General features: G+C 60.1%; 57 protein-coding genes and 1 other RNA gene (2 of these 58 only partly in view). 25 read left to right on the top strand and 33 right to left on the bottom strand.

Annotated features, from left to right (window positions below; genetic code table 11):
• Nucleotides 1-697, top strand: the 3' portion of a protein-coding gene (locus RBB49_RS18230) for a propionyl-CoA synthetase (RefSeq protein WP_306144294.1). Its footprint begins 1,211 nt before the window's first position; only the last 697 of its 1,908 coding nucleotides appear in the window; its start codon lies beyond the left edge, outside the window; its stop codon occupies nt 695-697.
• A gap of 125 nt (nt 698-822) precedes the next feature.
• Complete coding sequence (locus RBB49_RS18225; protein WP_306144293.1) at nt 823-1,614, top strand: SDR family NAD(P)-dependent oxidoreductase; 792 nt, start codon at nt 823-825, stop codon at nt 1,612-1,614.
• A 107-nt stretch (nt 1,615-1,721) separates the two neighbouring features.
• On the opposite strand, the gene RBB49_RS18220 is transcribed toward RBB49_RS18225, so the two are convergent.
• Nucleotides 1,722-2,567: an enoyl-CoA hydratase/isomerase family protein gene (locus tag RBB49_RS18220; protein ID WP_306144292.1), complete on the bottom strand. Its 846-nt coding sequence runs from the start codon at nt 2,565-2,567 to the stop codon at nt 1,722-1,724.
• Between the two features lie 316 nt (nt 2,568-2,883).
• On the opposite strand from RBB49_RS18220, the gene RBB49_RS18215 reads away from it, so the two are divergent.
• Complete coding sequence (locus tag RBB49_RS18215) at nt 2,884-3,879, top strand: LysR family transcriptional regulator (RefSeq protein WP_306144291.1); 996 nt, start codon at nt 2,884-2,886, stop codon at nt 3,877-3,879.
• Here RBB49_RS18215 and RBB49_RS18210 read toward each other — a convergent pair.
• A complete protein-coding gene (locus RBB49_RS18210; protein WP_306144343.1) occupies nt 3,822-5,525 on the bottom strand; it encodes an ABC transporter transmembrane domain-containing protein in 1,704 nt (567 codons plus the stop codon). The two genes, RBB49_RS18215 and RBB49_RS18210, sit on opposite strands and share 58 nt — an antisense overlap.
• Nucleotides 5,526-5,942: 417 nt before the next feature.
• On the opposite strand from RBB49_RS18210, the gene rpmE reads away from it, so the two are divergent.
• Nucleotides 5,943-6,167 carry a 50S ribosomal protein L31 gene (rpmE, locus tag RBB49_RS18205; RefSeq protein WP_008196026.1) on the top strand — a complete coding sequence of 75 codons (225 nt, stop codon included), beginning with the start codon at nt 5,943-5,945 and terminating at the stop codon, nt 6,165-6,167.
• 117 nt (nt 6,168-6,284) lie between these two features.
• Here rpmE and RBB49_RS18200 read toward each other — a convergent pair whose 3' ends face one another.
• Nucleotides 6,285-7,343 carry a S9 family peptidase gene (locus RBB49_RS18200; RefSeq protein ID WP_306144289.1) on the bottom strand — a complete coding sequence of 353 codons (1,059 nt, stop codon included), beginning with the start codon at nt 7,341-7,343 and terminating at the stop codon, nt 6,285-6,287.
• Nucleotides 7,340-8,254, bottom strand: coding sequence for a sterol desaturase family protein (locus tag RBB49_RS18195; RefSeq protein ID WP_306144288.1), 915 nt, complete (start codon nt 8,252-8,254; stop codon nt 7,340-7,342). The genes RBB49_RS18200 and RBB49_RS18195 overlap by 4 nt, the downstream gene beginning before the upstream one ends.
• A gap of 136 nt (nt 8,255-8,390) precedes the next feature.
• Between RBB49_RS18195 and RBB49_RS18190 the strand changes: the two genes are divergently transcribed.
• Entirely contained in the window at nt 8,391-8,981 is a 591-nt protein-coding gene (locus tag RBB49_RS18190; protein ID WP_306144287.1) for a TetR/AcrR family transcriptional regulator, read from the top strand.
• A 112-nt stretch (nt 8,982-9,093) separates the two neighbouring features.
• On the opposite strand, the gene RBB49_RS18185 is transcribed toward RBB49_RS18190, so the two are convergent.
• Together RBB49_RS18185 and RBB49_RS18180 are read right to left on the bottom strand one after the other, a co-directional pair.
• Nucleotides 9,094-9,639, bottom strand: coding sequence for a DUF1465 family protein (locus RBB49_RS18185; RefSeq protein ID WP_306144342.1), 546 nt, complete (start codon nt 9,637-9,639; stop codon nt 9,094-9,096).
• A gap of 415 nt (nt 9,640-10,054) precedes the next feature.
• Nucleotides 10,055-10,249 (bottom strand): DUF1192 domain-containing protein, encoded by a 195-nt coding sequence (locus RBB49_RS18180; protein WP_306144286.1) that lies wholly within the window; start codon nt 10,247-10,249, stop codon nt 10,055-10,057.
• A 148-nt stretch (nt 10,250-10,397) separates the two neighbouring features.
• Here RBB49_RS18180 and RBB49_RS18175 point away from each other — a divergent pair, with 148 nt between their 5' ends.
• Entirely contained in the window at nt 10,398-11,402 is a 1,005-nt protein-coding gene (locus tag RBB49_RS18175) for an NAD(P)H-quinone oxidoreductase (RefSeq protein WP_306144285.1), read from the top strand.
• 154 nt (nt 11,403-11,556) lie between these two features.
• On the top strand, nt 11,557-12,327 hold the full coding sequence (locus RBB49_RS18170) for a DUF1013 domain-containing protein (protein WP_306144284.1): 771 nt from the start codon (nt 11,557-11,559) through the stop codon (nt 12,325-12,327).
• Nucleotides 12,328-12,456: 129 nt separating this feature from the next.
• Here RBB49_RS18170 and RBB49_RS18165 read toward each other — a convergent pair whose 3' ends face one another.
• Together RBB49_RS18165 and RBB49_RS18160 are read right to left on the bottom strand one after the other, a co-directional pair.
• Nucleotides 12,457-12,933, bottom strand: a complete 477-nt coding sequence (locus tag RBB49_RS18165) for a DUF2141 domain-containing protein (RefSeq protein ID WP_306144283.1) — start codon at nt 12,931-12,933, stop codon at nt 12,457-12,459.
• On the bottom strand, nt 12,933-13,841 hold the full coding sequence (locus tag RBB49_RS18160) for a sterol desaturase family protein (RefSeq protein WP_306144282.1): 909 nt from the start codon (nt 13,839-13,841) through the stop codon (nt 12,933-12,935). Before RBB49_RS18160 ends, RBB49_RS18165 begins: the two co-directional genes overlap by 1 nt.
• A gap of 87 nt (nt 13,842-13,928) precedes the next feature.
• Here RBB49_RS18160 and RBB49_RS18155 point away from each other — a divergent pair, with 87 nt between their 5' ends.
• Entirely contained in the window at nt 13,929-14,519 is a 591-nt protein-coding gene (locus RBB49_RS18155; protein ID WP_306144281.1) for a TetR/AcrR family transcriptional regulator, read from the top strand.
• Nucleotides 14,512-15,672, top strand: coding sequence for an aromatic ring-hydroxylating dioxygenase subunit alpha (locus tag RBB49_RS18150; RefSeq protein WP_306144280.1), 1,161 nt, complete (start codon nt 14,512-14,514; stop codon nt 15,670-15,672). The genes RBB49_RS18155 and RBB49_RS18150 overlap by 8 nt, the downstream gene beginning before the upstream one ends.
• 48 nt (nt 15,673-15,720) lie before the next feature.
• On the opposite strand, the gene RBB49_RS18145 is transcribed toward RBB49_RS18150, so the two are convergent.
• The 3 genes from RBB49_RS18145 to RBB49_RS18135 all read right to left on the bottom strand — a co-directional run bounded on the left by RBB49_RS18145 (nt 15,721) and on the right by RBB49_RS18135 (nt 17,967).
• Nucleotides 15,721-16,407 carry a M50 family metallopeptidase gene (locus RBB49_RS18145; RefSeq protein WP_306144279.1) on the bottom strand — a complete coding sequence of 229 codons (687 nt, stop codon included), beginning with the start codon at nt 16,405-16,407 and terminating at the stop codon, nt 15,721-15,723.
• 89 nt (nt 16,408-16,496) lie between these two features.
• Nucleotides 16,497-17,102, bottom strand: coding sequence for a hypothetical protein (locus tag RBB49_RS18140; protein ID WP_306144278.1), 606 nt, complete (start codon nt 17,100-17,102; stop codon nt 16,497-16,499).
• Between the two features lie 34 nt (nt 17,103-17,136).
• Entirely contained in the window at nt 17,137-17,967 is an 831-nt protein-coding gene (locus tag RBB49_RS18135) for a 3-methyl-2-oxobutanoate hydroxymethyltransferase (RefSeq protein ID WP_306144277.1), read from the bottom strand.
• A gap of 136 nt (nt 17,968-18,103) precedes the next feature.
• On the opposite strand from RBB49_RS18135, the gene RBB49_RS18130 reads away from it, so the two are divergent.
• Nucleotides 18,104-19,138, top strand: a complete 1,035-nt coding sequence (locus tag RBB49_RS18130; RefSeq protein ID WP_306144276.1) for a GlxA family transcriptional regulator — start codon at nt 18,104-18,106, stop codon at nt 19,136-19,138.
• A gap of 31 nt (nt 19,139-19,169) precedes the next feature.
• Here the strand turns inward: RBB49_RS18130 and RBB49_RS18125 are convergent, their stop codons facing one another.
• Nucleotides 19,170-19,703 carry a CGNR zinc finger domain-containing protein gene (locus tag RBB49_RS18125; RefSeq protein WP_306144275.1) on the bottom strand — a complete coding sequence of 178 codons (534 nt, stop codon included), beginning with the start codon at nt 19,701-19,703 and terminating at the stop codon, nt 19,170-19,172.
• Nucleotides 19,704-19,784: 81 nt separating this feature from the next.
• On the opposite strand from RBB49_RS18125, the gene RBB49_RS18120 reads away from it, so the two are divergent.
• Both RBB49_RS18120 and RBB49_RS18115 read left to right on the top strand, forming a co-directional pair.
• A complete protein-coding gene (locus RBB49_RS18120) occupies nt 19,785-20,468 on the top strand; it encodes an AzlC family ABC transporter permease (RefSeq protein ID WP_306144274.1) in 684 nt (227 codons plus the stop codon).
• Nucleotides 20,458-20,760 (top strand): AzlD domain-containing protein, encoded by a 303-nt coding sequence (locus tag RBB49_RS18115; protein WP_306144273.1) that lies wholly within the window; start codon nt 20,458-20,460, stop codon nt 20,758-20,760. The genes RBB49_RS18120 and RBB49_RS18115 overlap by 11 nt, the downstream gene beginning before the upstream one ends.
• Nucleotides 20,761-20,826: 66 nt before the next feature.
• Here RBB49_RS18115 and RBB49_RS18110 read toward each other — a convergent pair whose 3' ends face one another.
• The 8 genes from RBB49_RS18110 to RBB49_RS18075 all read right to left on the bottom strand — a co-directional run bounded on the left by RBB49_RS18110 (nt 20,827) and on the right by RBB49_RS18075 (nt 29,339).
• Nucleotides 20,827-21,771 (bottom strand): 3-hydroxyacyl-CoA dehydrogenase NAD-binding domain-containing protein, encoded by a 945-nt coding sequence (locus tag RBB49_RS18110; protein ID WP_306144272.1) that lies wholly within the window; start codon nt 21,769-21,771, stop codon nt 20,827-20,829.
• The gene (locus RBB49_RS18105; RefSeq protein ID WP_306144271.1) at nt 21,771-22,505 is read right to left on the bottom strand and encodes an SDR family NAD(P)-dependent oxidoreductase; all 735 of its coding nucleotides are present in this window, start codon (nt 22,503-22,505) and stop codon (nt 21,771-21,773) included. Before RBB49_RS18105 ends, RBB49_RS18110 begins: the two co-directional genes overlap by 1 nt.
• Complete coding sequence (locus RBB49_RS18100) at nt 22,505-23,923, bottom strand: aminobutyraldehyde dehydrogenase (protein ID WP_306144270.1); 1,419 nt, start codon at nt 23,921-23,923, stop codon at nt 22,505-22,507. The genes RBB49_RS18105 and RBB49_RS18100 overlap by 1 nt, the downstream gene beginning before the upstream one ends.
• 12 nt (nt 23,924-23,935) lie before the next feature.
• A complete protein-coding gene (locus RBB49_RS18095) occupies nt 23,936-24,871 on the bottom strand; it encodes a 3-keto-5-aminohexanoate cleavage protein (protein ID WP_306144341.1) in 936 nt (311 codons plus the stop codon).
• A complete protein-coding gene (locus tag RBB49_RS18090) occupies nt 24,868-25,662 on the bottom strand; it encodes an SDR family NAD(P)-dependent oxidoreductase (protein ID WP_306144268.1) in 795 nt (264 codons plus the stop codon). The genes RBB49_RS18095 and RBB49_RS18090 overlap by 4 nt, the downstream gene beginning before the upstream one ends.
• Complete coding sequence (gene betC, locus RBB49_RS18085; protein ID WP_306144267.1) at nt 25,659-27,194, bottom strand: choline-sulfatase; 1,536 nt, start codon at nt 27,192-27,194, stop codon at nt 25,659-25,661. Before betC ends, RBB49_RS18090 begins: the two co-directional genes overlap by 4 nt.
• Nucleotides 27,191-28,312, bottom strand: coding sequence for a ring-hydroxylating oxygenase subunit alpha (locus RBB49_RS18080; protein ID WP_306144266.1), 1,122 nt, complete (start codon nt 28,310-28,312; stop codon nt 27,191-27,193). The genes betC and RBB49_RS18080 overlap by 4 nt, the downstream gene beginning before the upstream one ends.
• Before the next feature lie 136 nt (nt 28,313-28,448).
• Complete coding sequence (locus RBB49_RS18075) at nt 28,449-29,339, bottom strand: LysR family transcriptional regulator (protein WP_306144265.1); 891 nt, start codon at nt 29,337-29,339, stop codon at nt 28,449-28,451.
• Between the two features lie 96 nt (nt 29,340-29,435).
• On the opposite strand from RBB49_RS18075, the gene RBB49_RS18070 reads away from it, so the two are divergent.
• From RBB49_RS18070 to RBB49_RS18060, 3 genes are read left to right on the top strand one after another with little or no spacing between them, the layout of a single operon-like run.
• Nucleotides 29,436-30,302, top strand: coding sequence for a phytanoyl-CoA dioxygenase family protein (locus RBB49_RS18070; RefSeq protein WP_306144264.1), 867 nt, complete (start codon nt 29,436-29,438; stop codon nt 30,300-30,302).
• Nucleotides 30,299-30,913 carry an HD domain-containing protein gene (locus RBB49_RS18065; protein ID WP_306144263.1) on the top strand — a complete coding sequence of 205 codons (615 nt, stop codon included), beginning with the start codon at nt 30,299-30,301 and terminating at the stop codon, nt 30,911-30,913. Before RBB49_RS18070 ends, RBB49_RS18065 begins: the two co-directional genes overlap by 4 nt.
• 25 nt (nt 30,914-30,938) lie before the next feature.
• Complete coding sequence (locus RBB49_RS18060) at nt 30,939-31,787, top strand: 3-methyl-2-oxobutanoate hydroxymethyltransferase (protein ID WP_306144262.1); 849 nt, start codon at nt 30,939-30,941, stop codon at nt 31,785-31,787.
• A gap of 37 nt (nt 31,788-31,824) precedes the next feature.
• On the opposite strand, the gene RBB49_RS18055 is transcribed toward RBB49_RS18060, so the two are convergent.
• The 3 genes from RBB49_RS18055 to RBB49_RS18045 all read right to left on the bottom strand — a co-directional run bounded on the left by RBB49_RS18055 (nt 31,825) and on the right by RBB49_RS18045 (nt 35,719).
• Nucleotides 31,825-32,859, bottom strand: coding sequence for a peptidoglycan -binding protein (locus RBB49_RS18055; protein ID WP_306144261.1), 1,035 nt, complete (start codon nt 32,857-32,859; stop codon nt 31,825-31,827).
• A gap of 6 nt (nt 32,860-32,865) precedes the next feature.
• A complete protein-coding gene (locus tag RBB49_RS18050) occupies nt 32,866-33,855 on the bottom strand; it encodes a flagellar motor protein MotA (RefSeq protein ID WP_306144260.1) in 990 nt (329 codons plus the stop codon).
• A gap of 202 nt (nt 33,856-34,057) precedes the next feature.
• On the bottom strand, nt 34,058-35,719 hold the full coding sequence (locus tag RBB49_RS18045) for an alpha/beta-hydrolase family protein (RefSeq protein WP_306144259.1): 1,662 nt from the start codon (nt 35,717-35,719) through the stop codon (nt 34,058-34,060).
• 428 nt (nt 35,720-36,147) lie between these two features.
• On the opposite strand from RBB49_RS18045, the gene RBB49_RS18040 reads away from it, so the two are divergent.
• Both RBB49_RS18040 and RBB49_RS18035 read left to right on the top strand, forming a co-directional pair.
• Nucleotides 36,148-37,416 (top strand): SWIM zinc finger family protein, encoded by a 1,269-nt coding sequence (locus tag RBB49_RS18040; RefSeq protein ID WP_306144257.1) that lies wholly within the window; start codon nt 36,148-36,150, stop codon nt 37,414-37,416.
• Nucleotides 37,413-40,088: a DUF6493 family protein gene (locus tag RBB49_RS18035; RefSeq protein ID WP_306144256.1), complete on the top strand. Its 2,676-nt coding sequence runs from the start codon at nt 37,413-37,415 to the stop codon at nt 40,086-40,088. Before RBB49_RS18040 ends, RBB49_RS18035 begins: the two co-directional genes overlap by 4 nt.
• Nucleotides 40,089-40,117: 29 nt before the next feature.
• Here RBB49_RS18035 and RBB49_RS18030 read toward each other — a convergent pair whose 3' ends face one another.
• Entirely contained in the window at nt 40,118-40,669 is a 552-nt protein-coding gene (locus tag RBB49_RS18030; protein ID WP_306144255.1) for a TetR family transcriptional regulator, read from the bottom strand.
• A gap of 108 nt (nt 40,670-40,777) precedes the next feature.
• Between RBB49_RS18030 and RBB49_RS18025 the strand changes: the two genes are divergently transcribed.
• Nucleotides 40,778-41,554: an SDR family oxidoreductase gene (locus RBB49_RS18025; RefSeq protein ID WP_306144254.1), complete on the top strand. Its 777-nt coding sequence runs from the start codon at nt 40,778-40,780 to the stop codon at nt 41,552-41,554.
• A gap of 261 nt (nt 41,555-41,815) precedes the next feature.
• Nucleotides 41,816-42,493: a hypothetical protein gene (locus RBB49_RS18020; protein ID WP_306144253.1), complete on the top strand. Its 678-nt coding sequence runs from the start codon at nt 41,816-41,818 to the stop codon at nt 42,491-42,493.
• Between the two features lie 29 nt (nt 42,494-42,522).
• On the opposite strand, the gene RBB49_RS18015 is transcribed toward RBB49_RS18020, so the two are convergent.
• The 9 genes from RBB49_RS18015 to tkt form a co-directional block, all read right to left on the bottom strand.
• The gene (locus RBB49_RS18015) at nt 42,523-43,323 is read right to left on the bottom strand and encodes an inositol monophosphatase family protein (protein ID WP_306144252.1); all 801 of its coding nucleotides are present in this window, start codon (nt 43,321-43,323) and stop codon (nt 42,523-42,525) included.
• 85 nt (nt 43,324-43,408) lie between these two features.
• A complete protein-coding gene (efp, locus tag RBB49_RS18010; RefSeq protein WP_306144251.1) occupies nt 43,409-43,972 on the bottom strand; it encodes an elongation factor P in 564 nt (187 codons plus the stop codon).
• 158 nt (nt 43,973-44,130) lie between these two features.
• Entirely contained in the window at nt 44,131-45,240 is a 1,110-nt protein-coding gene (locus RBB49_RS18005) for a tetratricopeptide repeat protein (protein ID WP_306144250.1), read from the bottom strand.
• Between the two features lie 38 nt (nt 45,241-45,278).
• Nucleotides 45,279-45,920, bottom strand: a complete 642-nt coding sequence (locus RBB49_RS18000; RefSeq protein ID WP_306144249.1) for a thiamine phosphate synthase — start codon at nt 45,918-45,920, stop codon at nt 45,279-45,281.
• Between the two features lie 419 nt (nt 45,921-46,339).
• Entirely contained in the window at nt 46,340-47,407 is a 1,068-nt protein-coding gene (gene fba, locus RBB49_RS17995) for a class II fructose-bisphosphate aldolase (protein ID WP_306144248.1), read from the bottom strand.
• A 228-nt stretch (nt 47,408-47,635) separates the two neighbouring features.
• Nucleotides 47,636-48,004, bottom strand: a complete 369-nt coding sequence (locus RBB49_RS17990; protein ID WP_306144247.1) for a VOC family protein — start codon at nt 48,002-48,004, stop codon at nt 47,636-47,638.
• A gap of 20 nt (nt 48,005-48,024) precedes the next feature.
• On the bottom strand, nt 48,025-49,224 hold the full coding sequence (gene pgk, locus RBB49_RS17985) for a phosphoglycerate kinase (protein ID WP_306144246.1): 1,200 nt from the start codon (nt 49,222-49,224) through the stop codon (nt 48,025-48,027).
• 389 nt (nt 49,225-49,613) lie between these two features.
• The gene (gap, locus tag RBB49_RS17980) at nt 49,614-50,624 is read right to left on the bottom strand and encodes a type I glyceraldehyde-3-phosphate dehydrogenase (protein WP_306144245.1); all 1,011 of its coding nucleotides are present in this window, start codon (nt 50,622-50,624) and stop codon (nt 49,614-49,616) included.
• A gap of 142 nt (nt 50,625-50,766) precedes the next feature.
• Nucleotides 50,767-52,755 (bottom strand): transketolase, encoded by a 1,989-nt coding sequence (gene tkt, locus RBB49_RS17975; protein WP_306144244.1) that lies wholly within the window; start codon nt 52,753-52,755, stop codon nt 50,767-50,769.
• A 417-nt stretch (nt 52,756-53,172) separates the two neighbouring features.
• Between tkt and RBB49_RS17970 the strand changes: the two genes are divergently transcribed.
• The 6 genes from RBB49_RS17970 to RBB49_RS17945 all read left to right on the top strand — a co-directional run.
• The gene (locus RBB49_RS17970; protein WP_306144243.1) at nt 53,173-53,469 is read left to right on the top strand and encodes a DUF4164 domain-containing protein; all 297 of its coding nucleotides are present in this window, start codon (nt 53,173-53,175) and stop codon (nt 53,467-53,469) included.
• A gap of 21 nt (nt 53,470-53,490) precedes the next feature.
• The gene (locus tag RBB49_RS17965; protein ID WP_306144242.1) at nt 53,491-53,871 is read left to right on the top strand and encodes a cell division protein ZapA; all 381 of its coding nucleotides are present in this window, start codon (nt 53,491-53,493) and stop codon (nt 53,869-53,871) included.
• 91 nt (nt 53,872-53,962) lie between these two features.
• Nucleotides 53,963-54,116, top strand: a non-coding RNA gene (gene ssrS / locus RBB49_RS17960) — 6S RNA.
• 51 nt (nt 54,117-54,167) lie between these two features.
• Complete coding sequence (locus RBB49_RS17955) at nt 54,168-54,746, top strand: 5-formyltetrahydrofolate cyclo-ligase (protein WP_306144241.1); 579 nt, start codon at nt 54,168-54,170, stop codon at nt 54,744-54,746.
• 14 nt (nt 54,747-54,760) lie between these two features.
• Complete coding sequence (locus RBB49_RS17950) at nt 54,761-55,591, top strand: TIGR00282 family metallophosphoesterase (RefSeq protein ID WP_306144240.1); 831 nt, start codon at nt 54,761-54,763, stop codon at nt 55,589-55,591.
• Between the two features lie 99 nt (nt 55,592-55,690).
• Nucleotides 55,691-55,965, top strand: the start of a protein-coding gene (locus RBB49_RS17945) for a YebC/PmpR family DNA-binding transcriptional regulator (protein WP_306144239.1). Its footprint extends 472 nt past the window's final position; 275 of the gene's 747 nt are visible here — the first part of the coding sequence; it begins with the start codon at nt 55,691-55,693; its stop codon lies beyond the right edge, outside the window.

Below are 55,965 nucleotides of genomic sequence, written 5' to 3'. Positions count from 1 at the left end.
CGGCAATCCGCTTGGTCTCGGCCAGCTGCCGGTCAAGCCCGGTTCACCGACGGTGCCGATGCCGGGCTACGATGTCCAGGTGCTTGACGATGCGGGGCACCCGCTGGGCGCGAACACGCTGGGCAACATCGTCGTGAAACTGCCGCTCCCACCGAGCGTGCTGCCGACGCTTTGGAACGCCGACCAGCGCTTCTTCGATGCCTATCTTGCCGAGTTCCCCGGCTACTACAAGACGTCCGATGCGGGCATCATCGACGAGGACGGTTATCTTTCAATCATGGCGCGGACCGACGACATCATCAACGTGGCCGGACACCGCCTTTCCACAGGCGGCATGGAAGAGGTTCTGGCGACGCATCCGGATGTTGCCGAGTGCGCCGTCATCGGGATTGCGGACAAGCTGAAAGGGCAGTTGCCCTGCGGTTTCGTGGTGCTGAAGTCAGGCGTCGACCGCGACCATGCCGATATCGAGAGCGAACTTGTGAAACTGGTGCGCGAGAAGATCGGTCCGGTGGCTGCCTTCAAGATCGCCATTACGGTGGAGCGGCTGCCGAAAACGCGGTCGGGCAAGATCCTGCGCGGAACCATGCGTCAGATTGCTGATGGGGAAAGCTACAAGATGCCGGCAACCATCGATGATCCGGCGATCCTGGATGAAATCACTGACGCATTGAAATCACACGGAATTTCCGCCTGAGGATCGAAACTTCCCTTACTGGAGGGACGGATCGGCCATCGACAGCGCCGGTTTTGAGACTTATGGTCGGGCGCGCGTGCGCCCGTTCCGGTGCCGCTTTTGGTCAGTAAACCGTGAGGTTTTTCGTGTCTTTGGAAAATAAGGTTGCGATCGTTACCGGTGGAGCCAGAGGAATCGGTTTCGCCATCGCCAAACGCTTTGTGAGCGATGGTGCCAAAGTGGTCGTCGCAGACATTGACGACGCGGCGGGCGAGGAAACGGTCGAAGATCTCGGCAGCCTCGGGGATGTGACATACATCCATTGCAATGTCGGCGAGCGTCTGGACGTGCGCAACATGGTAGCCGAGACGCTCAACGGGTATGGCGACATCGACATTCTGGTCAACAATGCCGGCATCGTCGGAGGAGCCGACTTCCTGGAGCTGGAGGAAGAAGATTTCGACCGGATCTTATCGGTCAATCTGAAAGGTGCGTTCCTGTGTTCGCAGGCCGTTGCCCGGCACATGGTCGAGAAGGTCGAAAATGGCGGTGAACCCGGCTGCATCATCAACATGTCGTCGATCAACTCGGTGCTCGCGATTCCGAACCAGATTCCCTACTGCGTTTCCAAGGGCGGGGTGTCGCAACTCACCAAGGTAACCGCGCTGGCGCTGGCTCCCCACGGGATCCGGGTCAATGCGATCGGACCGGGGTCGATCATGACGGACATGCTGGCGGCGGTAAACAGCGATCCGGCCGCGAAGAAACGCGTGATGTCGCGGACGCCGCTCCAGCGCATCGGCGAACCTTCCGAGATTGCCGGAGTTGCCGCGTTCCTCGCGTCAAAGGACTCAAGTTACGTCACAGGTCAGACGATCATGGCCGATGGCGGCCGGATGCCGCTCAACTATACCGTTGCGGTCCCAGACGACGACTGAAGCGGTGTGCCTGCTCTCGCAGGCATTGAGGAACTCAATGCGATGGCCGCCGGTTCTGCCGGCGGCCATTTCCTGTTCTGGCCTGCGCCCGGAGGCCTGTCAGTGGGTCAGTTGATCTCCTGAACCTTCATGACCAGATCGGGCCAGTTTCTCTGGTTCTCGATGTCATGCTCCAGACCCTGCTCGTCGGCGATGGTGAACCGCTTGACGGCAGGTGTCTTGCTGGTTGCCTGATAGAGCCAGTAGGCTTCCGCCTTGAGTGCGTCCTGGATCGGCCGGTCGATGGATTCATAGACCATCTGCTTGCACGCGTTGATGGATTCAGCAGGGAAGCTGGCTATGCGTTTTGCCAGATTGTCGACGTAGTCGCCGATCTCGTCCGGGTCCAGCGCCTTGTTGATCGTGCCCATTGCCTCGGCTTCATCGGCGTCGAAGTCGCGGGCGCTGAGGATGATCTCAAGGGCCCGGCCGAGGCCCGTCTGGCGGGCCATGCGCGACGCGCCGCCGCCGCAGGGGAGGATACCCATGCCGACTTCCATCTGCATGAACTTGAACTTGCCGCGAGCCGCGAAGCGCATGTCGAGGGCCAGTGCCAGTTCATGGCCGCCGCCGCGTGCGAAGCCTTCCAGCTTGGCGATGGTCGCCTGGGGCACCTTGCTGATGCGCTCACAGACCGCCTGCAGATCGAGGAGTTCAGCTTCATCGCGGGAAACGGCCTCGGTCGACATGTCTTTCAAAAGTTCCGTGTCGTAGTGACAGACCCAGATCTCGGGATTGGCCGACTGGAAAACGACCACCTTTGTTTCCCGGTCTCTCTCAAGCCGCATGGCCAGGCTGTTCAGGTCGGCCAGCATTTCCTGACCCTGTACGTTCACGGTGCCGAAATCGAAGGTCACCGTTGCGATTGCATCTTCCACCTTCACGTCGAAGGTTGTGAAATTATCGTATTTCATCGAGACGATCCTTGTCCAAAAGCGATGCTTGGGTTCGTTCCCGGCAGTCTGATCCAGGACGGCTCAGCGCCGGGAGGAGGGCCCGGCGCGTCACACCACAACAGCTAATTCAATCGGCTTTTCGATTTAATCCGGTAATTACTGGTTTCAGAAATTCGATTTCGTTATGAATAAGGAGCCAAGCGACCCTTGCCCCTGCGAAGAGCCGCAGCAAACAGGTTCATTCCCGGGCGCAGAAGCCGGGTCGCAGCTGCAGGTAGCCCGTTCCCGGGTTGACGTTCTGAAGAACCGCCCGATCCAATCGAAGAGGACTGAATTGTTGGACACGGATTGCATAAGACTGTTCGTGCTTGCGGCCGACATGCTGAACATCAGCGCTGCGGGGCGCGAGCTAGGATTGGCGCAGGCGGTGGCAAGCGCCCGTCTGTCCAAACTGGAAAGACAGGTCGGTTCCGATTTGCTGCACCGCTCGACGCGCAAGGTGTCCCTGTCGCTGGAGGGGGCGGAATTTCTGCCCTTTGCCAGGGAAATACTGGCTCAGGAGGACGCTTTCCACGCCGCGCAGGGGCACCATGGCAAGGAGATCAAGGGGACCTTGCGCTTCGCGGCGCCGAGTTCGTTCGCGCAGCTCTTCATTGCGCCTGTTCTTGGCGAGTTTCTCGACAGGTATCCGGAAATTGATCTTCAATTGCGGTTGTCCGACACGCAGATGGACCTGATCGAGGGCGCCTTCGATCTGGCGCTGCGCAACTACGCGATCGAGGACAGCAGCCTGAGGGCTCGTAAACTGGCCGATGACAGGCGTATCCTTTGCGCATCGCCGCAATATCTTGCGCATCGCGCGCCTCCGGCCGTACCTGAAGACCTTCGCACCCACCGCCTGCTGGTGTTCCGGGACGGCCCGCCGCGAAAGCTTGAAGCGAATGAGACCGGGGCCGCTGCGACGTTCCCCCCGCCGGGTTCTGAAAACCGGCTGGTTTTCGATGACGGCACCTGCATGCGGGTCGCGACCGTGAACGGGGCTGGCATCTCGATGAACTCGTACTGGAGCGTCTACGAAGATCTCAGGAAGGGGAGCCTGGTGCGGGTATTGCCTGACTATGAAGTCCGGGACGGATCTGCCATCTGGCTGGTTTACCCGCGCTCAAACGTGCTCACGGCCAAGGTCCGGGTCTTCATCGATTTCCTGGTTGAGAAAATCGGCAGGCCCCCGGTCTGGGAAACCGGAAACCTGATCTGCCCCGCTGCAGATCGTCAGGCCGGTTGTTTCTGTGTTTCCGCACCAAACTGGAGGCGGGCAAGTTTGGCATAAAGACCGCCGGCGGCACTCAGTTCCGCGTGGGTTCCCGATTCGACAATGCGTCCGTCTTCCATGACGACGATCCTGTCGGCCTTCAACACGGTGGCCAGACGGTGGGCGATGACAAGTGTGGTGCGGCCTTCCATCAGCCGTTCGAGGGCCTTTTGAACCAGATTTTCGCTCTCGGCATCGAGTGCGCTGGTTGCCTCGTCGAGCAGCAATACGGGGGCGTTTCTCAGAACCGCGCGGGCAATTGCGATCCGCTGGCGCTGACCGCCGGAGAGCGTAATACCGCGTTCGCCCACGAGGGTGTCGTAGCCGTCAGTCATGTTTTCAATGAACGGAGCGGCCAGGGCGGCATTGGCTGCGGCAACAATTTCGTCACGTGAAGCGTCGGGCCGGCCATACGCAATGTTCTCGGCAACCGACGCGCCGAAGATCGCCGTGTCCTGTGGGACCAGCGCGATATGGCTGCGCAGATCCACCGGGTCGAGTTCCTGCAGCGAGACGCCATTCAGGCGAATGACACCGGACGTCGGGTCGTAGTACCGCATGAGCAGGCTGAAGAGGGTCGATTTGCCGGCACCGGAGGGGCCGACGACCGCAACGGTTTCCCCCGGAGAGACCTGGAGTGTCAGATCGCGAACCACAGGCATGGTCTCGCTGCTGCGATAGGCAAAGGAAACGTTCTGAAAGGCAATGTCGCCCCGCCTGGTTTCCGGCAGTTTTGCCGGAACGGCAGGGGCCTTGATCTCGGGCTCGATTTCAAGAAGCTCAGACAGGCGTTCTGCTGCGCCGGCGGCCTGGGACAGTTCTCCCCAGACCTCGGAAAGGGCGGCCAGTGAGCCTGCGGCCAGGATCGAATAGAGCAGGAACTGGCTGAGTTCGCCGCCGGTGATCCGGCCGGCAAACACGTCGCTGGCGCCGATCCACAAAACGGCAACAATGCTGGAGCCGATGACAAAGATGGCAAACCCGGTGAGGGCGGCCCGTGCCACGATGGCCTGGCGCGCGGCGGTGAAAGCCGCTTCGACGGCGGATGTGTAGCGGTTTGCGCTGCGCTGTTCGTGCGTGAAGGCCTGTATGGTTCGAACGGACCCCAGCATCTCACTGGCATAGGCCGATGCATCCGCAAGCGTGTCCTGGGCGAAACGTGAGCGTTTGCGCACCTTTCTGCCAAACCCGAGGACCGGAACCAGAATGATGGGGATGGCGGCCAGAACAAAAATTGAAAGGCGCGGGCTGGTTACGACCATCATGACCGAGGCACCGGCAAACATGATCAGGTTGCGCATGGCAAGCGACGCGCTTGCGCCGAAGGCGGCCTTGATCTGGGTGGTGTCGGCGGTCAGCCGCGACAGGATTTCACCGGATTTCGCACTGTCGTAAAAAGACGGGCTGAGGCGGGTCATGTGGTCGAAAACGTCCGACCTGACCTCGGCAACAACGCGCTCGCCCAACCACATGACCAGGAAATACCGGACGGAGCTGGCCATCGCCAGCGCGCAGACAACGCCGATCAGGACTGCAAAGTAGGAATTGACGAGAGCAGGATCGTCTGCTCCGAAGCCATAGTCGATCATCCGGCGCACGGCCGCCGGAAGTACGAGCGTGATCACGGCAGCCGAGAAGAGGGCCGCAACGGCGGCCGCGACCATGCCCCTGTGCTTGGTGAGATAGGGCAAGAGGCGCGTGAGAGGTCTCAGCGAGCGCCGGGCTCTTTTCCCGTTTTCCTCCAGCTCTGATGCAATAGCGTCCGCCAACCGGCTTCTCCTCCTTGCCTGCGCGCTGCGGCGCGGCCCACTCCGTCTTTATCATGTTCTTTCGCGTGCACAATGCCTGTCGCACCGATGCATGCATCGCAATCTGCCGCAAAGCCGGGCTTGCGTCCTTGATCAATGCCAAAGCCCGATTGCAGGAATTTGCCCCTTGTCTTGCCTGCCACCTTGGGGTATATCCCCGCCTCAGTTTCTGAGGGCGGCGTCCGCATCCGGATCGGCGGCCCTTTATCTCGTTTTGCGCCGGCAGGTGAAGCTTTTCTGAAAGGCACGCCTTGGCGCTTGAAAGGACCGGTCATGAAAGCGGATATTCATCCCGACTACCACACCATCAAGGTCGTCATGACCGATGGTACAGAATTTACCACGCGCTCCACATATGGTGCGGAAGGCGACACGCTGCAGCTCGACATCGATCCGACGTCCCATCCGGCATGGACCGGTGGCGACCGTCAGCTGATGGACCGCGGTGGCCGCGTGTCCCGCTTCAAGAACAAGTTCGCGGGTTTCCTCGGCTCTTAAGTGCCGCGGCCACTGCCTTGAACATGAAAACCCGGCCTATGGCCGGGTTTTTTTTGTTTGACCGGGGTCATGCCGGTCCTGCGTTGCGGCAGATGGCAGGCAGTCAAACACGGGCGTTCAAGGGCTGCGATCACTTGTGATGTCCAGCATCCAAGTCCCGATGATCCCCAGGGCCAAGGGATCAATCGTCGTCGGAATGCGGACATATTCCGACACCTTTCCGGTTTCGGTCGGCTGAAAGAGGTGGTTCATTCCCGCAAGCACGAGCGTTTTCGAGCCGGGGTTCCGCAACAGTTCCGTCATCACGCGTGCATTGTGGCGGGCGGAAACCTGCAGATCGTATTCGCCGAAGAGGGCGAGCACGGGAATGTCGAGTGCTTCCAGAAAAGGCCGGGGATCATGATGGGCGTAGGCGGCCGCCCAGGGCGTCGACCACAGATCCACATTTTCGCGCAACTGGCGGCGGGTCGCGCCGGCTCGGCGGAACACGCGCGTCAGGTCCCGGCGAATGTCCTGCGGCGGCCTTGCCGACCGGAGCACGGATACCATCTGGTCAACCGCAATGAGCTGTCTCTCGATTTCGTTTTCCGGCACACCTTCCGCCCGGGCTATATCGGCGACCTGCGTTGCCATGACATCAGGCAGCAGGGGAAGTGCGGGGGCAGCCAGCAGAACATGGAAATCCGCAGGCACGTGCCTTTGGGCGATTGGAGCAAGATAGCCGCCTTCGGAGTGTCCGGCATACCCGGTCTTGCCTTCGGCGATGCGCGGATGCGCCTTCAGGAACCGCAGCGCTGCAGCCGCGTCCGAAGCCAGCTCTTGCGGCGTTACCGAGGCAAAGTCGCCGGTGCTCTTGCCAACGCCCCGATCGTCATATCGAAGCACCGCAAAACCCTGCCTTGTCAGGTAGTCGGAGAGAACCAGAAACGGTTTGTGGCCCGCGATCTCCTCATTCTTGTTCTGCGGTCCCGATCCGGTGATGAGAACAACCCCGGGGACGCGGAAAGTTCCTTTCGGCATCGTCAGTTCCGCGTCAAGTGTGACCTCGGGACTGCCGCCGGGCAGCCTGTGATGTTCTATGTGGTAGTCGCGGGTAACCGGTGTTTGCGGCCGTTCGGTCAATCCGAATGCCGCCAGATACCCTGCAAACGTCGCTGAAATGAGATCGAGTTTCATTTGGACCCCGAATGCCTCGGCGGCTGACCTTGAGGTTTGCCTGGCTTTTTCGCTCCGGTTTCCTTGCGCCAACCGGGAGGCATAATGATCCTTGCTAACCGGGAATTCAGCGGTCCGGGCCTGAGAACATCTTTTACAAGAAGGGCGGTCTCACGAAAGTTGATGATGAAGGGGTTCGACGACCTGACCGGTTCGGTTATGCCGAACTGGACCTTTTCGGTTTCCGCTTCATAAGTTCCGAACATCTTGTCCCAGATGATCAGGATGCCGCCATAGTTCTTGTCCAGATAGACCGGGTTTCTGCCGTGGTGCACGCGATGGTTGGAGGGCGTGTTGAGCACTGTCTCCAGAAACCCGAGCTTCCCGACTTTTTCGGTGTGGATCCAGGACTGATAGGCAATCACGATCGCAAGAGCGGCGATCACCTGTGCAGGGTCGAAACCTGCCAGCACCATGGGAACAAAGAATATCCAGGTAAACAGGGCTTCCATCCAGGCAAGGCGCAGCGCGGTGCTGAAATTGAACTCCGGAGAGGAGTGATGAACGCTGTGATAGGTCCATAACAGGCGAACGCGATGTTCACATCTGTGCATCCAGTAATATGTCAGGTCCGCAGCCAGGACCGCGAGAAGCCAGGACCACCAGGACAACGGAATGCTTGCGACGGCGAGCGTTTCCGCTGCAAATATCGCGACAACGAACACGGCACCGAATGCCAGGCGCTCCAGGATCGTGTTGACGATCGAGATGAAAATGTTGGCGCCGGTTTCACGAAGTGACTTCCGGTATCCGGAAAAAACATCCCAGGCCGTCTCGGATACCAGCAGCAACAGGAATACGAGACCGGTTATTTCGATAACCGTGAACACGGGATCCATGGCGCTCAGGCGGATTTCAAGATTGTCAAACATCGCTTGCCTCAATAAAAAACGAACGTTCGTACGTTAGTTAGTGAGCTGCCGGATGAATTGCAAGTCGGATCAAAACCTGAAATGTGAAACACTGGGAAGCCGGGAGTGAACCTCAATCGGGTAACGCAAGCAGATGGTGCAAGACCAAACAAACAAGCTGGCGCGCGCGGACAAGTCCGAACTGCGCCGCCAAAGGATCATTGAGGCGGCGGCGACGCTGTTCATCTTGAAAGGCTTTCATCAGACAGGCATGCGCGACATTGCCGGTCAGGCAGGAATTAGCCTCGGAAATCTCTACAATCATTTCAAAGGCAAGCACGAGATAATTGCGGCCATCGCCGAGATGGAGACAGCCGAGATGGAGCCGCTTCTGGACCTCCTTGAGACGCCAGGGGCAAAGGGCAGGGACGTGCTGATCCCGTTCGCCAAAGCCTATTTCAGGACCTGTTCCCTGCCGGAAAATGCAGCCCTCAGTGCCGAGATCATTGCCGAGATTTTCCGTAATCCCGAGACTGGAAGGGCATTTTCAGGAACCAGAAAGCGCCTTGTCACAGCGCTGGAGCCACATTTGCCCGAGACCTTTTCAAATCGCGCAGCAGCGGCCGGTCTTGTCCTGGATCTGATCGAACGGGCGGGCCAGAGCGCAGCCGGAACCAGTGACCGCGCCCACAAAGACATTGAAACCGCCCTTTTGGAAATGCTGATGCGGACTATCGAGCCGGTGTGATCCGACGCCGCGGGTGATTGCCTGCACCTTGACGGTTTTGCTTCTCCGTCGGCGCAGATGCAAAAAAGCCGCCTCGCGGCGGCTTTCTCAACTCAGTTCCTGCCCGGCCGGATCAGCCCAGCTTGGCGAATGCCGCGTGGAGCTGGTTGAGCTGTGAGGCGACGGGGTTGTCATTGATGGCTGCTTCTTCTGCCATCTCTTCCTCGCCCTTGCGGTACAGCATCTTGTCGAGATGCACGACGCGCTCCTGCAAGCGCGTGGAGCGTTCGATCAGGTCGCGCAGGGTATGCGGGAGTTCGTCCCAGGAGGGGCCGCCGGTGGCGCTGCTGAGCTTGTCGAGCCGCACCTTGTTCTTTTCGCTGCCGGCCTGTTCGCGGGACATTTCGCCTTCATTCACGGCACGCTGCAGCAGAAGCCAGGATGCCAGTTGCATCAGGCGTGTGGTCAGGCGCATGGATTCTGTCGCGTAGGCAAGAGACGCGGGGCGGGGCAGTTGCTTTGCTTCTTCCCGGCCTTCGCCGTCGAGATACATGGCGGTCTCCTCGACGAGAGACATACCTTCCTGAAACAGGTTCTGGAAGTTGTCCGAGTTTGCCAGATGGTGCGCAATATGCACCGCACTTGCAGGACCTTCGGCTTTTTTGTTGTCTTCCGTCATGGGATCACTACGCCTCATCTACTCTTCCGGTTCCATGCGCATCCACATTGTGTGTCCCGGGTCGAAACATCTTTTCAAAGATGTCCCGTATCGGAACGGAACGCGCTGTGTTGCCGTATACCGAGCAAACGCCATGCCAGACTGCTGCGCGATCGGCAGTTAACCAGAACCATTTGAGGATACTATGCGTGCGGAGCAAAAAAAAGAGCCGCACGGTTGCGGCTCTGAGTCTTTAACAGGGAGGCGTCAAACAGAGTGGACAGGAGCCACTCAAATCCAGATGACTGGATGAACTTATTTATACTTTGGAAAGATTAATGAGTGGTAAACGCGTAAAAATTTACCTAGCTCATTTACCAGAAATGCGGCAAAGAGCTGATTTAATTCAAATTTATTGCCAAAAATATCGAGCTAATCAGCGAAATACAGAGTTGGCGGCATCGCGAATAGTGCTGCGTTGCTCCAATTCCTGCCGGGTACGGTTAATTTCTTCCGTAAGTGCCGAAATGCGCTCTGACAGCTCATCTTCCGATAATCGTGCCAAATCTTCTCCGACCGTGATCTTGCCGGCCTCCGGCTTTTTGGGGATATCTTCGTCAAAAAGGCCCATCGTTTCGCTCTCCGATCCGTCCTCCAAACAAATCCACAACCGGATTTTCCAATCCGTCTTTCCTTTCAGTGGGCTGACGGCATATTTACCATAGGCTACACAGGTAACCGCCCGCCAGTCCCAAAATGAGCCAACAGGAATGGTTTTGATGCAGAATTTGCCGGACGAAATGACAGCCGTTGCAATTTCAGAACCCGGAGAAGCGGATGTTCTGATATTGGAAAGGCGCCCGCTGCCGGAGCCTGGCCCGGACGAGATCCTGATCAAGGTGCACGCCGCCGGCGTCAACCGCCCTGATGTTCTTCAGCGCAAGGGCGCCTATCCGCCCCCGAAAGGCGCGTCCGATCTGCCGGGTCTCGAAGTCGCCGGCGAGATCGTGGCCTGCGGCGCGAACGTTGAACGCTTCAACGTTGATGACCGGGTGACGGCGCTTGCGCCCGGAGGCGGCTATGCGACCTATTGCAAGGTGCATGCGGGTCATGCGCTGCCGATCCCAATGGGCATGTCCATGATCGAGGCGGCTGCGCTCCCCGAAACCTTTTTCACGGTCTGGACGAATGTGTTCGACCGTTGCGGTCTGGTTTCCGGCGAACGGTTTCTGGTTCATGGCGGCACGTCCGGCATCGGCACGACGGCAATCCAGCTGGCAAAGGCGTTCGGCGCGGAAGTGTTCACGACGGTCGGTTCCGATGAAAAGGCGGAGGCCGTGCGGGCGCTCGGCGCAGATCATGTCATCAACTACCGGGATGCCGCCTTTGAAAAGGTGGTCCTGGAGGTGACGGACGGCGAGGGTGTCCACGTCATCCTCGACATGGTGGGCGGTGACTATGTGGAGCGGAACTGGAAGGCGGCGGCGGTTGAAGGCCGCATCTGCCAGATCGCGACGCTCAATGGTGTTGCGGAGAGCGTCAACTTCTCCCGCCTGATGGTCAAGCGGCTGACGCATACCGGTTCGACGCTGCGTCCGCGAAGCGATGCCTTCAAGGCCGCCATTGCCGAAAGCCTGGAATCAAGGGTCTGGCCGCTGATCGAGGCCGGGAAAGTGAAGCCGGTTATGGATTCCACCTTCCCGCTTGAAAGGGCGGCAGATGCGCACCGGCGGATGGAAAGCTCTGGACATATTGGCAAAATCGTCCTGACGATGGATGCGTGAACGGCGTTCAAATTCCGTGGAAACAGCCGGTCGCGGAACCTATTTGCGTTTCCGCGGCGTTCGGCATATATTCGCGCCACTTTCCATGAAATAGAACCAGAACACCGCTTTTTCGCCCTGCCGGGCGGGGGAGCACACGAGAGGAATTTATCCGATGGCGAACACGCCGCTAATGCCGAAGGCCACCGCCGTCTGGCTCGTGGACAACACGGCCCTGAGCTTCACGCAGATCGCATCGTTCTGCAAATTGCACCCGCTTGAAGTCAAGGCGATTGCCGATGGTGAAGCGGCCCAGGGCATCAAGGGTCTGGACCCGATCCTGACCGGCCAGCTGACACGCGAAGAAGTCGAAAAGGCGCAGAACGATCCCAAGTACCAGCTCAAGCTTCAGGGGTCGAAGGTTGTGGTGCCGGAATCGAAGCGCAAGGGACCGCGTTACACCCCGGTGTCGCGCCGGCAGGACCGTCCGAATGCGATCCTGTGGCTCGTGCGTAACCATCCGGAAATGAAAGACGCCCAGATCATGCGTCTTGTCGGCACCACCAAGCCGACAATTGCCGCGATCCGCGACCGGACCCACTGGAACTCGGCCAACCTGACGCCATCCGATCCTGTCACGCTGGGCCTGTGCAGCCAGCTCGAACTGGACATGGAAGTGGAAAAGGCCGCGAAGAACGCACCGCAGCCTGTGGCCGGCGAACCCGTCGAAACGCTGATGCCGGTCGAGGACAGCACCAGCGAAGACGCGATTGCGGCCGCCTTCTCGCTTGATCCAAGCCAGCCGGTCCGGCGCGAAGAGGAAGAGGAAATCGACGCGGATGCCGTTTTTGCGAAGCTCAACTCGCTGAAAAGCGACGATGAAGCGGAAGCTTCCGGGGAGGAGCCTGCCCAAGAAGCAGCGCCTGACGAAGAGGACGCCAAGTAAGGCCCTCCTTACACTGACGAATGCCGAGACCGCCGGTTGGAGACAGCCGGCGGTTTTGTTTTTGGTGCGGAAGAGAGAACGCCGTGTTGGCCGGCTCACGTTGAAAAGCATTCGCGGTTCGAACCGGGTTCAGTCCAGGTAATACATCTCTACCTTTCGGGAGCTTTTGTCGCTGGCGGCCCTGTCGAAAAGGGGCGTGTCGGAAGCGTCCTTTGCACCCGAAATGGCATAGCCTTCAGCGGGGAGGTTGTGCTTCATGTCAAAATCCCGGTTTCCGTTCTCGTCGTGGAACGCAACAACTGCATAGCGGCCCGATGTCAGTCGCGGAAACGTGGTTGTCATATTGCCAGGCGAAGCAGGGATCTCATGGTAGCCGGCGGCATTCGCATATTCAGACGCGTTAAAGGCATCGGCGTCATTCATGACAATAATGATTACATTCCCGTTGCCGTTCCGGACGCCTTCAACCGTAACCTCCAGACCCTTGACTGCGTTCGTGTTTTCGTTTGTCTCTCCGGAGCGAACAAGACTGGCGGTGAATGCGCCGACGATCAGGATTGCGGCGCTGATCAGGATTGCCGAGAGGCGTTGCTTTGCGGTTGCCATCACGTGTCCCGTCTTCCTTGTTTCTGTGTTCCGGACTTGTCTTTCGGCAGCCATCCCGGCGGTTTCACCAGCACCTGAAACTTGTTGGCCAATCCGGGCATCTGCCAGGCATCCCTGAAGAGGCGGTGGAATCCGTGAAGGAAGGCTACCAGCGGGTTCACCGAATTGATCGGATGCACCAGGCCGTAGGTGACCTTTTCTTTTTCTTCCTCGAAGGTGCCGAACATACGATCCCAGATGATGAAGATGCCGCCGTAGTTCTTGTCGAGATAGTCCGCATTCGAGCCGTGGTGCACCCGGTGATGGGAGGGGGTGTTCATGACTGCCTCGACCGGGCGAGGCAGTTTGCCGACCGCTTCCGTATGGAGGGCCGTCTGGTAGACCTGAACGATCACTTCCGCAAACAAGACAACAATCGGATTGAATCCGAGCAGGACCAGCGGCAAATGAAAGAATACCGGCCAGAAGCTGTCCATCGGGCCGAAGCGGTAGGCGACGGATATGTTGAAGAAGGGCGAGGAATGGTGAACCGAGTGGGTTGCCCAGCCGAGGTTGACCCGGTGCAGAAAGCGATGCTCCCAATAATAGACAAGGTCTGCCAGAACGACACAGATCAGCACCGTCAGCCAGTTCACCTCAATGTCGAATATCGCGAATTGGAAGACAAAGTAAAACGCGGCAACATAGAACGCGCCGAGCGCCAGCACCGTGATCCCGATGAAGAGCGCGAGCGTGACGTAGTTGGTCATCGTGTCTGCAACCAGCGTCCAGCTCAGTTTCCGGAAAATCTTGTAGCGGATCATTTCGAAAGCCAGAAACGCTAGCGCCAGGACAAAGAACCAGTCGTTAATGAAGACTTCCAGCTCCAAAAGCCATTCGGTGCTGAGAGGGGAAAGCAGGAATTCCAAACCTGTGCTCCAAAATTATCAATCTTGACAATTAAATGTGCGTGCTTATATTGATTGTCAAGATGGAAAATTTATTGGAGGAAGGTTTTGGCACGGCCGGAAATCAAGGATGACCGCCGGGAACAGATCCTGGATGCATTCGAACAGTGTGTCGCGCGGTATGGCCTGGAGGGAGCGACACTGGGCAAGACGGCGGAGTTTGCCGGACTTGCAAGGCCGCTCATCCGGCACAATGTCGGCAACAAGGAAGACCTTCAGGACGCATTGGTGCAGCGGTTCCTTCAGCGCAGCAAAACGGCGATGGACGAGCTGGTGGCATGTCTGCCGGACGAGAACCGCCTCGATACGCTGCTGGATATCCTGTTCGACCCGCGCGGCGCCAACCCGCAGCTTGTCCTCGTGTTCAATGCTCTGAGCGCGGCTGCGCCCGGAGATCCGGCGCTGGCAAAGCAGCTGCAGCGGTGGCTGACCGATTTCGTCACCCGTCTGGAGGCCGTGCTCGTGCAATGTTGTCCGCGCGCGCCGGCTGCGTTGGTGGAAGCGGTCGCCGCGGGACTGACGGGCATCTATTTCAATGTCGAGGCTCTTTATCCGATTGGCCTTTCTGAACGGTTCGCCAAGTCTTCGAGACAGGCAGCAAAGATGCTGGTGATTGCGCTGGAGGCCGCCAATGAATGATTTTTTGCGTTTGCAACCGGGTGCCTATTTCAGCCAGGACTGGCTGGAACACGAACGTGCGTCGCTCTTCCGCGATGCCTGGGCGTTCGCCGGCACGAGCCGGGATTTCAAAGAGCCGGGAGATTACCGGCTCGTAGAGATCGGAGCCTCCACGGTTCTTGTCATTATGGACAAGACGGGGCATCTCAATGCCTATCACAACTTTTGCCGGCACCGCGGTGCGACCCTTCTGGACGATACGTCAGGCAATGCGGGCGGCATGATCGTTTGTCCGTATCACCGCTGGACCTATGGTCTCGATGGCGCCCTGCGCGGTGTTCCGGACATGCAGAGCTGCTTCGCCGATCTGGACCGGGCCAAGCTCAATCTGAAGCCTGCCTCTGTGGGTGCTTTCAAGGACCTTGTGTTCGTCAACCCGAACCCGCTAGCGCGCTTTGAGGACTGGATCGAACCGATCAGGAGCCTAGCCTGGCCGCATGATCTTTTTGCCCATGACGTGAAGGAGGCGGTGCCGCTGGTCTATGATCTCAAGTGCAACTGGAAGGTCTTTGCCGAAAACGCTCTGGACGGCTATCACCTTGCCTATCTTCACGAGAAAACGCTGGGTGGACCGAAACCGGACGGAAATATCTGGGAACGGGCCGGCGATCACATGATCTGGTATGCAAACGAGGAGGGGGTGCGGCACCGGCTGCCTCAGAAGATCCGCGAGGAGTCCGGTTCGCTGGGCGTCATCGCAAGCGCATCCGAAACGGGGTATGGCGGTGTCTATTTTCTTTTCCCGCTCACGCTGATCGTGCCGACGCCCTACGGGTTCTCGGTCAGTTCGCTCAAGCCCTATGCTCCTGCGAAGACGCGACTGGAGATCCGCCAATGGGTCGGACCGTGGCAGTGGTCGGACGAGCGCGGCTCCATTCCCGGCTACGACAAGAAGACGGGCGTCATTTCCTCCGACAACTGGACCAGTCCGGCGCTGGAAACCGGTGACTTTCAGACCGAGGACGTCTGGATATGCGAAAAGACCCAACGCGGCCTGGAGATGCCCGGTTTCGAATTCGGGCCAATCTCCCGTGGCCCCGGCGCGGAAGACCCGATCCGGTGGTTCCAGGAAAGCCTCGCCAGACACATGGACCTGAAGCCCACGGAGGCATAGCGTTTCTGAGGTAGGCGGCTTTTGCAGCGCTTTGTAAAAGAGCCGGGATCAGCTTCTCGTTCGTTCGCGGAAAGAAAGATTGCTTTCTGACCCGAGCCCGTAGCGAATACAGCAGAAGATCGCTACGAGGCTCAGCAAGAGCCAGAGCCCTCCCCAGAACAGGGTCGTCCCACCGAACTCCTCGGCAAGCATATAGGCGTCGGACCGCGCACCGGACCGGCGAATCGTATCGTCGAATATGTCGTAGGGCACATAGATGATGCTCGACAGACCGATCACGCGCAGCACCATGTCATTGACCGGTCGGCTCAGGTAGCGTGCGATCGCAAGCATGCCAAGGCCGGTCGCTCCACAGAACAGGAGCGCAAACCAGTCCCGGACGTAAAGGATCGTCACCAGCAGGGTCAGGCAGCCGAAGATCGCCAGGACAGCGCGGTCAGCCTCCGTTCGCAGTGCAATGACCAAAAGCGCGATGCCGATCACGAGCGAACCCAGATAGCCTGCGGTGAGGGTGATGAAGCGGTTGCCGCCCCGCGAAATCACGTGACCGCCCTGGTTGGGAGATACTGACAGGTCAATCACCGACCCACCGGTCAGCACCGTGGCGATGGCATGCGCCAGCTCATGCAGAAACACGATCAGGATCTTGAGCGGAATGACGACCGGCGTGTTCCAGAAAACGAAGAGCACCAGCGTGATCGCGATGAGTTGCCAATGACCTTTGAGGAGCTGCATGAGAGTGATTGGACATGGGGCGGGGGTGAAGTCAAGCGGACAGTCCTGCTACTGCCTGCATGATTGCTCTTGGTCTGCTTGAGGCGCTATCACAGCCCGCGTTCGATCCACCAGGTTTCATTGAAGTAGTCGCCACTCAGCTTTTCACGTGCTTCGTCCGTCGACCAGTCGTCCGTCCCCATCAACTCCTCGATCAGGTCGAACCACTGGTCCGCAAGGTCTTCGGGCAGTTTCCGGCCGCTCCATGGGCAATGGCTGATGGTACGCATGGCGGGGCCCCATGTCTCCTTGAGAGCGAAGCGGCGGATGGATGGATCGTAGAGAACCGGCACCTGCGGATCGCAGGCCTTGGTGAGCAACTCGGGGAAGCTTTCAAACAGAACGGATTTGCGCGGGTCGAGGCCAAGCTGCTCCAGGACATGCCGGTTGTCGATTGCGATGCCGGTCAGGGCGCGGTCGTGATAGGCGTCCCATGCCTTTTCCTCTTCCGTTTCCACAAACGGCAGTTTCCCGCCGCGATCGGCGGCTTCTTGCTCGGCCCTTTCACGTTCGGCTTCCTGCGCTTCCGCCGCCTCGCAAAACGCGGCGTGAAGCTCAAGCCCGCGGCGCAGAAGAACGGTGTCACGTTCGATCGTCCGTTCCCATGGCTCATCGGTCGTCATCGGGTCGGGGATTTCAGTGTCTTTGCCTGACATGCTCTCTCCTGTTCGGATGCCGACCCCTCAAGCGCTACTTCCCGTCTTCTCGAGCGATGCGGTCAATGAATTCGGTGAGCGCCTGATCGTCGATTTCTGCGGTTTCCCCTTGAGCGGGGAAACTGCCGGAGTGGACTGCTTCCTTGAAGGCGCTGAGGGCGGACCGGCGCTCCGCACGAATCTGCTGCTCAAGCGCGTGAATGTTACCGAATGCCCTCGCATGTCTTGGACGGGTCGTATCTTCCCCGCAAATATCGTTTTGAAACAGGTAAATGACGTCGCCGCCGCTTCCCGATCCAAGCGACATGGTGACCAGCGACGTGCGGCGGCTTATTTCTTCCATCACGGGGGCCGGAATGACTTCCGCCTCGACGGAGAATGCGCCCGCGTCTTCCATCCGTCTGAACGCTTTCCAAAGCTCCACGGCCTCGTCTGCCGTCCGCCCGATCGCGCGCAGCCCGCCATGCCAGCCGGATCTGCGCGGCACCAGCCCGAGATGGCACATCACAGGGATCTGCTCTTTCGCCAACAATTCCACGATATGAGGGCCGCGCGCGGTGTAGACCGAGTCGGCGCCGTCCTTCATGGCCTTGAACGCGGCGTTCAGGACATCGGTCCCGGTCGGGAAATCGGGCAGCGCGATGGCGGCGGTGAAAAAGAGATGCGGCGCGCCTTCGCGGGCTGCCTTGGTATTCTGGGCATTTCCCATGATCAGGTCGATGCCGGCATCCGCAGCCGCCGCAGCCTCTTCAACGGAGTTTGCCGTCGTCTGTGTCAGCTTCCGCTTCCCCTTGAGCGCGAGAATGTCTGCGGCTGTGTGGTTGCGAAGCGAAAATCTGGCGTCCCAGTCGTATATGCGTTTCATGGCCGATTCGTCCGGATTTGTCTTGAAACTGGTAGCGGCACCTTAACAGGATTGAGCCGTGTCCTGTCACGCGTGACCATGCAATCCTCAGTGGGATCGATTTGATTTTCCCGGCCATACATATACAGAATTGGCCATGCCCATAGATCAGACCGACACCGTCCGGATCGTTGTTCTCGTTACGCCGCACTTCAACGTGTCGGCGACGACATCGTTCATCGATCCGTTTCGCGTTGCCAACTACCTGACCGGAACGTCCCTGTTTTCCTGGACCTTTGTCTCCGATCGTGGCGGACCGGTCTCCTCAAGCAGCGGCCTGAGCGTCGATACCAAGGCCATTGCCGATGCGGATGCGGTGAAGCCGGACGTGGTCCTTGTCAGCACAAGCTGGACCCCGGAGCGGCACTACACGGACCGGGTTCTCGGACCGCTGAAGAAATGGGCGCGGGGGGGAGCGGTCGTCGGCGGGCTCGACACCGGTGCGTTCGTGCTGGCGAAGGCAGGTCTGCTTGCGGACAGGACAGCCACCGTGCACTACGAACACATCGACGCGCTGATCGAAGTTGCCCCGGACACGACTGTCTCCGAGGATCTCTACGTCATCGACGACCGGTTCTTCAGTTGTTGCGGCGGCTCGGCCTCGACCGACCTTGCGTTGCATTTCCTGCGAAACTATTCGGGCGTCAGTGTTGCAAACGCCGCGTCCAGGTACCTTTTCCATCATCAGATTCGGACCGAAGGACATTCGCAAAATCCCAAGGGGACCGAACCGACAGGGTACGCGACGCCGGGCGCTGTCAGGCGTGCGATCGATCTGATGGAGCAAAATCTCGAGGACCCGCTGTCCATCCCCGACATCTGTGCGCGCCTGGGTGTGTCGCAACGCCAGCTCAGCCGTCTTTTCGGACATTATGTGCGCCGGTCGCCGGTTGAATACTACCGCGATATCCGGCTCGACCGGGCGCGCGGGCTCGTGACGCAGACGGAAATGAAGCTCAGTGAAATTGCCGCAGCGTCCGGCTTCAACAGCCAGGTACATTTCAGCCGGTCCTACAAGAAGCGGTTCGGGTTGTCGCCAGGGAGCGATCGTATCGAAGGCCGTGTGCCATTCGAATTCCGTGCCTGGCCGATGTACAGTCCCAGGCCGGGTCCTCACGAGACGGAACAGTGAACTTCCGTCCGTTCGCCGGCACGCGTTCGGACTATTCTTCCAAGGATCGGTTACTTGCAGCGGCGGCTTTCCTGTTGCGCAGATAGTGCCTTGCGGCCTTTGCCCTGTTGCCACAGCTCTCCATGCTGCACCAGGTCCGCCTGCTGTTCTTTGTTTCATCAATGAACAGCCAGCCACAGTTGTCACCGGGGCACATCTTGAGGCGGCCGCGCTCCCTGGGGTCGGCCAGAATCGAGATTGCGGAGGCCGCCAAAAGACCTTCCAGCAAAGGCAGTGAACCTTGTTCCGTGCCAAAATCCAGCTCTTTGACCGCGTTCAGGCTGCCGGAAGCCCTTGATTCAAGCAATGCAGCCCGGAGATCGCTTCTGAGACCCTTGAGCTCTTCCAGCGTACCGGCACAACACGCGTCTATCCCGAGCGTGCGCAGCCAAACGTCCAAATCATCCGGGCTTTTCAGCTTTTCGTGCGCCACATGATCATTTGCCGTCCAATCGGCGGTGTTGACAAAGTCAAGCGCCAGGCGTCCGCCGACAGGCCGAACGGGATGTCCTTGGGAATAGCTCATGTGAATTTCTAACCCCTGCACCGGTTGACAGACAAGTCCGAAATCTGTCTAACCTTTATAATGGTTAGAAACTCTGAAATCGTGACCATCTCGCGTGCGGGCGTCTTGCGCGGAATGACGCGGCTGCTGCCGATTTGCCTGTTTGTCGTTCCGTTCGGCATCGCCTTTGGCATTGCGGCAACAGAAGGCGGCATCGGACCGATACAAGCCACAGCGATGAGTGCCTTTGTGTTCACTGCGACGGCGCAGTTTGCCGCGCTGGATTTTCTCCAGGAGCCGGTCGCCTTCTTTTCCCTCGGCCTTGTTGCACTTGCGCTGAGTGGCCGGCATCTGATCATGGGAGCGGCTCTCGCCCAATGGATCAACCGGCTTCCCGCAGGCAAGCGGTTTGTGGTGCTGATGTTTCTCAGCGACGCAAACTTTGCTGATACGCAAATGCTCCTGCAACGCGGTGAAACAGATCTGGGTCCGCTTTTGGGGGGTGGTCTGATGCTGTGGATCACATGGGTCGGCAGCACGGCTGCCGGGGCGTTCGGGGGAAACCTGCTCGGCAACACGGAGGCCCTCGGGTTCGGCGTCGTGATGCTCTGTTTCTTTGCGGCAACGGCCTTTGGGATGGTGCGCTCAACGCCATCCCTCTTGCTCCCTGTTATCGTCGCAGTCGTCACCTCGGCGATTACGCTGCCCTATCTCCCGAATGGCTGGAACATCATTCTGGCTGCACTCCTTGGCGGCGGCGTCGCCGCCCTGCGTCATGCTGAGTGATTGGTCCTACATCCTGGCCGTCGCGCTTCTTGGACTGGTTGCGCTGGGGACGCGGCTGTCCGGCGCCGTACTCATGGCCTGGGTGACGCCAACACCGCGCGTCGAGAAGTTTCTTCAGGGAATGTCGGTTTCCGTCATCGCCGCCCTGGTTGCGTCGTCACTTGTTGCCGCGGACTTGAAGACAATTGTTGCAACCGGCAGCGCGATTGTCGTTGCCGCAGGTTCGCGGAGTGTGATCTGGGCGATGGTTGCCGGGATCATCGTGGCGGCTGCCTATCCGCAATTCATTTAGTTTGATGGCATTACCGCCTGATCGCGGCGCAGCGCGAGAAACGGGCGGACAACGTCCCGGCAATCCTTAATCCGCGGACTGCTTCCGAAGGGCCCGGGTCGCGGCCTGCAGTGCGACCAGCATCCTGTCCCGCTCCTCGGACAGCTCCTGCGGGCTTCGTCCACGCGCCTGCTCGTTCATGCCGGCAACCAGCTTTTCGATCACGGTATCGTCCAGGCGCGGGTCGCCGAGGCCATCCCACCAGCCGTTGAAGGTGTCTCTGAAATGATCGCAGAAGGCCTGAAGGCCGCCATCGCCTGCCCCGAGATGAAACAGCGTTGTCGGTCCCATCGCGGCCCATCGCAGACCCGGTCCAGCCCACATCGCCTTGTCGATATCCTCCACGCTGGCAACGCCTTCGACCGCCATGAAAACAGCCTCGCGCCAGACGGCGGCCTGCAGGCGATTGGCGACATGACCCGGCATGCCTTTCCTGATGCGGATCGTGACCTTGCCGATTGTCTCGTAGAAGGCCTCCGTCGCATCCAGTGCCGCAGGGTCGGTCTTCTCGTTGGCCGTCAATTCGACAAGCGGGATGAGATGCGGCGGATTGAACGGGTGACCGAGAACGAAGTTCGCCGGGTTCTGCCATCCTTCCTGCAAGGCTTCCAGTGTCAGGCCGGATGTGGAACTCGACACAATCGCGGTTTTTGACAGCACCGGTTCGATTTCGCTGTAGATCGCATGTTTGATCGGCAACCGTTCGGGAACATTCTCCTGAACGAAGTCCGCGTCTGCTGACGCGTCCGCAGCGGTTTTTGCAAACGAAACCTCTCCCGGCGCTGTGCTTCCCGCGAGGCCGAGCGCCTCGAGCGACGGCCATGCGGTTTCGATGTAGCTTTTCACCTTGCTCTCTGCATCCGGAGCCGTGTCATAGACGGTGACATCGCGTCCGGAGGCGAGGAACAAGGCGGTCCAGCTCGCGCCGATGACACCGCCACCCAGGACCGAAATTTTTGAAATCTGGCTCATCAGAACAGTCCCGGATTGAGCGGCGAGGCGGCGGTCATGCCACCGTCAAGGGTGAAAAGTTGACCCGTGGCGAAGCCGGCCTCGTTCGAGGCGAGCCAGACCGCCATGGCGGCAATGTCGCGGGGCTGGCCAAAACGCCGCACTGGGTGCCGCTGAAGTGCATCCGTCTTCGCTCCTGCCGGATCGCCTGCGAGGTCGAAGCCTGCGTCGAGCATTCCTGTCTCGATCCAGCCCGGGCAGATCGCGTTGCAGCGGATCTTCGGGCCGTGATCGACCGCGATGGAGCGCGTCAGCCCATGGACGAAGGCCTTGGACGCGTTGTAGAGCGCCATCGACGGGTCGGCGACATTGCCCGATATCGAACCGATATTGATGACCGATCCACCATCACGCATGAGGGGAATGAAGGCGCGGCAGGTGTTGAACACACCGCGTGCGTTGGTGTTCATCACGTGGTCCCAGTCCGCATCCGTGCTGTCGACAACGGTCTTTTCAACCTGAACACCGGCATTGTTGACCAGAATGTCGAGTGCGCTCAGCGAAGTTGCCGCGGCTGCGACGGCATCCGGGTCTGCAACATCCAGTGTCAGCCAATCGGCCGGATATCCGGCGGGCTTTTCACCCCGGCCGCAGGCGGTGACATGTGCGCCTTCTTCAAGAAAGGCGTCGACAATGCCCTTGCCGATGCCCTGCCGGCCACCTGTGACAAGGGCTTTCTTTCCGGCCAGACGCATCAGTGCGCGACCATGACGTGGCGGATCGACGTATAGGCGTCGAGGGCATAGACGGACATGTCGCAGCCAGTGCCTGAGCCTTTCATCGCGGCCCAGGGCATTTCCGGCGTCGCCATGCCGTGGGTGTTCACCCAGGTGAAGCCGTAGCGCAATCTGGAAGTCATGCGCATGGCAAGGCCAACATCGCGGGTCCAGACGGAAGACGCCAGACCATAAGATCCCGCGTTGGCGATCTTCAAGGCTGCCTCGGCATCGGTAAACCGCGACACCGTCACGACCGGACCAAAGACCTCGTCACAGGCGATTTCCGACGCATTGTCGACATTGGCAACGACCGTCGGGTCGAAAAAGTAACCCGGCCCGCTGCCCTCGTTGCCACCCATTACGATCTCGGCGCTTGATCCGGCGCGTTCAACGAAACCGGCGACCCTGTCTCTCTGTGCCGCCGACACGAGCGGACCCATCTCGGTTCCCTCATCCTTGGGTGCACCGGTCCTGATCTGGCCGACCTGATCGGCGATGGCGGCGACAAGGCGGTCATAAGCCTTGTCGGCGACCAATACGCGGCAGGGCTGGGCACAGTCCTGACCGGCGTTGAAATAACTGCCATAGCGGATCGTCTCGGCGACCGCGTCCAGATCCGCGTCGTCGAAAACGATCACCGGGGCCTTGCCGCCGAGTTCCAGGTGGACGTGCCGTATCTGACTGGAGGCCGCCCGCATGGCGGCCATGCCCGTTGCCGGAGATCCGGTGACGCTGATTGCTTCCATCCGGGGGCTGTTCATCAGCGTGCTGCCGACGGTCGGTCCGCGCCCGTGCACGATGTTCACGACGCCTTTTGGGACCACGTCCTGCAGCAATTCGCCGAGCTTCAGGGTTGATAGCGGTGTGAGTTCGGACGGCTTCAGAACCACGGAACAGCCGGCGGCGATCGGGGCTGCCAGCTTCCAGCTGGCCATCATCAGCGGATAGTTCCAGGGGGCAATCGCGGCAACCGGGCCGACCGGATCGCGCCGGATCATGGAGGTGTGCCCGGCGATGTATTCGCCCGCCGCCGAGCCTGTCATTGTCCGGGCCGCGCCTGCAAAAAACCGGAAGACGTCGATTGTCAGAGGCATCTCGTCGTCATGAGCGGACGGCCAGGGCTTGCCGACGTCGAGGCTTTCCAGTTCCGCCAACTCCTGGCTGTTCTGTTCAATCACGTCGGCGATCTGCAGAAGCAGCGCTGACCGCTCTGAAGGAGAGGTCGCCGAAAACGTCTCGAAGGCCTCGGCGGCGCCGTTGACGGCGGCGTCGATCTGGTCCTCGCCCGCTTCCTTCACAACGTCGATGGTCGTTTCACTGGCGGGGTTCAGGACAGGAAGCCCTTCGCCGGTTCCTTTAACCAGCTCGCCATTTATCAACATGCGCGTCTGCATATCCGATCCTCCCTAAAAGCCGACCTTGTCGCCACCCTTGAGCGCCAGCCTTTCACGGGCTTCCGCCGGTGTCGCAAGGGTCAGGCCAAGATTTTCCAAAATGTCGCGAATGCGCGAGACCTGCTGTGCGTTGGAGGTTGCAAGTTCACCCTTGCCGATGAAGAGGCTGTCCTCCAGGCCAACCCTCAAATTTCCGCCGAGCATCGCGCTCTGCGTGGCGAAGGGCATCTGGTGCCGCCCGGCGGCAAGCACCGACCATTCATAGTTTTCCGGTCCGAAGAGTTCGTCCGCTTTCTTGTGCAGATGCAACAGGTTGTCCGCATCGGCACCCATTCCCCCGAGGATGCCGAAGACCAGCTGAATGAAGAATGGCGGCCTGATCAGTCCCTGATCGACAAACCATTTGACGTTGTAGAGGTGGCCGAGGTCATAGCACTCGAACTCGAACTTGGTTCCGTGGTCACCACCCAGCTTCTCGATCGCGTAGCGGATCGTGCGGAACGTGTTGGGGAAAATGAAGTCCTCGGTCATTTCCAGAAACGGGCGTTCCCAGTCATGCTGGAACTCGGTGTATTTCTGCAGCATCGGGAAAATGCCGAAATTCATCGATCCCATGTTGAGGGACGCCATCTCCGGGCTGGCCGTCGTTGCCGCCAGAAGACGTTCATCCATCGTCATGCCAAGACCGCCGCCGGTCGAGACATTGATGACCGCGTCGGTCGACTGTTTGATCACCGGAAGAAACTGGTTGAACGTTTCCGGTCTTGGATCGGGCTTGCCGGTCTCGGGATCGCGTGCATGCAGGTGGATGATGGAGGCGCCGGCCTCGGCCGCCTCGATGCTCGCGGTTGCGATTTCTGCCGGTGTGACAGGCAGGTGAGGCGACATGGACGGGGTATGAATGCCGCCTGTCGGTGCACAGGTAATGATAACGGATCTGGGCATCAGAGCCTCATCTGCTGAACTTGGGCGGACAGACCGCCATCGAGAACCCAGAGCTGCCCGGAGGCATACCGCGCCTCGTCCGAGGCCAGCCAGTTGACCAGGTTGGCGATGTCCGCAGGCGTTCCGTAGGTGCGCATCGGGTGTACGTCCCGGACGGCCTGCTGCAAGGTCTCGATGTTGCCGCCATCGCCGCCCGAGCCGTCTCCGTTGAAGAAGCTCTGCAGCATGGGCGTGTCGATGTAGCCGGGGCAGATCGCGTTGACGCGGATGCCTTCCGGCCCGTGATCGCAGGCCATCGCGCGGGTGAGCGCATGGACGGCGCCCTTGGTGGCGCAATAGGCGGCAAGGCCGGGGTCGGCGATGAAGCCGTCATATGAGCCGAAATTGATCAAGCTGGCGCTCGATCCCGATTGCGCTGCCTGGCGCAGAAGCGGAAGCGCATATTTCGATGTCAGGAAGGTGCCGGTCACGTTGACCGCAAAGGACCGGTTCCACTCCTCAAGCGACGTCTCTTCAATCGTCTTTTCGATCTCGATACCGGCGGCGTTCACAAGGATATCGAGCTTGCCGTCCTCGTCTCCGATTTGCTTCATGGCAGCAACTGCGTCGGGTTCGCTGGTGACATCCAGTTTGAGAAACCGGCTGCCGTCGTCTTGCGGCGTGTGCAGTGAGCCTTCGGGGCTGAGGTCGGCCGCATAGACCTTTGCCCCTTCCTTCAGGAAACGGGCGACGATGGCTCGGCCGATACCGCCCCTTGCGCCCGTCACGAGGGCGTTCTTGCCTTCAAGCATCATTCTTCGTGTTCCTTCAACGGCGGATAGCGGTAGCGATTGGCGGCAACGGTCCAGTCCATGTGGTTTCGGACATATTGCTGACTGGCGTCGGAAGGCGGATTGTAGTCCCACGTTTCGCCCGCGCCTGCTTCCATGGCGGCGTGCAGTGCGCGACGGGACTTCTGGGTCGCCATGACCTTGCGGCGCAGCTCCGCTCCGTCCCAGCGCCGGGCAACGTCTTCGGCAAAACGGGCAGCGATGTCGCGAAATTGCGGTTCGCTTGCCAGGTTTGTTCTTTCGCCGGGGTCACGTTCCAGATCGTAGAGCTGCGGCGGATCGCTGTCGCAGTGAATGTATTTCATGGAACCGCGCCGGATCATGAGCACCGGGTGGGCCGTCATTTCGGCGCAGTATTCGCCGATCGCCTCGTCGACGGGATCGTGTTCACCCCGCGCAAGAGGCAACAGGCTGCGGCCATCGATCGGTTCTCCCAGCATGTCCTCCCGGCCGCCCGCAATCTCCAGGAAGGTCGGCAGCAGGTCGACGAGCGAACACGCGTTTGAGGCATGGCCTCTGGCAATGCCGGGTCCGGCCATGACCAGGGGTACCCGGGCGGAATGCTCAAAGAAATTCATCTTGTACCAGAGACCGCGCTCGCCGAGCATGTCGCCGTGATCCGCCGTCACGATCACCACCGTGTTGTCCAGTTCGTCGATCTCTTCGAGGGTGCTGACGATCTCACCGATCTTGCTGTCGAAGTAGCTCACATTTGCAAAATAGGCGTGGCGCGCCCTGCGGACGTCCTCGTCACTCAAGGGAACATAAGACGCTTCGATCCCGTCCATGAGCCTGCGTGAGAAAGGATCCTGATCTTCCAGGGGCGGGATATCGGCGGGAAGCGGAATATCCGTATCCTCGTAGAGGTTCCACCATTCCGGACGGGCGACATAGGGATCGTGGGGATGTATGAAGCTCGCCACCAGCGCGAAAGGCGCGTTTGCGCCCGCTGACCTGTCGCGCGCGCGGTCGAACAGCCAGCGGCGGGCCGCAAAACCGACCTCGTCGTCATAGTCGATCTGGAAGGTGGCCTTTGCAACACCGCTTTCCTTGACGGTCTGCATGTTGTGATACCACTTGTCGATCCGCTCATCCGCGGCTTCCCAGTCGGGCGTCCAGGCAAAATCGGACGGGTAGATGTCGGTGGTTACACGGTCCTGAAAACCATGCATCTGGTCCGGTCCGACAAAATGCATCTTGCCGGACAGGCAGGTCCGGTAGCCGAGTGCCTTCAGATAGTGCGCGAAGGTCGGGATGGAGGCCTTGAACTCCGAAGCGTTGTCATAGGCGGCGATACGGCTGATGAGCTGGCCGGACATGAAGGCAAAGCGCGAGGGTGCGCAAAGCGGTGAATTGCAATAGGCCGCGTCAAAGCGCATGCCGCGCGCGGCGAGTGCATCAAGATGCGGCGTTTTTGCCAGCCGATGCCCGTAGGCGCCGGTAAAGTGCGGCGCCAGCTGGTCCGCCATTACCACGACGATGTTGGGCGGCGTCACGCGGCGCCCCTTGCATAAGCGTCCAGCACAAGGCCGTGGAAATGGTGGACCGCGTGTTCCGATTTGCCCGACCCGTCCGGATCGTGAACGATGCGGCCCTGCGTGAAGGCCGGTGTGTTCATGCCGCGCTGGACACTTTCGACAAGCGCGATGTCTTCCACCTGCAGAACTTCATCGAGATAGCGGATCGCGTCACGTTCCATGTCATTCGGCTCGGGCGTTTCCAGGAAGAAGTCATAGGTTTCCAGCGTGCGGTCCGGCCCGATGGGGATTATGTTGAGCACGATCATGCTGGACCTGCCCGGATATCGCATCAGGCATGTGGTCGGCCAGAGCCACCAGACGGCGTGGGTTCTGACGCTGGCATTGGAAACATCATAGGCGCTGTTTGCGGCATTTCCCGCGTCCGCCATGTGGCTGGAATAGATGCCGTGTGTCGTCACCTTGTAGGTGTCCATATCGACCAGATCGCAGAAATCCTTGTGCGCCGTCGGGCAGTGGTAACACTCCAGGAAATTGTCGACGACGTTCTTCCAGTTCGACTTGATGTCGTAGGTGAGGCGATGGCCAAAGGTCAGTTGATCGATATCGGGCGCCCAGTGCCTGATCTCGGTTTCCAGATCGCCGGACTGTTCTGAAAGGGATGCCGCCTGACGGTCCAGGTTAACAAAGACGAAGCCGCAGAATTCCTCGACCCGGACTTCATCAAGGCAGATGTCCGAGGTGTTGAAGTCCTGAAGCGACTCCGTGTGCGGCGCCCGGGCGAGCTGACCGTCCAGGCGGTAAACCCATGCGTGGTAGGGACACATGATGCGCGTGGTGGTGCCTTCGCCGGACAGGAGTTCGTGGGCCCGGTGTTTGCAGACATTATAAAAGGCGCGCAAAACGCCATCCTTTGCGCGCACCACCGCGATCGGATGGCCCGCGATGTCGACGGTTACATAAGATCCCGGTTCGCGCGTCTTCTCGACATGGCACACCCATTGCCATGTCCGGGCAATGATCGCGTTCAAGTCGGATCTGTACCAGTCCGGTTCCACATAAGCTGCTGCTTGCAGCGAGCTGGAGCGCGACGGATCGCGGTCATAGCCGTATGCGATTGCTGTTGTGTCGGACACGCCGTTTCCCTCCCGTACTCTTGCTTCAAGCTTGCCTTCAACGGACAGTCGGCAATAGATATTTCTAGCCGTAAACTTATCCTTTTTCGCCAGTCGGCTGCGACGCCCGATGGGTATGGTCCGCGCCGGGGCGGTTCTACAGATCGTGTTTCCGTCTTGTTTCCGCGGCTTCAGCGCCGATCCAGGACAGAAAGGTCCTCGCCTGGGAATCCAGCGGCGCACCGGCCAGGTGAAGGATGTGATATTCCTCGATCCCGCGCACATCGAAGCCGGGCAGGCACGGCACAAGGCCGTACCGGTCCACCAGATCGTCACTTGCCGGCGGGCGTGCCAATGCGATGCCGCCGCGTGCACCGGCGAGTGCGAGTGCGCTCAGCGTGGTGTCGACATAAGTCACCTGCGCATTGGCCGGAAGGACATCGCTGCCAAAGATCTGTGCCCAGTTGCGCCGGTGATCGGCAACTTCGATCAGCCGGTGTGCGAGGGCATCGTCCAGGGTGCCGATACTTCCGGCAATCTCGGGATGGGCGACCGGTTGGAGCCGTTCGCCAAAAAGTGTTTCCCCGTCTGTTCCTGGCGGCGGCGGGCCGAAGGCAATCCAGAGCGTGGCATTTCGAGGTGGCGTTTCCGGACGTCCGAGAAGGGAATAAAGCTCCAGTGAAACGTCCGGATTAGCCGATGTGAACCTGTGAAGGCGCGGCACGAGCCAACCCACGGAGAGCGCCATGGAAACACCGACCACAAGAGGCGGTGCGCCGGGGGCGGCCAGCGCGGCCGCCGCCATTTCCATCCGTCCAAGCGCGTCGCCGACAACAGACAAAAGATTTCGTCCGGCTTCCGTCAGTTTGACGCCTGCGGCCGCGCGTTCGAACAGCGGCCGGCCCAGATGCGCTTCAAGGGCCCGGATCTGCTGGCTCACGGCCGGAGGCGACATGGCAAGGCTTTCGGCGGCCCTTGCGAAACTGCCCGAACGGGCAGCGGCCTCGAACACCCGCAGCCAGTTCAGCGAAGGAATGCGTTTGGTCATGATCAAGGATAAGCTGAGCTTATCCTGGCGGGCAAGAGATCTGTCTTTTCAACGCCGGCGCAAATTGTAGCTTCAGGTGAAATGGAGGAGATCACGATGCTCGATTTCACACAAAGTCATCTCAGCGAATATCGCCAGAACGGGTTTGTGGCCGGTCTTCCGGTTTTTTCCGCCACCGAAGCCGCGTATCTGCGCCGGCAGATCGAAGCGCTGGAGGCTGAACATTCAGCGGGTGCCGGGGGGCATGATCTTTCCCAGTTCTTCCGGGTCAACGGACATGTCGTTGTCCCGATGCTTGCCGATGCGGCCCGCACACCCGCCATTCTCGATGCGGTCGAAAGCGTGCTCGGGCCGGATCTGCTGGCCTGGTCGGTGGAACTTTTCATCAAGGAACCGGGGAGCAGGAAAACGGTCTCCTGGCACCAGGACATTACCTATTGGGGCATGGGGGAGACCGATGACGAGGTGACGGCCTGGGTGGCGCTCTCAGATGTTTCCATCGAGGCAGGCTGCATGCGCTTCATTCCAGGCAGCCACAAGGGCCGCATCGCCGATCACGAGGATACGTTTGACAAGGACAATCTTCTGTCCCGCGGACAAGCGATTGCCGGTGTCGACGAGGCCGCTGCCGTGCACGGGCCCTTGCGGCCCGGGGAGATGTCGCTGCACCACGGGCGCTGTTTTCACGCGTCGGGCGCAAACAACAGCACCGACCGCCGGATCGGGCTGGCCATCCGTTATGTGACACCCGCCGTGCGCGATCATGCGCCGGGCCGGGACTGGGCCATGCCGGTCCGCGGTGAAACACCCCGTGGCGGCTGGGACTGCATCGCCGGTCCGCGCGGGCTCTTTCATCCTGCCGACCTTGCGCTTTATGATCGTATCCTCGCAGGTCAGTCCGAGACGCTCGCGGCAGGCGCCGCGCAGACCGTCGGATTGTATGCAAAAGGAGACGCCTCATGAGCCAGACCGTCAGCTTCACTGCAATGAAAGACGGCACGAAGGAAGACTACGAGCTTCTGGAAAAACTGGAAAAACCGTTTCTTGCCCTGACTGCCGACCGCGTGCTGGAGGAGTTGCGCCGGGCGGGGGACGCGACGCTTGAAGGCTACAAGATCACCCGTCTTGAGCACGGGCTTCAGTCGGGCACCCGGGCGCTCCGGGACGGCGCGGATATCGACTGGGTCGTCGGCGCCCTGCTGCACGATGTCGGCGACGGGCTCGCACCTCAAAACCACGACAAGATGTCGGCGGAAGTGATCCGCCCCTTCGTCAGATGGGAAGTCGCCTGGACGGTCGAGCATCACGGAATCTTCCAGACGCTCTATTTCGGTCATCACTACGGCTGGGACAGGAATGCGCGCGACCGCTATCGTGACCATCCCCTGTTCGACACATGCGCGGCCTTTTGCGAACACTGGGACCAGTCCAGTTTCGACCCGGACTACGTGAGCGAACCGATGGAGACCTTCGAGCCGATGGTGCGCGAGGTTTTCTCCCGCAAGGCCTACGACCCTGCCGTGATCCGCGAAAATGAGATTACCGGCCTTCCGGCGCAGCTCGCCCGCGCTTGAGCAGGCGGGAAAAGGACCTGAAACCATGAAGCGGATCTACGACTTCAGCCGGAACCCGGCGAAGCGCAACTACACCGTGGCCGACCTGCGGGCGCTGAAGGGTTCCGGGCGCACTTTGTCGATGGCAAATCCGGCGAACAATGATGAATTGAGGGCCTGTGTCGAGGCAGGCATCGACCTTTTTGTTGTCGGAGCCGACCAGATGGAGGATGTCCGGCGCATCGCGCCGTATCATTTCACCGGTGCCGGATCCAGCTGGGCCCAGTTCGGCTCGGACGATGAAATCGTTGCCCACGCCTACGAGACCATGCGAAGCGGCGCGGACATGTACTACACACTTCGCTCCTTCGATGTGATGGAGAGGATGGCGCGCGACGGGATACCGGTGCAGAGCCACATCGGCCTGATCCCGACTTTCAGCCATCATTGCGGCGGCTTGCGCGCCTGGGGCCGGACGGCGGAAGAGGCGATGAAGATCTTCGAAACGCTCAAGCGCATGGAAGATGCAGGCGTCTTCGCCGTGGAAGCGGAGTGTATCGCGGAAGAAGTTCTGGCGGTGATCAACGATAAGACATCGGTCGTCACCTTTTCACTCGGATCGGGAAAGGCGGGCGATGCCGTCTTTTCCTTTGTTGCCGATATCTGCGGCGAGGCCAGCGAAGAGGAAACGCCGCCGAAGCACGCCTATGCCTTCGGCAATGTCGGGCGTCTTCACAAGCAGATCCACGAGGAACGCGTTGCCGCACTCGGCAAGTTCCACGCCGAAGTCACCGCTCGGAACTTCCCTTACAGCCAGACGAATATCGGCATGCGCGCGGGCGAACATGAAAAGATGCTTGAAGCGCTGGACAAGTGGACACCGACGCATCGGTGAACGAGCCGGGTGATTGACGTTTTACGCGTGAAATTCGTCAGCGCTCGGTGAGTTTCAGTTCGATGCGGCGATTCCTTGCGAGAACCTCGGGCTCCTCGCCTTCTTCCAGAGGCTGGAATTCACCGAACCCGGCGGCGACAAGGCGCTTCGGGTCAACGCCTTTTTCAATGAGATACCGGACAACGGAAATGGCACGCGCCGCCGACAGTTCCCAGTTGTTGCGCAGGCGCCCGGTGCCGGACAGCGGGCGGGCGTCGGTATGCCCGTCGACCCTGAGCACCCAGTTGATCTCATCGGGGATCTGCGCGCTCAGTTCCTGAATGGCATCTGCCAGCTTTTCCAGTTCCTGCTCACCGGCGGGGTTGATGTCTTCGGACCCGGAATCGAACAGAACCTCGGACTGGAATACGAAGCGGTCACCGACCACCGAGATATCGGATCGCTGCGACAGGATTTCGCGCAGCCGCCCGAAGAAGTCCGACCGGTAGCGAGACAGTTCCTGCACGCGCTGGACAAGCGCGGCATTCAGCCGGCGGCCGAGGCTGGCGATCTTGGCCTGGCTGTCCGCTTCCTTGGCTTCGGAGGCCTCAAGGGCTGCATTGGCCGCTGCGATCTGGCGTCTGAGCGCGGCGATCTGCTGATTGAGCAGTTCGACCTGGGCAAGCGCTTCCTGGCTGACCTGGCGTTCGTCGTCCAAGAGGTTTTCCAGTTGCGCTGCGCGCCCGCCGGCGGCATCGGCGGCCCCGGAACTGCTTTCCAGAAGTCCCAGCAAACGGCTCTGTTCCGCTTCCGCATCGGAGAGGTTCGCCTGCAGACCGAGGATCGTGTCTTCCAATTCGCCGGACGCCGCCCGTTCCAGCGCCAGCAGTTCCGTCAGTTCGCTGATCTGGGCATTCAGCCGGTTGAGCACCGTGTCGCGTCCGGAAAGCTGCTGTGACAGGAAGAATTGCGCGATCATGAAAATCGACAGAAGGAAGATGATGACAAGCAGAAGGGTTGCCATCGCATCGACAAAGCCGGGCCAGTAATCCGTTGTCTGGGCGCGGCGACGGGCGCGCAATCCTGCGGCCATCCGACGTTACTCCTTCGCGCGATCGAACGCGGCTGAAATCGAGGTCAGCAGCCCTTCGATACGCTTCTGCTGTTCGCCCTGGGCTTCCGCCCAGTCCCGCATCATCTGCTGTTCGGAGCGGACATGCTTGACCAGGCCCTGGATGCCTTCAGCGAGATTGGCCATGGCCTGGGCGGCGTTCTTGCCGCCACCGTCCTCGACACTTTTCTGAAGCGTCTGGATCGAGGCCTGTATCTGTTCGACGCCGGGCGCGTCGGGCGCATTGAAGAGACCGTCTTCCGGATCGATGTCCGTGACGGTGGACAGCCAGTCCTCAAGCTCGTTGTAGAACCGGTTCTGGGCCTGTCCCGCCTGCAGGTCGAGGAAACCCAGAACGAGAGACCCGGTCAGGCCGAAAAGCGAGGATGAAAACGCGGTGCCCATACCGGAGAGCGGCGCTTCCAGCCCGGCCTTGAGATCCTCGAAGATCACGTTGGCGTCACCCGACCCGACATCGAGAGACTGAATGGTGGCACCAACGGAACTCACGGTCTGAAGCAGGCCCCAGAATGTGCCGAGAAGTCCCAGGAAAACCAGCAGGCCGGTCAGGTATCGGGACATTTCGCGCGATTCCTCAAGGCGCATGCCGATGGAATCGAGAATGGAGCGGGCGGTCGTCGGCGTCAGCGCCATGTCTCCGGCCTTGTTGCCGAGGAGCGCCGCCATCGGCGCCAGCAAAACGGGAGAACGGGTATCGAGCGCCGGGTCACCCATTCTGAAACTGTTCACCCAAGCGATTTCAGGGAACAGCCGGATGACCCTGCCGAACAGCAGCAGGACACCGAACACACCCACCAGCACGATCAGCCCGTTCAGGCCGGGGTTGCTCATGAAGGCGACGGAAATCTGCGGAAACAGGATGAAAGCGATGAAGGCAACGATCACCAGGAAGATGATCATGAAGGTCAGATATGCCCTCGGGCTGGACAGACTGTACGGATCAAATTCACGGGCCATATTGTGCAATCAATCGCCTGTTTCAAAGGTAACTAATTGATAGCGTGATTTTTAACGCCTTGGAAACCTCTTATCGCGGTGGAAGGGTAATAATGTCTGGAAAGCTTGGAATCGCACGCATCCGCCAGGGTGCCGTCCCTCTCGGCCGGGTCTTCCACGCGGGCACGAATCGCCGCTCGGGACTGACCACTTCAGGACAGGCTCAATTGGAACAGCCATTCTGGAAGCCCAGGTCGCAATGGGCCTTGAGCCGTTCCGTGTCCGCGTCCGTCCAGTCCTTTGGAGCTGTTACCTGAACCCAGGGCTCGATGTAATCCTGAGCGTAGTATGCGTGGCCGTGTCCGGGCGGTGCGCCGAAAGCCAGTGCCATGTCGAGCGCGAGCTGAAACTGGGTGACGACCGGTATGAAGGTCAGGTGCTCCGATGCATCGGGAGCCGGCGGGTCGTTCATCCACGGCGGTGCGCGCCAAAGGGAAAAGGGGTCGTAGAAAACAATCGGATCGCTGGAATACTGCAGGAAGACGATGCGCATGCCGCCCCAGTCAGCAGGGGCCTCCGACGCGTCGGCATAATGCGAAGCGTAGCGGACAAGCGAACCGTCATTGATTGTGGGCAAGACCCAGGGAGTTCCGGGGTTGCGCGCATTTTGAACGTAGTTCCAGAGATCGGATGGAAACGGCGGGCCTGCCCAGAATGCACCGTCAATCGGATCACCGACCATGCGGAACAGGTTGGTTCCATACATTGACGACCAGGCCCCGAGGCTGAGGCCGTGCGCATACAGTTTTGGTCGGCTGTCCTTCGGCAGGGTTTTCCAGTGATCGTGAACCACCTCCAGAAGCGCTGTCGCCTGATCGAGGCCGGTGCGCGTTTCCAGGATCAGGGCAAGCGGGGATTGCAGGTAGGAATACTGGGCGCTGACCGTCGCGATGTTGCCGTTGTGCATGTATTCGAGCGGGTCATGGGAACCGGGGTCCATCCAGCCGGTTCCGGTCGGGCTGGTGACGATGAGGACCTCGCGGTCAAAGGCGTTCAGCCGCTTGAGTTCTTCCAGCGCCAGCTTGGCCCGTTCTTCGGGCGTCTCTGCGTTGGCCCGGCCAACATAGACACGGATCGGGTCCAGGGCCGGTTTGCCGGTAAAGGCGGAAATTGCCTCCCTGTCAGGCCCGGACTGCACGAAATCGCGTCCGGGCTTTCCCATTGCTGCCCAGTCTATCAGGGAGGCGGAAGATCCCGACTTTCGCGGATCATCCGGTGGCGGCGGGGCGGCATCGAAGAGCTGTTGCGCCGTTTCGTAGCTTTCGTCGAGCCCTGTTACGACGCGATCGAGAATGCCGTCGCGCGTCACCACGAACAGGATCAGGATCACCGCCACGACACCGAGAACATTGGCTCTGCGCGCCGGCATGAAGCGATAGAAACGCGATCGGATCCAGCGGAACAGGGCCACAACCAGGGCTCCGATCAGGTATGCCACGATGAATGTGAGCGTGGCGCTGACCAGAATGGTTACAAGGTGCTGGGCTTGCGCCGGTTCGAGACCCATCTTGACGCGAAGTTCATTTTGCCATTTCAGACTGGATGTTGCGGTCCATAGGATGAACAGAAGCGTGGCCGCTGCCAGCACAAGATTGGCGGTCAGGGCGGCCTTGCCGCGAAGACGCGGCAGGTCCGCAGCCTGCCAGGTCAGGTCGACGATCCTGCCCAGCAGATAACCGAGCGCGATCACGATACCGCCGAGTATGCCCTGAACCAGCGGACCGCGCGGTATCAGGGACGGGGTAAGAGAAGCCGCAAAGAACAGAAGCCCGAGCATGAGACAGGGGACCGACAATCCCGTCACCAGTGAGCGAACCCAACCCATCACGCGCTTCCCCGCTCTTTTTTCTGTACCCGGAGTCTACGACCCAAAGACAACCGCCGTTCCGGTGACCCTCTCGCAGCTGCGGCCAAGACATAACTCGGGAAAGCTTAGCGTAAGCCGCCTGAAAGTTAAGACAAATCTCGCCTGCACAGACAGGAAAGAGGTGTCCTCGTACCGCGTTGTTCCCGGCTTCAGGATAAAAGCGGAACGGGACCGGGGTGCTTGGGCGGGCGATGTCTCATGAAGCGCTCCAAGCCTCGGAAATTATGACAATTGTTAGGATTTATTTTCATCCCGTTTTAATTGAAATGCGCCAAAAGACACTCTGCTGATTTTGTTTGACGGGATGTCCAGTTTTGCCCGCGACCGACAAGACCTATCGATATGCGGCGTCGTCCGGGGTTCACGCAAATGCCGGCAGAACCCGGTTGACCCTTGCGACTGACAGGGGTGTGTCTCCATCGAACTCCGGACATTTCCTGAGCGCCCGGGCGCTCTATCCCGACATCACTGCAAAGGGGTTGCGCGCGGTCTCCGAGACGGTGGCCGCACGCTATTACATTCCGCCGGGGATGCTCGCGAAGATCCTGCGCGAGGCTGATCCGGTGGTAACTGTCAGCCCCGGTGCGGTGCGCTTCGAGGGATTTTCCGCGTGTTGCAGCGCCTATGCCAGGATGGATCTGACGCCGGATGCACTGGAAGTCAGCCATTCCCGGAACGGTACTACGAATGTCGACTTCGGAGCGGAGCTTCGCGGCGCGCTGGCGAATGTCGGTCGCGATACGGATTTCGACATAACTGTTTCGCAAGATGCCGTCGGCATCACGCGCGACGACACAACCGTTGTTGAACGCAAGGTGCCGCTGCCGCTGCGCTGGATCAGGGGATTTGCCGAGTTACAGGTTGCCCAGGCGCAAATGCAGCCGGCCTTCCATCTGTCCAGGATCGCCGCGCAGCGTTTCCTGCGGACGTTGCCCCGGAGCAAGGACGACAGCGCCCGATGGGTGAGCGTGCGCGGCGGCATTGCCGCCGTGTCCTCGCGCCCGGCGGACGGGGCTGTCCTGCTGCGCGGTGCTCACCGGTTGCGCCTCCTGGAAGCCATGGTCAGCCGTTCCGGCGGAATGGATGTTTTCAGCGCAGAGGCAACCGGAGCCAGCGCGTGGTCGCTTGATTTCGGCAGTCAGCGCTTCTGGCTGGTTTTGAACGCGGAGCCCTGGCGCGGGTTTTCAGGTGATGGCGGCACCCTGTCCGCGATGGTGTCATCCTCGAGCGATGCGGTCGCGGCGATCCGGGCCCAGCTCAACTGGCAGGACCGTATCGACGTCCCGGCACTTTCATCGGCAACAGGTCTTGAAACGCACATTGTCGAAGATGCTCTGGCGGAGCTCGCAGCCAGAGGCCTCGTCGGGTTCGATCTCGGCCGGATGGGTTATTTCCACCGCGTTCTTCCCTTTGATCTTGCGCCGCTGGACGATCTCAATCCAAGGCTGAAGGCAGCCCGGGACCTTTGCGAAGCGAATGCTGTGACGATGACACCCTTCGGAGCAGAGGTCGCAAGCAAAGACGTCGTTCACAAGGTTGACCGGGACGCGCAGGGCTGGCGCTGCACTTGTCCGTGGTTTTCGAAACACGGACGTCAAAGAGGACCCTGCAAGCACGTGCTGGCGGTTGAAATGCAACTTGAGAGGTTGGCGTGAGCGAAGAAAAACTGATCTCGATTGTCACGAAGCAGAAGGCGCGCAGCGCGCTTGAAAGCCTCGCCGCGATCCCGCATGCCGACCGGCGTCCCCATGCGAAAGCTGTCGCGAAGCTCTATTCGGACCATGTGCTGTTCGGATTCGAGCAGCGCGGGGACAAAGCCACAAAACCGCGTGACCGCGATGCCGTCATTGTTGGGCTCTATGCAACGGCAACCCTTTCGGAGCTCAAGAAACTCGGTTTCGTTCCAATGCCTGCCTCTGTTCCGATCCAGGATGTCTTCAGGGGCCTTGAGCTGGATTTCGCGCAGGGTCTTGTCGACCACCTTGTTGAGCAAAATCCGCATGCCATCGGCAACGCCGCTCCACTCTGGCAGGACGGCCTCGCAGTGAGGCCGGAAAGCGATGGCATTATTCTCGGTTACTACGGGATCTGGCACGAACGCTGGGGCGTCGACGAAGAGGTCCTGCTTTCCAAAGATGTGTGGCGGTTTTTCGAAGTCGAGGGCGGCGGTGAGTTCAGTCTCGCCAATCATGACAAGTTCGCGAAACAGGGTACGCCCACCTGGTCCGACCGGCTGATCGGCTATGCAGAGGCGGGCAAGCTCGACCGTCAGAGGCTTCTCGACGCGTCGCTCGATGCCCTTGAACGGGACTTCGGCCAGTATCGTGCCGGCTGGTACTCCCGCTTCCACACCGCACTGGCGCCGACGAAGGAGGAAATTGCCGCGCGTGCCGACCGTTATCTCGGCCTTCTGTCATCCTCCGTTCCACCCACGGTGTCTTTTGCGCTGAAATTCGTTCAGGCCGCCGACAAGTCTTCCCCGCTGGAACCGGCCAAATTGCTCACAAGTCTTGAACCTGCCCTTCAGGCGCGTTCGAAGGGGTCGGTTCTTGCCGCACTGAAACTGGTTGACCGGGCGTGCACGCGCGACCAGAAGACCCGCTCCGAGGCTCTGAAGGCCGTTACCCAGGCGCTTGTGTCCGAAGATGCGGGCGTTCAAAAAACGGCGCTGGATCTCATCGAGAGGCTGAGCGATGGCAATGAAAGCAGCGTGCAGCCGTTTCTTGCCGATTACGCCGATCTTGTCGTGCCATCCCTGCGCAACCGGATTGCCGGCATGGCCGGCGGGACGGCTCAGCCCGGCGCCCACGCGGCCGCTGTTCCCGCCGAGCCGTTGCAGGCGGTGGTGATATCACCGGTTGAAAACGCCGACGAAGCGCTGTCCCTGTTCCTTTCCGTGCTTGAAACGCCCCGTGACCCGTTTGACGTTGAGCGTGCGGCTGACGGTATTTCGCGGTTCGGAGCTGAATTGCGCGGAAACGGCACACTCCTTTCGCCGCTGAAAAAACGCGCCGGACAGCTCTGGGCAAGACCGGGCGGTGTTGGTGTGCGGGCCGTGCTCGCGCTGACCGGGCGCGGGCTTTGCGAAGGCCAGCCGCTCGCTGCCCTTGCAAGGGAAGAGGACGGGCGTGAAAGCGCGTCTCTTGTTGATGAGACCGGACTTCAATCGCTGCATCTTGCGCGGAACGGCGAAATGCTCGACCGGGTTCTGGCCGGTGAATCGCTCCCGCTGCTTTCCCTGCCGGGCGACACTTCCGGTGCGATCAAGGCAGCAGATCTGCTTGACCGGCTGCAGCGCTATGCGGCCGCAGGCGCCTCGCCCGGGACGGCCGACCTATCCCTCGCGCTCATGCGGCTCAATGCAGATACACCGGGCAGTCCCGCTGGTCTTTCCATGGCTTCAGAGCCAGAGCGCGCCTTCGCCTATGCAATTGGTCAAGATGTCGATATCGGGCCAACGCCCGAGTTATGGGCGGCGGCGTGGTGCGCGCGCAGGCCGGTTCGTGAAGACAGCCGCGTTGCCGGGCTTTTTGGAAAAACCTATCCGGAATGCGGCGTGCCGGCGAAGATGACACTCGATGTTGTGCGCAAGGACAGCAAGTGCGGGGCGTATTTCTGGGTCGACGTGACCGTGCCGATCGCGCCGGAGGTTGAAGGCGAAGGAGGCGGTCTGCGATCGGTCTTTTCCCGCAAGGAAAGCAAAACGCCCATCATGCTTCGCCGATGCGGCAACTCGTTTGCCGATGTTGCCTGGGCGTCGCTCGCACGGCCAGGCGCACCGGATCTCCTTTTCCGGCAGGCGCTCCTCCACCAGGACGTCTGGCAGAAGCTTACGGACAACCACACGCGGGCCTATCTTGAACCGTTTTTTCGGCCGGGCCCGGACGTCGGTCCATTGAGGGCAGGGGTGCTGGCTTACTACATGGCGGTCGAAGACAAGTCGGTGACGTCGCTTGCAGCCGAAGCGGCAACGGAAACCCTTAACAACGGACGTCTCGCCATCGGCGACTTCGCTGACGCAATCAAGGTTTTCCTGCTCTCGGGAGCCTTGCCGACGACCCGATGGACGAGGGGGTTCGCTGCCATGGCCGAGGCAGGTGCGGCGCGTCATGTCCGCGAGACGATCGGTTCGATCCTTGACTTTGCGCCGGAAGAATGTCCGCGCGATCTCGGGGGCATGCTGGAACTCTATTACGAGCTTCATGTCGATGCGGGCACCGCGCCCGAACGGCCGGAAACGCTAAGCTGTCTTGCGTCCTTGTCCGGTGGCGGCAAGACCGCAAAGTTCTCGAAGAAACTGCTGACGCTTGCAAAAGAGGCGGCATGACCGGCAAGGGCCCGGACTTCGTCCCGGTGCTAGTCCCTGCATTCGAGTGCGACCCGGCCGAGCCGGATGATCTCCGCCTGAAGTTGTTCCGGTGACTTGCCGGCAAGGCCTTCAAGCTGGAAGTTCTTGCGCATCAGGGCAACACCGAACAAAACGGAAAGCAGCAGCGCAGCGCGCTCGCGCGCGCCAGGTCCGTCGATCCTTTTTGTGAGCGGATCGGCGAGTTTCGCCTGCACCAGTTCGCGGATCATGCCGCCCATTTCCGGATCAATCACATTTGCCAGGAGCATGGTAAAGACATTCGTGGCGTCGGCTTCGGGGTCAAACGGATGTGCAAAGCTCTCGGCGGCCTTTGCAAGCAGTTCGTCTGACGACGCGGTCAATGCGTCCCATGGCGGGATCTCGGCCAGGGTTGCTTCGAAAAGCCCCTGTTTGCCGCCGAAATAACGGGACACAAGCGCGGCATCCACGCCTGCCTTTCCGGTTATGTCGCGGACCGAGACGTTCGAATAGCCGCGTGTCCAGAACAGTTCCCGGGCTGCAGCGACGAGTTTTGCCTTGGTGGAGGTAGACTTGCTCATGGGTCTCATCTAGATGCCACGAATATTTTTGTCAACGACTGTTGACTTTCGTTTTTCCGCACCTTATCTGCTTCGTCAACAGTTGTTGACTTTTTACAGGAGCACGTCATGTCGAACACTGCGTTGATCACGGGAGCCTCATCCGGAATTGGAATGGAATTTGCGCGTTACCACGCCAAACGCGGCGGCGATGTTGTCGTCGTAGCACGGCGGCAGGAGCCGCTGGACGCCCTGAAGAGCGAACTCGAAGCGGCTTACAAGGTAAAGGTCACTGTTTTCGCGCAGGATGTCGGGTCGCCGGCGCAGGCAACGGCTCTTTACGAGGCGGTCAAGGGGCAGGGTATCGACGTCGACATCCTGATCAACAATGCAGGTTTTGGCGGACATGGCGCTTTTCTTGACCGTGACCTTGCCAAGGATCAGGCCATGATCGATCTCAACGTTTCGGCACTGGTGACGCTCAGCCATCACTTCGGCAATGACATGAAAAGCCGGAACGGCGGACGCATGCTGCACGTTTCCTCGACCGCCAGCTTCATTCCCGGTCCCTATCAGGCGGTCTACTTCGCAACCAAGGCTTTCGTCACTTCTTTCAGTCAGGCGATCGATCAGGAAATGCGCAAGGACGGGATTACCTCCACGGCCCTTTGCCCCGGGCTGGTGAATACGGAGTTCGTTGCAACGGCGGATCTGGGCGGAACCGGTCTGGCGAAGCAGAAGGGGGCGACCCCTGCCTCAGTTGCCAAGTGCGGCTACGATGCGATGATGAAAGGCGAACTGATCGCCGTCAACGAACAGCGTCTGTCGTTCATGCTGAACTGGTTGACGCCGCTGATGCCGCGCCGGCAGGTCCTGAAAATGGTTGCAGGTATGCAGACCAAGTAGGCAAGACGTTTCGGACACGGACCTGAACCACCGGTTCTTGAGGCTGGTCCACACGTTCGTCACTCACCGAAAAGGAAAACCCATCAAGAATTGAAGTTTGATGGCCGTTCCCGTTTTAGGTAAGTTACCTAGCGGCAATTAAAGGCGCTCGGCCCCGGCGGCCGGGCGTTTGATTTTCCGGCTGCTGTTGCAGTCACGCTGCAGGGCAGGCGGTTGCGCCGATTTGATTGTTTGTTTTTTTATGATTTGGATGGTTTCGACATGCACCGAAGAACATTCCTGCTTGGAGCATTTTCCCTGGGAGCCTGCCAGTCCGGCGGCACAACCTTGAACGGGATACAGCGTCCGACACCCACGAATTACGACGATACGGGCAGTGATGTCCTGCATGTTCGGGATGTCAGCCGCACCGATCTCGGCGGCACGGTCATCTACGACGAGGTGATCCCTTTCGATGCGGGACAGTACACACCGCCAAACGGGTCAAACGGTCCAACGGGGTCGGGCGGAAGGATCAAGGGCGCAGTGCAGAGCCGGGTCGTTCGCTCGACCAATACCAATACCCTGATCTTCGCCTACCGGTTCCGCGACATGACGTTCTTTCCCGGTACGGGGCCTCAGAAGAAGGGCGGTCAACTGGTGAATGTCGAGATCGTCACGATCACGGGCTTTCCCAGGTCCGCGTTCCCGGTCGAAGTGTACACGATCGACCAAAGCCAGAGCCTTGGTGCTGAAACGTTGCAGGGATCCTACCGCGGCAATGGCCGGTTCGAGTTCAACACGTTTCTGACAGAGCCGGACGGGACGACATTCTTCGAGGTTCTGACCAAGGCGACCAGGTTCAAGACGGGCAGCTACCTGTCTCTGGAGGTGGATGCGCGCGGCAACGGCGGCGGACAGCATACGGCCAAACTGAACCGGATCGCGGTTCCGCTCTGATTTGCTCCAACGTTTGCTGCCGCCCGATGTCAGGCTGCCGTTTCGGCCTGTTTCAGAAGCCGCAGCAGCAGCCTGTGAGCATATTCGTTGCCAACCAGAACGTCGCCGGTTTCCAGCATCTTGTTCTTGCCCTGCAGGTCGCTCACGAAGCCGCCTGCCTCGCGCACCATGAGGATGCCGGCGGCAATGTCCCAGGAATTCAGATTGTGTTCCCAATAGGCGTCGAGGCGTCCGGAGGCGGTCCAGGCGAGATCGAGCGAGGCGGCGCCGGCGCGGCGGACACCGGAAACTTCCGGCATCACGTGGCGCAGTTCGCGAAGCGCTCGGCCGTGATCGCCCTTGCCGATGAAGGGAAGACCCATGCCGATCAGCATTTCCGGCAGCTCTGTCCGTCCGGCGACCCTCAGGCGCCGGTCGTTGAGAAAGGCACCGCGGCCGCGCTCGGCGGTGTAGAGTTCGTCCATGACCGGGTTGAAGATGACACCCGCAACGATCTCGCCCGCGCGCTCAAGCGCAATTGAGACCGAAAAGATCGGAATGCCGTGAAGAAAGTTGGTGGTGCCGTCGAGAGGGTCGATGTGCCAGCGGTGCTGGCCGTCTGTGCCTTCCACGACACCGCTTTCTTCCATGACAAGGCCGTAAGTCGGGCGTGCCTTGGTAAGTTCCCCACTCAGGATTTCCTCCGCGCGGCGGTCGGCGGCGGAAACGAAATCACCGGGCCCCTTGCGGGACACCTGGAGATTTTCGACTTCGCCGAAGTCGCGAACCAGACTGCGTCCGGCCTTGATTGCGGCTTGTACCATCACGTTGAGGATTGCTGTGCGGGCCATGGATTGTCACTTGTTGTTGGGCCGCGCCCGAAAACGCCCGGGCGCGCCAGAATTGGTGTTTGTAAAAAGTGTTCTCACCGGACGCCTATTCGGCGCGGCGGACGTATTCCAGCGTACCCGTGTCGACGATGATTTTCTCACCGGCGGTGATGAAGGGCGGAACCATCACGCGAACGCCGTTTTCCATCAGTGCGGGTTTATAGGAAGAAGACTGGGTCTGACCTTTCACGACCGCGTCGGCTTCGCTGATCTCGAGCGTCACGTGCTGCGGCAGGGTGATGCCGATCGGGCGCTCCTCGTGAAGTTCCACGGTGACCATCATGCCGTCCTGCAGGAAGGCGGCGCGATCGCCGACGAATTCGGACTGCAGTTCCAGCTGTTCGTAGGTCTCGGTGTCCATGAAGATCAGCATGTCGTCCTGGGTGTAAAGGTACTGAAAGTCCTTCTGTTCCAGGCGCACGCGCTCGACCTTGTCTTCTGAGCGGAAGCGCTCGTTGAGCTTGCGGCCATCGATCAGATTCTTCATCTCAACCTGTGCGAAGGCACCGCCCTTGCCGGGTTTCACGTGCTGGACCTTTACGACCGCCCAGAGCGTATCCTGATGCTGAAGCACATTGCCGGGCTTGATTTCGTTACCGTTGATTTTCATGGAACGACCGATTTTATGAATTGTTAGGATCTGAAGCAGAGCGGACCCCGGCAGATCACCGAAGCGCCGGAAAATGCTCGCGACTGTCCACCACAAAAGCGGGGCCGTTTCAAGGAAAAAAGGCAATTTCTCCTAGGTTTGACCCACTCTGGGACGATTTACGGAGATTCCGCAGCCGGATCTTCGGTCGGTGCGAGCAGCGTCGTGGCGTGCTGTTCGGCCAAAACGCGTGCGTCCTCGATCGTCTTTTCATCGAGCGTTTCGACGATCCTGTCCAGATTGAAGTCCGGCACGCCGTTTGAGCGCGCCGCCAGATGCCAGCCGGCGGCTGCCGTGAAATCCTGTTCCCGTCCGCGGCCATACGCATAAATCCTCGCCAGGCGGTTCATGGCGACCGGATTGCCGGCAATGGCAGCCCGCTCGAACCAGTCGGCGGCTTCGGCCTCGTTCGGATCGACGCCCTTGCCCTGATGCCTCAGGATTCCGTAGTAGACCTGCGCGGACGTGTGACCCCTGCGCGCCGCGCGTCCGAGCCAGAAGGCTCCCTGACCCGGATCGTTCAGGCCCGTCTGCGATTCAAGATAGGACAGACCGAGCGCATACTGGGCTTCGGGATCGTTCTTGCGTGCTGCTTCTTCCAGGAGGGCGCGGGCCTTTTCCTCGTTGAAGGGACGTCCTTCACCTTCCTGATAGAGAACAGCCAGATTGTAGAGCGCCGAGGCATTGCCGGCATCGGCTGCCTGTTCGAACAGATCCGCAGCCTTCGCCTTGTCGGCTTCGACGCCTGTTCCAAGCAGATAGAACTGAGCCAGCTGCAGCGCCGATCCATTGTCGCCCGCTGCGGCGGCAAGGGTGTACCAGTCGGCCGCCTTGGACTTGTCCAGCTTGATACCCAGCCCTTTTTCGTGAAGAACGCCAAGCAGTGCCTGAGCGGCCTTGTCGCCCTGCTCGGCAAGCGGTGTCGCGAGCCCCAGCGCTGTCAGAAACCAGCCGCGCTGAAAGGCGGAATAGGCCATCTCGGCCGTGACTTCGCTTTTTTCCTCGAATTCGGGCGGCCCGGCATCGATTATGCCAAAGAGCGTCTTTTCCTGCGTGGTGATGTCAATAACGGCCGGTTCGGTGACGACGATCTGCTCGATTTGCTCCGCCGCTTCCGGACTTTTCTCCTGTGCCGCAGCAGGTGCGATCGAGATCGGCAACAGGAGTGGTCCGGCGAGCGCGAGCACGGCCATCTGAAAACGGCAGGGGCGGGAGCTTTCCTTCAACATCGTTGCAACTCCGTGTTCAGTAAGCGGCATGCCGCCGTCTATTCACCCTCCGGAAACGGGTGGGCTTCCAGAATGGTGTTGGCCATGGCAATGACCTCTGAAATCGGCGCATCGGATTTCCAGGCCGCATCCTTAAGGGCAACAAAATCCGCGCCTGTCGCGGCGACCTCGGGCAAGGTCTCCAGAGTGTTGCCCGCCATCGCGACACAGGGTGTTTCAAACAGTTCGGCCCACCATGCGGCACCTGCAAGCGTCTTGTCATGCGCCTTGTCGCGCTCATCAAGATCGAGCTTGCCGAAAAACAGGTAGTCTACGCCGGTTTCCGCCCATTCCATGGCGTCATGCTTGAGCTTGGTGCCTCCCGTGCCGACGATCCGCTCAGGCTGGAAACTCTCCACCGCGAGCTTGACGTCTTCAAGCGACGTATCGACATGGACACCGTCGGCGTTGCTGCGCCCGGCAGCCTGCGTGTCCCGATAGACAAGGGCGGCGGCTCCGCCGGCCTGAATGACCGGGACCAGCTTGCCGGCTGCTTCCTGCACGGCCTTGGTGCTTTCAGCCGGCAGGTAGATCAGGATGCACGCGATGTCGCCACCGGCGAACGCCTGCTCGATTTTCGATGCCATGTCATCGGTATCGAACTGGGGCGGCGTTACGAGAAAAAGGCGTGGTCGATTCACGTTTCAGGTCCTGTCGGAGCGGTTCTTGTCATTCGGGTTCTTGTCCCTAGGTGATGGACTCATGAATAAGGCCGAAATGGTTTGAGGCGGCTTGCTTCGCCTCAAGGAGCGGAAGCGCAGGAAATGTGCTTCATTTTCAAGCCTTTCGCAACGCGGAGGAGGCGCAAGCCGGTCAAATCCGAAGGACATGGAAATGGCTTCACCCCGTGGCGTTAGCGTGCTTGACCGGGCAGGAAGCCCGCTCCACACACCCTTCCTGACGGGATTTCGCCATTTCGCATGCCATTTCAGTCTTATTTATGTGTCCATCACCTAAAGACGGCGAAAGAGGGACGCAAGGCCCCTCTTTCAAGAAATCTATGATCTGAGCGGTGAAAACCGGTGGGTTAGAGCATCGTGCACACTTACCGCCCGATGCTCTAGCCGATTTTCGGGTCGAGACTTCCGTCGGCGTAACGCGCGGCCATTTCGGAGAGCGTGATGATTTTGGTGATCTTGGAAGCCTGCCCGGCCGTGTTGAAGGCTTCCAGACGTTCGACGCAGAGCTTCTGCATGGCCTCGCGGGCCGGTTTCAGATATTTGCGCGGATCGAACTCACCCGGGTTTTCGCTGAGGACACGGCGGATCTGACCGGTGAGCGCCATGCGGTTGTCCGTGTCGATGTTGATCTTGCGGACGCCGTTCTTGATGCCGCGCTGGATTTCCTCCACGGGCACGCCCCAGGTCTGGGGCATTTCACCGCCATACTGGTTGATGATGTCCTGCAGGTCCTGGGGAACCGACGAAGAGCCGTGCATCACAAGGTGCGTGTCCGGCAGGCGCCTGTGAATTTCCTCGATCACATGCATGGCCAGGATCTCACCGTCGGGCTGGCGCGTGAACTTGTAGGCACCGTGGCTGGTGCCCATCGCAATCGCAAGCGCGTCGACCTTGGTCTCCTGAACGAACTTGACCGCTTCGGCCGGATCGGTCAGCAGCTGGTCGTGGCTGAGCTTGCCTTCCGCGCCATGTCCGTCTTCCTTGTCGCCCATGCCGGTTTCAAGCGATCCGAGCACGCCGAGTTCGCCTTCGACGGAGATGCCGCCCAGATGCGACATGTCGGTGACCGTCTTGGTGACGCCGACATTGTAATCCCAGTTGGCCGGCGTCTTGCCGTCCGCTTCGAGCGAGCCGTCCATCATCACAGACGTAAAGCCGGCCTGGATGGCGGTCATACAGGTCTGCGGCGCGTTGCCGTGGTCCAGATGGACGCAGACCGGAATATGCGGGTAGATCTCGACGACGGCATCCATCATGTGCTTCAGCATCACGTCGTGGGCATAGGCGCGGGCACCGCGGGATGCCTGGATGATGACGGGGGAATCGGTCTGGTCCGCCGCCGCCATGATCGCCAGTGCCTGCTCCATGTTGTTGATGTTGAATGCGGGAACGCCGTAGTCGTTCTCTGCAGCGTGATCAAGCAACTGGCGAAGGGTAATTCGAGCCATCAATTGTCTCCCGGTATCGGTGTCCCGCCTGCCGCGGATCCTGGAAGTCTGAAATACGTTGCGGCAGTGCGTCAATCTGTGGTCGTTCTAACAAGATTCTCAAGCTTGGAAAGAGCGGCGCGACCGCTTAAATCAATTTAAATACAAGCGCATGGCGAAAATTTGCGAGCACAATTAATTCGGATGGCGAATTAATTTCAGGCGTAAGACCTTCGAACAAGGACCGTGTCAAACAAGCGAGCTGATGTCGACGAACGTCCCGGCAGGGTCTCTCAGGACCATGCGGCGCTGACCATATGGCATTTCGCGTGGCGGCTCGACGATCACGGCCTTTGCCGCCTGCGCCTTTTCGTAGATGGCATCGCAATCGTCCACGACGAATGTCAGCATGATCCCGGCCGGTGCCTTCTGGGCCCTGGCCGGAACGATCTCGCTGGTCTGTTTCAAGATGCCAAGTTCAATGCCTTTATTGTCCGGATCCGCAAGGTTGACGAACCAGTCGGAGGAAAATTTCGGCGTCATGCCAAGCAGCGTTTCGTAGAAAGCGGCGGTTGCCGCGACTTCTTCCGTCAGAATGTTTGCAAAACAACGCTGCATGTTTTCCTCCTTTTTGGAATTCAGCCTTCCAGAGCCTTGACGCCCGGCAGTTCCTTGCCTTCCAGCCATTCCAGGAAAGCACCGCCTGCAGTGGAGACATAGGAGAAACTTGCCGCCGCGCCAGCGTGGTTGAGCGCCGCGACCGTGTCGCCGCCACCCGCGACAGAGTTCAGTTTGCCAGCCCGGGTGTTGTCGGCTGCGTGCTGCGCAGCAGCCACCGTTGCCTTGTCGAAAGGCGCGATCTCGAACGCGCCGAGCGGACCGTTCCACACCAGGGTCTTGGCCGCATCGATCTTCGAAATGACAGTATTGATGGAGGCTGCGCCGACATCCAGGATCATCGCGTCGGCGGGAATGGCGTCGAGCGCGACCGTTTCGTTGTCCGCGCCGGCCTTGAATTCCCTGGCAACGACGGCATCGTCGGGCAGCACGATTTCGCAGTTGGCCGCCTCGGCTGCCGTCATGATCTTCCTTGCCGTATCCGCAAGATCGTGCTCGCACAACGATTTGCCGACATCGGTACCCTTGGCCGCAAGGAAGGTGTTGGCCATGCCGCCGCCGATCACCAGCATGTCGACCTTGGAAACGAGGTTTTCCAGGAGATCGATCTTGGAAGAAACCTTCGCGCCGCCAACAACGGCCAATACCGGCCGCACCGGTTCGCCGAGGGCGGAGCCGAGCGCTTCCAGCTCAGCCTGCATGGTGCGGCCCGCATAGGCGGGAAGAAGCCTGGCAATGCCTTCGGTCGAACCATGTGCACGGTGCGCGGCGGAAAAGGCATCATTGACATAGATGTCGCCGTTTGCCGCAAGCTGGCTGGCGAACTCCGGGTCGTTCTTCTCTTCGCCCTTGTGATAGCGGGTGTTTTCCAGGAGTAGAACACCACCATCCGGCAGAGCGGCAATGGCGTTTGCCGCTGCCGGGCCGATGCAGTCATCGGCGAAGGCGACCGGCTTTTCCAATAATTCCGCGACAGCCGGAGCCACCGGTGCGAGCGACATCTCCGCGACGCGTTCGCCCTTCGGGCGGCCGAAATGGGCGAGCAGGATGACTTTTGCGCCTTTGCCGGAAAGTTCGCGAATGGTCGGCAGCACGCGTTCGATCCGCGTCGTGTCGGTGACCCTGCCGCCGTCCATCGGAACGTTGAGATCAACGCGCACAAGCACGCGCTTGCCGGTGATGTCGGACAGGTCGTCGAGAGTTTTGAAACTTTGTGGCATGATTGCCTTCTCCAAATTGCCGATAGCAATGATTGCTACATATTCGATGAAACGTCGTCACGGTTTTGGTTTTTCATGAGTGCCGTTTTTCGCCTGTCAATTTTAGCAAACCACTTTGGCCGATACTGACTACCACCGAATTCCACCCACACCACAAGTGCGAATGCGAACGAAACCACGAGCACCAACGCGCCCCAGAACGAGAAAACAAATTCAAAGAATGACACGGAACAGCACCTGACTTTCTCTTTCTCTCTCGTATATCGCAACTGAGCTGTGCTGGTAGTTGCTTGTGGGCACGGAGCACGTTGGCGTCATGAAAAAGGCGGCTGCAGAATCACTGCATCCGCCCTCACTCAAATCGGATGCTGAAACATCCAACCTATGCGTCAGATCAGCTTTGCCATGGCAACGGCCGTGTCGGACATGCGGTTGGAGAAGCCCCACTCATTGTCATACCAGGACAGGATGCGGACAAATGTGCCGTCCAGAACCTTGGTCTGGTCGGTGTGGAAGACCGATGAGTGGCTGTCGTGGTTGAAGTCCATCGACACCAGCTTCTCGTCCGTGTAGCCGAGGATGCCCTTCAGCTTGCCGTCGGCAGCTTCGCGGATTGCGCTGTTGATTTCCTCGACGGTCGTCGCGCGCGAGGCGATGAAATTGAGGTCGACAACGGAGACGTTCGGGGTGGGAACGCGGATCGCAACGCCGTCCAGCTTGCCGTTGAGTTCCGGCAGCACCAGGCCGACCGCCTTGGCGGCACCGGTCGAAGTCGGGATCATGGACATGGCCGCTGCGCGGGCGCGGTAAAGATCCTTGTGCATGGTGTCCAGCGTCGGCTGGTCACCGGTGTAGGAGTGGATCGTGGTCATGAAGCCGTGCTCGATGCCAATGGCTTCGTTCAGCACATAGGCGACCGGGGACAGGCAGTTGGTCGTGCAGGACGCGTTCGAAACAACGAGATCTTCAGCAGTCAGGGCGCTGTCGTTGACGCCGTAGACGATGGTCTTGTCGGCGCCTGCGGCAGGCGCGGAAACCAGAACGCGCTTGGCGCCGGCTTCCAGATGCATAGATGCTTTTTCCTTTGCGGTGAAGATGCCCGTGCATTCCAGGGCGACTTCAACGCCAAGCTCGCCCCAGGGCAGCTCTTTCGGGTCGCGGATCGCCGTGACCTTGATCGGCTTGCCGCCGCCGACCGCGATGGTGTCGCCGTCGACCACGACCTCGGCCGGGAACCGGCCATGAACCGAATCGTAACGCAGCAGGTGCGCGTTGGTTTCAACCGGTCCGAGATCGTTGATCCCGACAACTTCGATATCCGTCCGGCCGCTTTCCACGATGGCCCGCAGAACATTCCGGCCGATGCGGCCAAAGCCGTTGATTGCTACCTTGGTTACCATTTTCCACTCCCGCAATCCCGGGCATCCGTTCAAGATCCGGACGCCGATTGGTGAACCACCCGAGGGTGGTTGCGATAGAGAGCACTCATGTGCTCAGGTCCCGGCGCCTTATGGAGGAAAAGCCGCCGGGCATTGAATTCAATTACGCTTCGAGCCGTTCCTTCACCGACGCGACAACCGCGTCCGAGGTGATGCCGAAGTGTTCGTAAAGGGCCTTGTATGGGCCGCTGGCACCGAAGCCGGACATGCCGACAAAGATGCCGTCGTTTCCGATAAAACGGTCCCACCCCATGCGAATGCCGGCTTCCACGGCGACCTTGACGGCGCTGTTGCCGATCACGTCGGCCTTGTAGTCGTCGGACTGGGCTTCGAACAGTTCGAAGGAGGGCACGGAAACGACCCTGGCCGCAATACCGGCCTCGGAAAGTTCCTTTTGCGCGTCAACCGCGATTTCCACTTCGGACCCCGAAGCGAAGAGGGTGACGGCGGCCTCGTCATCCGTGTCCACGAGCACGTATGCACCCTTGGCGCACAGGTTGTTTTCCTCATAAGTCTTGCGTACGGACGGCAGGTTCTGACGGGTGAGCGCCAGAACGGACGGCCCGTCCCGGTGTTCCAGTGCAAGCTGCCAGCATTCCAGGGTCTCGGTGATATCCGCCGGACGGTACAGGGTCAGGTCCGGGATCGCCCGCAGGGCCGCAAAGTGTTCGACCGGCTGGTGGGTCGGTCCGTCTTCGCCAAGTCCGATGGAGTCATGGGTCATGACGTGAATGACCCGCTGCTTCATCAGGGCGGCGAGGCGGATCGACGGGCGGCAGTAATCGGAGAAGATCAGGAAGCCGCCGGAATAGGGGATGATCCCGCCGTGCAGAGCCATGCCGTTCATCGCGGCGGCCATGCCGTGTTCGCGGATGCCGTAGTGGATGTAACGGCCCGAGAAATCGTCGGGCGTCACGGGCACGGTCTGCGGTGTCTTGGTGTTGTTTGAACCGGTCAGGTCGGCGGAACCGCCGATCGTTTCGGGCACCACTTCATTGATAACATTGAGAACCGCTTCGGACGCCTTGCGGGTTGCCATGGTCGGCTGGTCGGCGGCGAGCTGTTTCTTGTAGTCGAGGACAGCCTGGGTGAACGTGGACGGCAGGTCGCCGCGATTGCGGCGTTCGAACTCGGCCCGGACCTCCGTATCGGCATCCGCGAAGCGCTTCTGCCAGTCCTTGTGTGCATGGGCAGATCTCAGACCTGCAATGCGCCATGCGTCCAGGATGTCGCTCGGGACCTCGAAGGGCTCATGCGGCCAGTTGAGCGCCTCGCGTGTGAGTGCGATTTCCTCAGCGCCGAGCGGTGCACCATGCGCTTTGGCGGTGCCGGCCTTGTTGGGGGCGCCGAAACCGATCGTCGTCTTGGCTGCGATCAGGGTCGGGCTGTCGCTTTCCTGCGCCTGTCTGATGACAGCGGCGATCGCCTCCGGATCGTGTCCATCGACGCGCAGAGTGTTCCAGCCGGAGGCTTCAAACCGTTCCAGCTGGTTGGTGCTGTCGGTGATCTCGACCTTGCCGTCGATTGAAATGCCGTTGTCGTCCCAGAACACGATCAGTTTGTTCAGCTTCAGGTGACCGGCCAGTGTCAGGGCTTCCTGGCTGATGCCCTCCATGAGGCAGCCATCCCCGGCAAGCACATAGGTGTAGTGATCGACGAGCGGCTTTCCGAAACGGTCCGCCTGCAGCCGCTCCGCGATCGCCATGCCGACGGCGTTGCCGAAACCCTGGCCGAGCGGACCGGTGGTGGTTTCAATGCCGGCACCGTGGCCGTATTCGGGGTGACCCGCCGTGCGCGAGCCGAGCTGGCGGAAGTTCTTGAGTTCGTCCAGCGTGAAGTCTTCGTAACCGAGCAGGTAAAGCAGGCTGTAAAGCAGCATCGAGCCGTGCCCGGCGGACAGAACGAACCGGTCGCGGTCTGCCCAGTCCGGGGCCGTCGGATCGAATTTCAGGAATTCGGTAAACAGCACCGTTGCGATATCGGCCGCACCCATGGGCAGTCCGGGGTGTCCGGATTTCGCCTGTTCCACCGCATCAATTGCAAGAAAGCGGATCGCGTTTGCCATGCGATGGTGTTTATCAAGATCGGTCATCACTATCCCGTTGCTGCTGTGAAGCCTCCGCATCCGGACTGGCGTCCGGCGCGGCAAATTGAGGTGCATTCCGGAAATGACGGCTGCCAGCTCCGTTCAGGCGCCAGACAAATATCAGGAACGCGCACCGAGTCAATAAAGCTGGGGGCCGCGCACGAAGTTATGAAAACCGGAGGCCGGGTTTTACAGAGTTGAGGATTCTGCCAATGGTGCCATTGACTGGGGCAAGTCCGGTTGCCTAATCTCGATATTCTGACAAGGATTTGCTTTTTCGCCAGAGCAAGCGTTCTCATGCGGCGGGCAGCGCTAGTTTGGGTAACGCATGGCCGACTGAGGTGAAAACATCAAAACTCCTTAAAATGAGACGGGGAAACCAAAGCGGGCCGCCGCAAAAAAAGATCAGGACGGCTTAAAATAATGGCGGAAATCGACTGCGTTGAAAAAACCAGCCTGGCCGATGCGGTAAAGCGGCTCGATGCGGCCGTTGGCCATCTGGAGACGGCGGTTCAGCGGCGCATGGATGCCGACAGGTCACTCAATTCCCTTCAGGACGACCTGCAGCGGCTCGGCGAGGACAGGTCCCAGCTGGCCGCGTCGCTTGATGAGAGTGAGGCGCGGGCATCGCGGCTCGAGGAAGCCAACAAGGACGTGTCCAGGCGGCTTGTTTCCGCCATGGAAACGATCCGCAGCGTGCTCGACGCGCACGGGGGCTGACCCACGGGAGACCGACGACGAATGGCGCAGATAACGGTCACGATCAATGGCAAGTCCTTCCGGATGGCTTGCGACGACGGCGAGGAAGACCGGTTGATGGGCCTCGCCGCCCGTTTCGACGGCTGGATCAACGAACTCAAGGGCGCGTTCGGAGAAATCGGCGACCAGCGGCTGACGGTCATGGCCGGAATCATGGCAACGGACCAGCTGTCCGAGCTTGAACGGAAACTGGCCGATCTTGAAGCGCAGATCGCCGAGGCCCGTCAGCAACAGGTCGCGGCTCTCGACAACATGAGCCAGAACGAGGAAGAACTTTCCCGCGCCGTCAACACGGCCGCCGCGCGGATCGAAAGTCTCGCTGAGGGTCTGACGTCGAGCCTGAGGCCACAGGAACCTTCCTGATCCCGGAAGCGTTTCTTGCGAAACTATTTTCCTTTTCAATGAACTCGACCCTGCACTGGTAATTGCGCCGGAGCGAGGCTATATGCGATAGCTGCGGCTGCCCGATACGTCAGGAATATTTCCCCGGGGCCTTACGCATTCCCTCGGGAGCTGTCCCTGCTCTGGGCCGTGGTCCGTTGCACACGGCGCCCACCTACATTGTAGGTTTCCCGGGATTGCAATTCCAACGGTCGGACGGCTGCGCCTATCCCAGGCTGACCTGAGATTTCAAATTAAACCGGGACCTTGTGAGGGGCATGAGCGACGTTTCTACTCCTGGAGCCGCAAAGGCCGGCCTGAGAAAAGAGGTTCTTGCCCGGCGGCGCAGCATGGACGAACTCGAGCGGATCGAGAAGAGCCTTCAACTGGTCGATCACGGTCATTCCCTGCCCCTGCCGGACGGTGCGGTCGTTGCCGGCTTCTGGCCGATCCGCGACGAGATCGATCCGCGACCGCTTCTGGACCTGTTGCGCCAGAAAGGCCACAAGCTGAGTTTGCCCGTCATGAGCGGGCCAGGCCTGATTTTCCGGCATCTTGAACGGGACACGGAGCTGGTCGAAGCCGGGTTCGGGTGCCGCGAACCGAGCGAAGCGGCTGAAGAAGTCCGCCCCGATGTTCTGCTGATGCCGCTGGCGGGGTTCGATTCAGCCGGAAACCGGATCGGGTATGGAAGGGCGTTCTACGATACCGCGATTTCGGCACTTGAAAGGTCCGGACCTGTGCTGTGTATCGGCGTCGCGTTTTCCCTTCAGGAGGTTGACCGCGTGCCCGCAGAAGCGCATGACAAGCCCTTGAACGGAATTCTTACCGAACACGGCTACCGGCCGTTCGGCTGAGCAGGCGAGGGTGTATGCGTATTTTGTTTCTTGGCGATCTGGTGGGCCGGACCGGACGCAGTGCGGTTATTGAACGTCTGCCGGGTCTGGTCGAGGCCAATCAGCTCGATTTCGTGATCGTCAATGGTGAAAATGCGGCTGCCGGGTTCGGAATAACCGAAGCGATCCTCAGAGACGTTCTCGATGCCGGGGCCGACGTCGTCACCACCGGAAATCATGTCTGGGACCAGCGCGATACGCTTGTCTATATCGAACGCCAGGACAGGTTGTTGCGCCCGGTCAACTATCCTGCCGGGACGCCGGGGCGAGGCGCTCATCTATTTACCGCCCGCAATGGTGCGCAGGTGATGGTGGCAAATGTCATGGGGCGTGTCTTCATGGATGCGATGGACGATCCGTTCGCCGCGATCGACAGGGTGGTGAACGAATGTCCGCTCGGCGATGTCGCCGATGCGATCATCGTCGACATGCACGCGGAAGCGACCAGCGAGAAGCAAGCCATGGGGCATTTCCTCGACGGACGTGTCAGTCTTGTCGTCGGTACGCACACACATGTGCCGACGGCGGATCATCAGATCCTGGAGCAGGGAACCGCCTATATGTCGGATGCCGGAATGTGCGGGTCTTATGACAGCGTTCTTGGAATGGACAAGGAAGAACCGGTGAACCGGTTCCAGCGCAAGATCCCCGGTTCGCGTTTCGCGCCTGCATCGGGGGTCGCGACCATCTGCGGCGTGGCCATCGAGACCGATGAGCGGACGGGTCTTGCGGAACGGATCGCACCGGTGCGCATCGGGGGCCTTTTGGAGCCTGTCCTGCCGGATTTCTGGACAGGTCAGGGCTGATCCGACCGGTCATCGCGAGGGCGCTGGATTTTCAGCGTCAATTTGCCTATAAGCGGCGCAGTTTTCGTCAAGATCAGATCCAAAGAGCCGAGAAGAGCCATGGCAGGCCATTCAAAATTCAAGAACATCATGCACCGCAAGGGCCGCCAGGATGCGGCGCGGTCGAAGATGTTTTCCAAGCTTTCCAAGGAAATCACCGTTGCCGCGAAGATGGGCGATCCGGATCCGGACTCGAACCCGCGCCTGCGCCTTGCCGTGCAGAACGCGAAAGCGCAGTCGATGCCCAAGGACAACATTCAGCGGGCGATCAACAAGTCCCAGTCCGGTGACGGCGACAACTACGAAGAGATCCGCTACGAGGGCTACGGGCCGGC

This window comes from Roseibium sp. MMSF_3412 (assembly GCF_030733265.1).
Taxonomy (GTDB): domain Bacteria; phylum Pseudomonadota; class Alphaproteobacteria; order Rhizobiales; family Stappiaceae; genus Roseibium.
Note: the sequence above shows the minus strand (reverse complement) of the source record. Positions and strands in the feature narration are given on the sequence as shown.

Bases quoted from the DNA above. Each gene is read 5' to 3' on its own strand.
- RBB49_RS18015 (WP_306144252.1), bottom strand. From the start codon at position 43,323: ATGGCCCGCACAGCAATCCTCAACGTGATGGTACAAGCCGCAATCAAG.
- RBB49_RS17955 (WP_306144241.1), top strand. From the start codon at position 54,168: ATGAGCGACGTTTCTACTCCTGGAGCCGCAAAGGCCGGCCTGAGAAAA.
- RBB49_RS18030 (WP_306144255.1), bottom strand. From the start codon at position 40,669: ATGAGCAAGTCTACCTCCACCAAGGCAAAACTCGTCGCTGCAGCCCGG.
- RBB49_RS18045 (WP_306144259.1), bottom strand. From the start codon at position 35,719: ATGGGTTGGGTTCGCTCACTGGTGACGGGATTGTCGGTCCCCTGTCTC.
- rpmE (WP_008196026.1), top strand. From the start codon at position 5,943: ATGAAAGCGGATATTCATCCCGACTACCACACCATCAAGGTCGTCATG.
- RBB49_RS18055 (WP_306144261.1), bottom strand. From the start codon at position 32,859: ATGGCCGCAGGATTGCGCGCCCGTCGCCGCGCCCAGACAACGGATTAC.
- RBB49_RS18165 (WP_306144283.1), bottom strand. From the start codon at position 12,933: ATGGCAACCGCAAAGCAACGCCTCTCGGCAATCCTGATCAGCGCCGCA.
- tkt (WP_306144244.1), bottom strand. From the start codon at position 52,755: ATGACCGATCTTGATAAACACCATCGCATGGCAAACGCGATCCGCTTT.
- RBB49_RS18130 (WP_306144276.1), top strand. From the start codon at position 18,104: ATGCCCATAGATCAGACCGACACCGTCCGGATCGTTGTTCTCGTTACG.
- RBB49_RS18150 (WP_306144280.1), top strand. From the start codon at position 14,512: ATGAATGATTTTTTGCGTTTGCAACCGGGTGCCTATTTCAGCCAGGAC.
- RBB49_RS18220 (WP_306144292.1), bottom strand. From the start codon at position 2,567: ATGAAATACGATAATTTCACAACCTTCGACGTGAAGGTGGAAGATGCA.
- RBB49_RS17970 (WP_306144243.1), top strand. From the start codon at position 53,173: ATGGCGGAAATCGACTGCGTTGAAAAAACCAGCCTGGCCGATGCGGTA.
- RBB49_RS18125 (WP_306144275.1), bottom strand. From the start codon at position 19,703: ATGAGCTATTCCCAAGGACATCCCGTTCGGCCTGTCGGCGGACGCCTG.
- fba (WP_306144248.1), bottom strand. From the start codon at position 47,407: ATGGCTCGAATTACCCTTCGCCAGTTGCTTGATCACGCTGCAGAGAAC.
- RBB49_RS18135 (WP_306144277.1), bottom strand. From the start codon at position 17,967: ATGAAACGCATATACGACTGGGACGCCAGATTTTCGCTTCGCAACCAC.
- RBB49_RS18210 (WP_306144343.1), bottom strand. From the start codon at position 5,525: ATGGTCGCGGCCGCCGTTGCGGCCCTCTTCTCGGCTGCCGTGATCACG.
- RBB49_RS18185 (WP_306144342.1), bottom strand. From the start codon at position 9,639: ATGACGGAAGACAACAAAAAAGCCGAAGGTCCTGCAAGTGCGGTGCAT.
- RBB49_RS18060 (WP_306144262.1), top strand. From the start codon at position 30,939: ATGAAGCGGATCTACGACTTCAGCCGGAACCCGGCGAAGCGCAACTAC.
- efp (WP_306144251.1), bottom strand. From the start codon at position 43,972: ATGAAAATCAACGGTAACGAAATCAAGCCCGGCAATGTGCTTCAGCAT.
- RBB49_RS18145 (WP_306144279.1), bottom strand. From the start codon at position 16,407: ATGCAGCTCCTCAAAGGTCATTGGCAACTCATCGCGATCACGCTGGTG.
- RBB49_RS18105 (WP_306144271.1), bottom strand. From the start codon at position 22,505: ATGCGTCTGGCCGGAAAGAAAGCCCTTGTCACAGGTGGCCGGCAGGGC.
- RBB49_RS18180 (WP_306144286.1), bottom strand. From the start codon at position 10,249: ATGGGCCTTTTTGACGAAGATATCCCCAAAAAGCCGGAGGCCGGCAAG.
- RBB49_RS18070 (WP_306144264.1), top strand. From the start codon at position 29,436: ATGCTCGATTTCACACAAAGTCATCTCAGCGAATATCGCCAGAACGGG.
- RBB49_RS18050 (WP_306144260.1), bottom strand. From the start codon at position 33,855: ATGGCCCGTGAATTTGATCCGTACAGTCTGTCCAGCCCGAGGGCATAT.
- RBB49_RS18175 (WP_306144285.1), top strand. From the start codon at position 10,398: ATGCAGAATTTGCCGGACGAAATGACAGCCGTTGCAATTTCAGAACCC.
- RBB49_RS18065 (WP_306144263.1), top strand. From the start codon at position 30,299: ATGAGCCAGACCGTCAGCTTCACTGCAATGAAAGACGGCACGAAGGAA.
- RBB49_RS17965 (WP_306144242.1), top strand. From the start codon at position 53,491: ATGGCGCAGATAACGGTCACGATCAATGGCAAGTCCTTCCGGATGGCT.
- RBB49_RS18110 (WP_306144272.1), bottom strand. From the start codon at position 21,771: ATGAGCCAGATTTCAAAAATTTCGGTCCTGGGTGGCGGTGTCATCGGC.
- RBB49_RS18025 (WP_306144254.1), top strand. From the start codon at position 40,778: ATGTCGAACACTGCGTTGATCACGGGAGCCTCATCCGGAATTGGAATG.
- RBB49_RS18020 (WP_306144253.1), top strand. From the start codon at position 41,816: ATGCACCGAAGAACATTCCTGCTTGGAGCATTTTCCCTGGGAGCCTGC.
- gap (WP_306144245.1), bottom strand. From the start codon at position 50,624: ATGGTAACCAAGGTAGCAATCAACGGCTTTGGCCGCATCGGCCGGAAT.
- RBB49_RS18195 (WP_306144288.1), bottom strand. From the start codon at position 8,254: ATGTTTGACAATCTTGAAATCCGCCTGAGCGCCATGGATCCCGTGTTC.
- RBB49_RS18075 (WP_306144265.1), bottom strand. From the start codon at position 29,339: ATGACCAAACGCATTCCTTCGCTGAACTGGCTGCGGGTGTTCGAGGCC.
- RBB49_RS18100 (WP_306144270.1), bottom strand. From the start codon at position 23,923: ATGCAGACGCGCATGTTGATAAATGGCGAGCTGGTTAAAGGAACCGGC.
- pgk (WP_306144246.1), bottom strand. From the start codon at position 49,224: ATGCCACAAAGTTTCAAAACTCTCGACGACCTGTCCGACATCACCGGC.
- RBB49_RS18115 (WP_306144273.1), top strand. From the start codon at position 20,458: ATGCTGAGTGATTGGTCCTACATCCTGGCCGTCGCGCTTCTTGGACTG.
- RBB49_RS18170 (WP_306144284.1), top strand. From the start codon at position 11,557: ATGGCGAACACGCCGCTAATGCCGAAGGCCACCGCCGTCTGGCTCGTG.
- RBB49_RS18200 (WP_306144289.1), bottom strand. From the start codon at position 7,343: ATGAAACTCGATCTCATTTCAGCGACGTTTGCAGGGTATCTGGCGGCA.
- RBB49_RS18090 (WP_306144268.1), bottom strand. From the start codon at position 25,662: ATGATGCTTGAAGGCAAGAACGCCCTCGTGACGGGCGCAAGGGGCGGT.
- RBB49_RS17950 (WP_306144240.1), top strand. From the start codon at position 54,761: ATGCGTATTTTGTTTCTTGGCGATCTGGTGGGCCGGACCGGACGCAGT.
- RBB49_RS17990 (WP_306144247.1), bottom strand. From the start codon at position 48,004: ATGCAGCGTTGTTTTGCAAACATTCTGACGGAAGAAGTCGCGGCAACC.
- RBB49_RS18005 (WP_306144250.1), bottom strand. From the start codon at position 45,240: ATGTTGAAGGAAAGCTCCCGCCCCTGCCGTTTTCAGATGGCCGTGCTC.
- RBB49_RS18140 (WP_306144278.1), bottom strand. From the start codon at position 17,102: ATGTCAGGCAAAGACACTGAAATCCCCGACCCGATGACGACCGATGAG.